Annotated in this window: 58 protein-coding genes, 4 pseudogenes and 2 riboswitches; of the genes and pseudogenes, 49 read left to right on the top strand and 13 right to left on the bottom strand. The window is 41.0% G+C overall.

The features are described 5' to 3' along the window. Nucleotides 1–147: 147 nt before the first annotated feature. From KVT11_RS09560 to KVT11_RS09525, 8 genes are all read left to right on the top strand, one after another. Entirely contained in the window at nucleotides 148–1,329 is a 1,182-nt protein-coding gene (locus tag KVT11_RS09560; protein WP_017358632.1) for a NupC/NupG family nucleoside CNT transporter, read from the top strand. Between the two features lie 24 nt (nucleotides 1,330–1,353). Further along, nucleotides 1,354–2,655, top strand: coding sequence for a pyrimidine-nucleoside phosphorylase (locus KVT11_RS09555; RefSeq protein ID WP_050827650.1), 1,302 nt, complete (start codon nucleotides 1,354–1,356; stop codon nucleotides 2,653–2,655). Nucleotides 2,656–3,006: 351 nt separating this feature from the next. Then, the gene (locus KVT11_RS09550) at nucleotides 3,007–3,450 is read left to right on the top strand and encodes a MarR family winged helix-turn-helix transcriptional regulator (RefSeq protein ID WP_045033720.1); all 444 of its coding nucleotides are present in this window, start codon (nucleotides 3,007–3,009) and stop codon (nucleotides 3,448–3,450) included. A gap of 13 nt (nucleotides 3,451–3,463) precedes the next feature. Next, on the top strand, nucleotides 3,464–4,102 hold the full coding sequence (locus KVT11_RS09545; protein ID WP_116306507.1) for a nitroreductase family protein: 639 nt from the start codon (nucleotides 3,464–3,466) through the stop codon (nucleotides 4,100–4,102). Nucleotides 4,103–4,126: 24 nt separating this feature from the next. Beyond that, nucleotides 4,127–4,420, top strand: coding sequence for a putative quinol monooxygenase (locus KVT11_RS09540; RefSeq protein WP_116306505.1), 294 nt, complete (start codon nucleotides 4,127–4,129; stop codon nucleotides 4,418–4,420). 189 nt (nucleotides 4,421–4,609) lie between these two features. Further along, the gene (locus KVT11_RS09535; protein ID WP_217609001.1) at nucleotides 4,610–6,991 is read left to right on the top strand and encodes an immune inhibitor A domain-containing protein; all 2,382 of its coding nucleotides are present in this window, start codon (nucleotides 4,610–4,612) and stop codon (nucleotides 6,989–6,991) included. A gap of 207 nt (nucleotides 6,992–7,198) precedes the next feature. Continuing rightward, nucleotides 7,199–7,462 (top strand): ORF6C domain-containing protein, encoded by a 264-nt coding sequence (locus KVT11_RS09530; protein WP_008345710.1) that lies wholly within the window; start codon nucleotides 7,199–7,201, stop codon nucleotides 7,460–7,462. Continuing rightward, the gene (locus KVT11_RS09525) at nucleotides 7,459–7,830 is read left to right on the top strand and encodes a DUF1304 domain-containing protein (protein WP_007498006.1); all 372 of its coding nucleotides are present in this window, start codon (nucleotides 7,459–7,461) and stop codon (nucleotides 7,828–7,830) included. Before KVT11_RS09530 ends, KVT11_RS09525 begins: the two co-directional genes overlap by 4 nt. Before the next feature lie 143 nt (nucleotides 7,831–7,973). Here KVT11_RS09525 and KVT11_RS09520 read toward each other — a convergent pair. After that, a pseudogene (locus tag KVT11_RS09520) lies at nucleotides 7,974–8,168 on the bottom strand (hypothetical protein); the annotation flags it as partial. Nucleotides 8,169–8,392: 224 nt separating this feature from the next. Here KVT11_RS09520 and KVT11_RS09515 point away from each other — a divergent pair. From KVT11_RS09515 to KVT11_RS09440, 16 genes and pseudogenes are all read left to right on the top strand, one after another. Next, nucleotides 8,393–9,049, top strand: coding sequence for a type 1 glutamine amidotransferase domain-containing protein (locus KVT11_RS09515; RefSeq protein ID WP_017358640.1), 657 nt, complete (start codon nucleotides 8,393–8,395; stop codon nucleotides 9,047–9,049). 139 nt (nucleotides 9,050–9,188) lie between these two features. After that, entirely contained in the window at nucleotides 9,189–10,316 is a 1,128-nt protein-coding gene (locus tag KVT11_RS09510) for a hypothetical protein (protein ID WP_048002486.1), read from the top strand. A 56-nt stretch (nucleotides 10,317–10,372) separates the two neighbouring features. Further along, nucleotides 10,373–10,476, top strand: a riboswitch (TPP riboswitch). Between the two features lie 87 nt (nucleotides 10,477–10,563). After that, nucleotides 10,564–11,250 (top strand): thiaminase II, encoded by a 687-nt coding sequence (gene tenA, locus KVT11_RS09505; RefSeq protein ID WP_065461381.1) that lies wholly within the window; start codon nucleotides 10,564–10,566, stop codon nucleotides 11,248–11,250. Next, nucleotides 11,247–11,846, top strand: a complete 600-nt coding sequence (locus tag KVT11_RS09500) for an ECF transporter S component (protein ID WP_019743666.1) — start codon at nucleotides 11,247–11,249, stop codon at nucleotides 11,844–11,846. The genes tenA and KVT11_RS09500 overlap by 4 nt, the downstream gene beginning before the upstream one ends. Then, nucleotides 11,821–13,413: an ABC transporter ATP-binding protein gene (locus KVT11_RS09495; protein WP_065461374.1), complete on the top strand. Its 1,593-nt coding sequence runs from the start codon at nucleotides 11,821–11,823 to the stop codon at nucleotides 13,411–13,413. Before KVT11_RS09500 ends, KVT11_RS09495 begins: the two co-directional genes overlap by 26 nt. Further along, nucleotides 13,403–14,137 (top strand): energy-coupling factor transporter transmembrane component T family protein, encoded by a 735-nt coding sequence (locus tag KVT11_RS09490; protein WP_045033732.1) that lies wholly within the window; start codon nucleotides 13,403–13,405, stop codon nucleotides 14,135–14,137. The genes KVT11_RS09495 and KVT11_RS09490 overlap by 11 nt, the downstream gene beginning before the upstream one ends. Before the next feature lie 149 nt (nucleotides 14,138–14,286). Then, entirely contained in the window at nucleotides 14,287–15,126 is an 840-nt protein-coding gene (locus KVT11_RS09485; RefSeq protein ID WP_116306502.1) for a methyl-accepting chemotaxis protein, read from the top strand. 172 nt (nucleotides 15,127–15,298) lie between these two features. Beyond that, nucleotides 15,299–16,114 (top strand): YwqG family protein, encoded by an 816-nt coding sequence (locus tag KVT11_RS09480; protein ID WP_008345690.1) that lies wholly within the window; start codon nucleotides 15,299–15,301, stop codon nucleotides 16,112–16,114. 224 nt (nucleotides 16,115–16,338) lie between these two features. Continuing rightward, a complete protein-coding gene (gene licT, locus KVT11_RS09475; protein ID WP_017358647.1) occupies nucleotides 16,339–17,172 on the top strand; it encodes a BglG family transcription antiterminator LicT in 834 nt (277 codons plus the stop codon). A 325-nt stretch (nucleotides 17,173–17,497) separates the two neighbouring features. Beyond that, a complete protein-coding gene (locus KVT11_RS09470) occupies nucleotides 17,498–19,405 on the top strand; it encodes a beta-glucoside-specific PTS transporter subunit IIABC (protein WP_116306500.1) in 1,908 nt (635 codons plus the stop codon). Beyond that, complete coding sequence (bglH, locus tag KVT11_RS09465) at nucleotides 19,377–20,795, top strand: aryl-phospho-beta-d-glucosidase (protein WP_116306498.1); 1,419 nt, start codon at nucleotides 19,377–19,379, stop codon at nucleotides 20,793–20,795. Before KVT11_RS09470 ends, bglH begins: the two co-directional genes overlap by 29 nt. A 131-nt stretch (nucleotides 20,796–20,926) precedes the next feature. Continuing rightward, nucleotides 20,927–21,816 (top strand): annotated as a pseudogene (locus KVT11_RS09460) (transposase). Nucleotides 21,817–22,081: 265 nt separating this feature from the next. Beyond that, nucleotides 22,082–22,516 (top strand): hypothetical protein, encoded by a 435-nt coding sequence (locus KVT11_RS09455; protein WP_039165028.1) that lies wholly within the window; start codon nucleotides 22,082–22,084, stop codon nucleotides 22,514–22,516. A 60-nt stretch (nucleotides 22,517–22,576) separates the two neighbouring features. Next, nucleotides 22,577–24,043, top strand: coding sequence for a hypothetical protein (locus tag KVT11_RS09450; protein WP_046526797.1), 1,467 nt, complete (start codon nucleotides 22,577–22,579; stop codon nucleotides 24,041–24,043). After that, nucleotides 24,030–24,707, top strand: a complete 678-nt coding sequence (locus KVT11_RS09445) for an ATP-binding cassette domain-containing protein (RefSeq protein WP_116306496.1) — start codon at nucleotides 24,030–24,032, stop codon at nucleotides 24,705–24,707. The genes KVT11_RS09450 and KVT11_RS09445 overlap by 14 nt, the downstream gene beginning before the upstream one ends. A 167-nt stretch (nucleotides 24,708–24,874) precedes the next feature. Further along, complete coding sequence (locus KVT11_RS09440) at nucleotides 24,875–25,819, top strand: hypothetical protein (protein WP_008345681.1); 945 nt, start codon at nucleotides 24,875–24,877, stop codon at nucleotides 25,817–25,819. A gap of 66 nt (nucleotides 25,820–25,885) precedes the next feature. On the opposite strand, the gene KVT11_RS09435 is transcribed toward KVT11_RS09440, so the two are convergent. The 5 genes from KVT11_RS09435 to KVT11_RS21350 all read right to left on the bottom strand — a co-directional run bounded on the left by KVT11_RS09435 (nucleotide 25,886) and on the right by KVT11_RS21350 (nucleotide 32,038). After that, complete coding sequence (locus tag KVT11_RS09435) at nucleotides 25,886–27,007, bottom strand: 5-methyltetrahydropteroyltriglutamate--homocysteine S-methyltransferase (protein ID WP_116306494.1); 1,122 nt, start codon at nucleotides 27,005–27,007, stop codon at nucleotides 25,886–25,888. Nucleotides 27,008–27,094: 87 nt separating this feature from the next. Beyond that, a riboswitch (SAM riboswitch) is annotated at nucleotides 27,095–27,207 on the bottom strand. 81 nt (nucleotides 27,208–27,288) lie between these two features. Continuing rightward, nucleotides 27,289–28,608: a gluconate:H+ symporter gene (locus tag KVT11_RS09430; RefSeq protein WP_008345676.1), complete on the bottom strand. Its 1,320-nt coding sequence runs from the start codon at nucleotides 28,606–28,608 to the stop codon at nucleotides 27,289–27,291. Nucleotides 28,609–28,658: 50 nt separating this feature from the next. Continuing rightward, nucleotides 28,659–30,080, bottom strand: coding sequence for a four-carbon acid sugar kinase family protein (locus KVT11_RS09425; protein WP_025208228.1), 1,422 nt, complete (start codon nucleotides 30,078–30,080; stop codon nucleotides 28,659–28,661). Nucleotides 30,081–30,086: 6 nt separating this feature from the next. Continuing rightward, entirely contained in the window at nucleotides 30,087–30,980 is an 894-nt protein-coding gene (gene garR, locus KVT11_RS09420) for a 2-hydroxy-3-oxopropionate reductase (protein WP_116306492.1), read from the bottom strand. Between the two features lie 200 nt (nucleotides 30,981–31,180). Next, nucleotides 31,181–32,038, bottom strand: coding sequence for a MurR/RpiR family transcriptional regulator (locus KVT11_RS21350; RefSeq protein ID WP_017368342.1), 858 nt, complete (start codon nucleotides 32,036–32,038; stop codon nucleotides 31,181–31,183). A gap of 161 nt (nucleotides 32,039–32,199) precedes the next feature. Here KVT11_RS21350 and KVT11_RS09410 point away from each other — a divergent pair, with 161 nt between their 5' ends. Next, nucleotides 32,200–32,877 (top strand): DUF3298 and DUF4163 domain-containing protein, encoded by a 678-nt coding sequence (locus KVT11_RS09410; RefSeq protein WP_008345668.1) that lies wholly within the window; start codon nucleotides 32,200–32,202, stop codon nucleotides 32,875–32,877. A gap of 79 nt (nucleotides 32,878–32,956) precedes the next feature. Here the strand turns inward: KVT11_RS09410 and KVT11_RS09405 are convergent, their stop codons facing one another. Both KVT11_RS09405 and pepT read right to left on the bottom strand, forming a co-directional pair. Next, nucleotides 32,957–33,136, bottom strand: coding sequence for a hypothetical protein (locus KVT11_RS09405; RefSeq protein ID WP_008345664.1), 180 nt, complete (start codon nucleotides 33,134–33,136; stop codon nucleotides 32,957–32,959). Between the two features lie 288 nt (nucleotides 33,137–33,424). Beyond that, nucleotides 33,425–34,657, bottom strand: a complete 1,233-nt coding sequence (pepT, locus tag KVT11_RS09400; protein WP_008345662.1) for a peptidase T — start codon at nucleotides 34,655–34,657, stop codon at nucleotides 33,425–33,427. 226 nt (nucleotides 34,658–34,883) lie between these two features. Here pepT and KVT11_RS09395 point away from each other — a divergent pair, with 226 nt between their 5' ends. From KVT11_RS09395 to KVT11_RS09375, 5 genes are all read left to right on the top strand, one after another. Beyond that, nucleotides 34,884–35,207 (top strand): WXG100 family type VII secretion target, encoded by a 324-nt coding sequence (locus tag KVT11_RS09395; RefSeq protein ID WP_019743650.1) that lies wholly within the window; start codon nucleotides 34,884–34,886, stop codon nucleotides 35,205–35,207. Between the two features lie 4 nt (nucleotides 35,208–35,211). Then, a complete protein-coding gene (locus KVT11_RS09390) occupies nucleotides 35,212–36,408 on the top strand; it encodes a DUF6861 domain-containing protein (protein ID WP_017358662.1) in 1,197 nt (398 codons plus the stop codon). Nucleotides 36,409–36,420: 12 nt separating this feature from the next. After that, nucleotides 36,421–37,179 (top strand): hypothetical protein, encoded by a 759-nt coding sequence (locus KVT11_RS09385; protein WP_108611106.1) that lies wholly within the window; start codon nucleotides 36,421–36,423, stop codon nucleotides 37,177–37,179. A gap of 21 nt (nucleotides 37,180–37,200) precedes the next feature. After that, complete coding sequence (locus tag KVT11_RS09380) at nucleotides 37,201–37,728, top strand: YfjD family protein (RefSeq protein WP_017368338.1); 528 nt, start codon at nucleotides 37,201–37,203, stop codon at nucleotides 37,726–37,728. Between the two features lie 96 nt (nucleotides 37,729–37,824). Further along, nucleotides 37,825–38,280, top strand: a complete 456-nt coding sequence (locus KVT11_RS09375; protein ID WP_017368337.1) for a helix-turn-helix domain-containing protein — start codon at nucleotides 37,825–37,827, stop codon at nucleotides 38,278–38,280. A 51-nt stretch (nucleotides 38,281–38,331) separates the two neighbouring features. Here KVT11_RS09375 and KVT11_RS09370 read toward each other — a convergent pair whose 3' ends face one another. Next, complete coding sequence (locus KVT11_RS09370) at nucleotides 38,332–38,679, bottom strand: helix-turn-helix domain-containing protein (protein ID WP_017368336.1); 348 nt, start codon at nucleotides 38,677–38,679, stop codon at nucleotides 38,332–38,334. A gap of 206 nt (nucleotides 38,680–38,885) precedes the next feature. On the opposite strand from KVT11_RS09370, the gene KVT11_RS09365 reads away from it, so the two are divergent. The 6 genes from KVT11_RS09365 (at nucleotide 38,886) to KVT11_RS09340 (ending at nucleotide 44,610) form a co-directional block, all read left to right on the top strand. After that, nucleotides 38,886–39,875, top strand: coding sequence for an asparaginase (locus KVT11_RS09365; RefSeq protein WP_017358664.1), 990 nt, complete (start codon nucleotides 38,886–38,888; stop codon nucleotides 39,873–39,875). Nucleotides 39,876–39,903: 28 nt separating this feature from the next. Then, nucleotides 39,904–41,325, top strand: a complete 1,422-nt coding sequence (gene aspA / locus KVT11_RS09360) for an aspartate ammonia-lyase (RefSeq protein WP_025208223.1) — start codon at nucleotides 39,904–39,906, stop codon at nucleotides 41,323–41,325. 143 nt (nucleotides 41,326–41,468) lie between these two features. Further along, nucleotides 41,469–42,875 (top strand): Na+/H+ antiporter NhaC, encoded by a 1,407-nt coding sequence (nhaC, locus tag KVT11_RS09355; RefSeq protein ID WP_017358666.1) that lies wholly within the window; start codon nucleotides 41,469–41,471, stop codon nucleotides 42,873–42,875. A 295-nt stretch (nucleotides 42,876–43,170) separates the two neighbouring features. Next, on the top strand, nucleotides 43,171–43,596 hold the full coding sequence (locus KVT11_RS09350) for a YwqH-like family protein (protein WP_017358667.1): 426 nt from the start codon (nucleotides 43,171–43,173) through the stop codon (nucleotides 43,594–43,596). Between the two features lie 37 nt (nucleotides 43,597–43,633). Beyond that, entirely contained in the window at nucleotides 43,634–43,900 is a 267-nt protein-coding gene (locus tag KVT11_RS09345) for a YwqI/YxiC family protein (protein WP_008345634.1), read from the top strand. Nucleotides 43,901–44,184: 284 nt separating this feature from the next. Further along, entirely contained in the window at nucleotides 44,185–44,610 is a 426-nt protein-coding gene (locus KVT11_RS09340) for a YwqH-like family protein (RefSeq protein ID WP_024719536.1), read from the top strand. Between the two features lie 47 nt (nucleotides 44,611–44,657). On the opposite strand, the gene KVT11_RS09335 is transcribed toward KVT11_RS09340, so the two are convergent. Further along, complete coding sequence (locus KVT11_RS09335) at nucleotides 44,658–44,855, bottom strand: hypothetical protein (RefSeq protein ID WP_025208222.1); 198 nt, start codon at nucleotides 44,853–44,855, stop codon at nucleotides 44,658–44,660. 137 nt (nucleotides 44,856–44,992) lie between these two features. On the opposite strand from KVT11_RS09335, the gene KVT11_RS09330 reads away from it, so the two are divergent. The 9 genes and pseudogenes from KVT11_RS09330 (at nucleotide 44,993) to KVT11_RS09295 (ending at nucleotide 52,314) form a co-directional block, all read left to right on the top strand. Further along, on the top strand, nucleotides 44,993–46,951 hold the full coding sequence (locus KVT11_RS09330) for a BglG family transcription antiterminator (RefSeq protein ID WP_116306489.1): 1,959 nt from the start codon (nucleotides 44,993–44,995) through the stop codon (nucleotides 46,949–46,951). 89 nt (nucleotides 46,952–47,040) lie between these two features. After that, nucleotides 47,041–48,351 carry a PTS sugar transporter subunit IIC gene (locus KVT11_RS09325; protein WP_099496949.1) on the top strand — a complete coding sequence of 437 codons (1,311 nt, stop codon included), beginning with the start codon at nucleotides 47,041–47,043 and terminating at the stop codon, nucleotides 48,349–48,351. A gap of 15 nt (nucleotides 48,352–48,366) precedes the next feature. Further along, nucleotides 48,367–48,528, top strand: a pseudogene (locus tag KVT11_RS21035) (mannonate dehydratase); the annotation flags it as partial. Nucleotides 48,529–48,557: 29 nt separating this feature from the next. Continuing rightward, nucleotides 48,558–48,743 (top strand): annotated as a pseudogene (locus KVT11_RS21030) (mannonate dehydratase); the annotation flags it as partial. Next, nucleotides 48,740–50,173, top strand: coding sequence for a glycoside hydrolase family 1 protein (locus KVT11_RS09315; protein WP_116306487.1), 1,434 nt, complete (start codon nucleotides 48,740–48,742; stop codon nucleotides 50,171–50,173). The pseudogene KVT11_RS21030 and the gene KVT11_RS09315, both read left to right, overlap by 4 nt. 12 nt (nucleotides 50,174–50,185) lie before the next feature. Continuing rightward, nucleotides 50,186–50,509 carry a PTS sugar transporter subunit IIB gene (locus KVT11_RS09310; protein WP_008345616.1) on the top strand — a complete coding sequence of 108 codons (324 nt, stop codon included), beginning with the start codon at nucleotides 50,186–50,188 and terminating at the stop codon, nucleotides 50,507–50,509. A 19-nt stretch (nucleotides 50,510–50,528) separates the two neighbouring features. Further along, on the top strand, nucleotides 50,529–50,858 hold the full coding sequence (locus tag KVT11_RS09305) for a PTS sugar transporter subunit IIA (protein WP_008345614.1): 330 nt from the start codon (nucleotides 50,529–50,531) through the stop codon (nucleotides 50,856–50,858). Between the two features lie 65 nt (nucleotides 50,859–50,923). Then, nucleotides 50,924–51,778, top strand: coding sequence for a polysaccharide deacetylase family protein (locus tag KVT11_RS09300; protein WP_116306485.1), 855 nt, complete (start codon nucleotides 50,924–50,926; stop codon nucleotides 51,776–51,778). 170 nt (nucleotides 51,779–51,948) lie between these two features. Next, on the top strand, nucleotides 51,949–52,314 hold the full coding sequence (locus KVT11_RS09295) for a VOC family protein (protein WP_017368328.1): 366 nt from the start codon (nucleotides 51,949–51,951) through the stop codon (nucleotides 52,312–52,314). Between the two features lie 69 nt (nucleotides 52,315–52,383). Here KVT11_RS09295 and ribD read toward each other — a convergent pair whose 3' ends face one another. From ribD to KVT11_RS09280, 3 genes are read right to left on the bottom strand one after another with little or no spacing between them, the layout of a single operon-like run. Continuing rightward, the gene (gene ribD / locus KVT11_RS09290; RefSeq protein ID WP_099496948.1) at nucleotides 52,384–53,475 is read right to left on the bottom strand and encodes a bifunctional diaminohydroxyphosphoribosylaminopyrimidine deaminase/5-amino-6-(5-phosphoribosylamino)uracil reductase RibD; all 1,092 of its coding nucleotides are present in this window, start codon (nucleotides 53,473–53,475) and stop codon (nucleotides 52,384–52,386) included. Then, the gene (locus KVT11_RS09285; RefSeq protein WP_008345606.1) at nucleotides 53,462–54,223 is read right to left on the bottom strand and encodes a GTP cyclohydrolase II; all 762 of its coding nucleotides are present in this window, start codon (nucleotides 54,221–54,223) and stop codon (nucleotides 53,462–53,464) included. Before KVT11_RS09285 ends, ribD begins: the two co-directional genes overlap by 14 nt. Next, nucleotides 54,201–55,094 carry a VOC family protein gene (locus KVT11_RS09280; RefSeq protein WP_116306481.1) on the bottom strand — a complete coding sequence of 298 codons (894 nt, stop codon included), beginning with the start codon at nucleotides 55,092–55,094 and terminating at the stop codon, nucleotides 54,201–54,203. Before KVT11_RS09280 ends, KVT11_RS09285 begins: the two co-directional genes overlap by 23 nt. A 179-nt stretch (nucleotides 55,095–55,273) precedes the next feature. Between KVT11_RS09280 and KVT11_RS09275 the strand changes: the two genes are divergently transcribed. The 4 genes from KVT11_RS09275 to KVT11_RS21025 form a co-directional block, all read left to right on the top strand. Next, nucleotides 55,274–55,606: a winged helix-turn-helix transcriptional regulator gene (locus tag KVT11_RS09275; RefSeq protein ID WP_007497926.1), complete on the top strand. Its 333-nt coding sequence runs from the start codon at nucleotides 55,274–55,276 to the stop codon at nucleotides 55,604–55,606. A 373-nt stretch (nucleotides 55,607–55,979) separates the two neighbouring features. Further along, complete coding sequence (locus KVT11_RS09270; RefSeq protein ID WP_007497924.1) at nucleotides 55,980–56,438, top strand: NEAT domain-containing protein; 459 nt, start codon at nucleotides 55,980–55,982, stop codon at nucleotides 56,436–56,438. Between the two features lie 20 nt (nucleotides 56,439–56,458). After that, complete coding sequence (gene isdC / locus KVT11_RS09265; RefSeq protein WP_057078871.1) at nucleotides 56,459–57,115, top strand: heme uptake protein IsdC; 657 nt, start codon at nucleotides 56,459–56,461, stop codon at nucleotides 57,113–57,115. A gap of 19 nt (nucleotides 57,116–57,134) precedes the next feature. Next, nucleotides 57,135–57,671: NEAT domain-containing protein (locus tag KVT11_RS21025; protein ID WP_198944899.1), on the top strand; the 537-nt coding region annotated here is incomplete at its 3' end.

Genomic DNA, 57,671 nt, shown 5'->3' with positions numbered 1-57,671 from the left:
GATAACATTCATGACTCATTAGATGATGAAAAAGTCATATGCGGAAGGATCTCATTTCTGGGATTTTCTTCCGCAATTTGTTTGCGAAATAGGGTTTGTTCCATACAAGCACATTAATGTAAACGAATTCATTCAAGGAGGAAAAACATGAAATACGTCATTGGTATTATCGGTTTGCTGGTGATTCTCGCCATTGCATGGCTGGCAAGTAACGGGAAAAAGCGAGTGAAATTCCGTCCAGTCATTGTCATGATTGTACTGCAATTTATTTTAGGTTATATTCTGCTCAATACAGGTGTTGGGAACTTCCTAGTCGGGGGCTTTGCAAAAGGATTCCAAATGCTTTTAGGCTATGCTGGTGAAGGGATCAACTTCGTATTTGGCGGTTTAATGAATGATAATGCATCAACTTTCTTTATCAATGTCTTGCTGCCGATCGTCTTCATTTCTGCCTTGATTGGTATCCTGCAACATTGGCGTATCCTTCCGCTGATCGTACGCGGAATTGGGTATTTGCTTAGTAAAGTCAATGGAATGGGGAAACTAGAATCTTACAACGCCGTAGCGTCAGCGATTTTAGGTCAATCCGAAGTGTTCATTTCCATTAAGAAACAGCTTGGATTATTACCTCAACAGCGTCTTTATACATTGTGTGCATCTGCGATGTCGACTGTATCAATGTCCATTGTCGGTGCGTATATGCAAATGATTAAACCGGAGTACGTTGTTACAGCACTTGTGCTGAACCTATTTGGTGGATTTATTATTGCGTCTATCATCAATCCATATGAAGTGTCTAAAGACGAAGACATGCTTGAAGTCGTAGAAGAAGAAAGACAATCTTTCTTCGAAATGCTCGGCGAATACATTATGGATGGTTTCAAAGTAGCCATTGTTGTGGCTGCGATGTTGATTGGATTCGTTGCATTAATTGCGATGATTAATGGTATTTTCACAGCTGCCATCGGTGTTTCTTTCCAAGATGTACTTGGATATGTGTTTGCACCATTTGCTTTCCTTGTTGGTGTACCTTGGAGTGAAGCGGTACAAGCAGGAAGTATTATGGCGACCAAAATGGTATCTAACGAATTTGTAGCGATGCTTGCTCTATCTGGCGACGGTCTTCATTTCACTGCTCGTACAGAAGCGATCATTTCTGTATTCCTTGTGTCATTTGCGAACTTCTCGTCTATCGGTATCATTGCTGGAGCAGTGAAAGGCTTAAATGAAAAACAAGGAAACGTTGTCGCACGCTTTGGATTAAAGCTGTTATTCGGTGCAACACTCGTCAGCTTCTTAACAGCAGGCGTTGTCGGTTTGATTTACTAAACTAAAAAAGGAATGGTGAAAACAATGAGAATGGTAGATATCATTGCGAAAAAACGTGACGGAAAAGAATTATCTTCAGAGGAAATTTCTTTCTTTGTCAAAGGTTATACGGACGGAACAATTCCTGACTACCAAGCAAGTGCCTTGGCGATGGCGATTTTCTTCCAAGATATGACGGATCAAGAACGTGCAGATTTAACACTCGCTATGGCAAACTCAGGGGACACAATTGACCTGTCTGCTATCGACGGCATTAAAGTAGACAAGCATTCAACAGGCGGTGTAGGCGATACAACAACGCTTGTACTCGCTCCTCTTGTTGCAGCACTTGATGTACCTGTTGCAAAAATGTCTGGGCGTGGTCTTGGACATACGGGTGGAACTGTCGACAAGCTAGAGGCAGTCAAAGGCTTCCACGTTGAAATTACAAAAGACGAGTTCATCGAGCTGGTGAACCGTCATAAAGTAGCGGTCATTGGACAATCAGGCAACCTGACACCTGCTGATAAAAAACTGTATGCCCTTCGTGATGTAACAGGGACTGTTAACTCAATCCCGCTCATTGCAAGCTCGATTATGAGTAAGAAAATCGCTGCTGGCGCAGATGCAATCGTATTAGATGTGAAAACAGGTGCAGGTGCTTTCATGAAAACACCTGAAGACTCTGAGAAGCTTGCAAAAGCAATGGTTCGTATCGGAAATAATGTTGGCAGACAAACGATGGCTGTCATCTCAGACATGTCTCAGCCGCTAGGATTAGCGATTGGAAATTCTCTTGAAGTGAAAGAGGCGATTGACACGCTTAAAGGCGAAGGCCCTGAAGACTTAAACGAGCTTGTGCTCACATTAGGAAGTCAAATGGTCGTTCTTGCGAAAAAAGCAGAGACACTTGATGAAGCAAGAGAAAAGCTAATTGAAGTCATGAAAAACGGCAAAGCGCTTGAGAAATTCAAGGAATTTTTAGAAAACCAAGGTGGAGACGGCTCGATTGTAGATCAACCGGAAAAACTGCCGCAAGCACCTTATCAAATCGAAGTGCCGGCAAAAGAATCAGGTGTGATCGCTGAAATCGTCGCAGACGAAATCGGTGTTGCAGCGATGATTCTTGGAGCAGGACGTGCAACAAAAGAAGACGAAATCGACCTATCTGTTGGCATTATGCTAAACAAAAAAGTAGGCGATCGTATAGAAAAAGGTGAATCTCTCGTGACGCTGCATGCAAACCGTGAAGATGTTGCGAATGTCATGGAGAAAATTTATGACAACATCCGCATTGATGACCATGCCGATGCTCCGACTTTGATTCATACAGTGATTACTGAATAAAGAGAAAAAGACAAAAGTGATGAATCGCTTTTGTCTTTTTTATGTAAATTTTAGGTAGCGCTTCTTCTAGATATGATAAGTTAGATGAGTGGGAGGGGATAAACCATGAGAATGCTCAAACTCATTCTCTTTATTTTTGTTGTCTTGATGATCATTGGATTTATCAGCTACTATGTGGGACCAACATCGACACCAAGTTCTTAAGACGAGCAAAAGCTCGTCTTTTTTGATTGAAATAAAAAATTTCACTTTATGAAACAAACCTCTTGCAATCATGAAACAATGGGTGTATATTAGTTGACGAGTCAATGATTGATATATCAACTAATTGATCTGAATAGAAAAGAGGGGATGGCATTGACTGCATTTTGCTCTGAAGAAGCAGAGGTATTATATCGTTTGCAGTGCGTGAACCGTATGATGGGTGTGAAGTTCGAAGCATGCACGGGCATCAGCCAATCAAGACTGGAGTTGCTATCACTGTTATTCCAAGCCGACGAAATCAGCCAATCCGATTTGCAGAAAAAAGTAAATATTGATAGTGCGGCTGTGACGCGTCACTTAAAACAGTTAGAAACAAAAGGAATGGTCACGCGCAGAAGAAAGCCGGAAGATAATCGAGTCACGCTTGTTCGTCTGACAGATGAAGGCAGAACAAGAATCGAAGCTTCTAAAAAAGAAAAAGAACGATTTATCTCAGAAATGCTTGAAAACGTAAGTGATGAAGAACGAAAGCTTCTCACTGATGTGCTCATCCGTATACAACAAAACATCGAAAAGATTCAAACAACCTAAAGGAGTGTTACACATGGCTACAACATTAAAAACAAACGATTTTATGGATATTATGAAAGGGCGCCGCTCCATTCGTAACTATGATCCAGCAGTGAAAATTAGCAAAGAAGAAATGGCAGAGATTTTAGAAGAGGCAACAACAGCACCATCATCAGTGAATGCACAGCCTTGGCGCTTCATGGTCATTGACAGCCCAGAAGGAAAAGAAAAGCTTGCACCACTCGCAAAATTCAACCAAACACAAGTAGCTACATCATCAGCTGTCATTGCTGTGTTTGCAGATATGAAAAACAATGAATACTTAGAAGAAATTTATTCAAAAGCAGTAGAAAATGGCTACATGCCGCAGGAAGTAAAAGAAAGACAAATTGCTGCATTAACTGCACATTTTGAAGCTCTTCCAGAGCAAGTGAATCGTGAAACGATCTTAATTGACGGTGGACTTGTGTCAATGCAGCTGATGCTTGCTGCTCGTGCGCATGGCTATGATACAAACCCAATTGGCGGATATGACAAAGAAGTCATCGCTGAAACATTCGGCTGGGATAAAGAGCGCTATGTACCAGTTATGCTTCTATCCATTGGGAAAGCGGCTGACGAAGGTTATGCTTCTTACCGTTTACCGATCGACCGCATCACAGAGTGGAAATAATTTTTAAAAAAGGGAGACGATCATATGATTATTATTCATGCAGGGATGACCATTCATCCAGAGAAAGAACACGTATTTCTAGAAGAAATCAACGGTTTAATGAAAGCTTCACAGGAAGAAGAAGGCAATGTGTCCTACAAGCTTTTCAAGGATACAGAGAAAGAAAACACCTTTTTAATGGTCGAAGTGTGGAAAGATGAAGCAGCGGTTCAAAGCCATAATGCAAGTGCACATTTCCAAGCTTTCGTCGCAAAGGCAAAAGAATTTTTAGCCGCTCCACTTGATGTTGTTGCATATCAAGGAGAGCAGCTTTCATAGAAAAAGAACAAACACCCTAGGCATTTATAGCCTAGGGTTCTTTTATTTTCGACAATTCGTTCCACCTATTTCAATCTCGTATTGTGCATTTTCCACAAAGTTTCTGAAAATAAAATGTTTTTCGACTTAAGTATATTGGAATATGCTAGAATTAGATATTATTTATTACCAAATTAGGGAGGAACCAATATGAAAAAAGGGAAATGGACGAGCATCGCACTAACAGCTGTCCTCAGTTTAGGCACATTGACAGCTTTCAGCACCCCTCTATCTGCCCACACCTCAGAAAAGTCAACATCCTCAGATGGCGGTCATTATTCAGGTATTCCATTCGACGCAAGTGTTGTCAATGAAGACCGCCTCATCAAAGCCTTGAAAAAACAAGGAAAGATCAAAAAGAATGCCAATGAGGCAGAAACCCAAAAAGCATTAAAGAACTATCTAAAGAAAAAAGAAGAAGCAGCGATCAAACAAAGCGCAAGTACCTTAACAGAAGAACCTGAATTCCTAAAAGAATACAAACAAAATGTACATAATAAATTAGCCAAAAAGAAAAAGTTAAAGAAGCATAAAGGAAAAGAAGGCAATCAAGTAAAGCCGGTGAAAAAGGAAAAATATAAAGGCGACGTCCGTAATGATAAAGTTTTGGTCTTATTAGTAGATTTTAAAGATTATAAGCATAATAGTATTAAAAAAGAAGAGACTGATATGTACTATGACAAGTACGATCAGCAGCATTACCAAGATATGCTTTTCGGAAAAAATGGCTACATCGGTCCAGATGGTAAAAGAAAAGTATCTATGAAACAATATTATGAAAAGCAGTCTGGTGGAAGCTACACGATTAGTGGAACAGTAGCTGGATGGTATACAGCCAAGCATGAAGCAGCATATTATGGCGGGAACGTACCAGACGAATCAGGCAGTGACGGCAGACCGCGCGAATTGGTGAAAGAAGCCCTCGAAGCAGCGGCAAAGGATCCAAACATTGACCTTGGTGAATATGATCAATGGGACCGCTATGATATGGATGGGGACGGTGTTTATAATGAGCCGGACGGTATCATTGACCACCTCATGGTTGTACACGCTGGCGTAGGTGAAGAAGCTGGCGGCGGACAGCTTGGCTCTGACGCGATTTGGTCGCATCGCTGGTCACTTGGTGATGTATTTGAGATTCCAAACACTGAATCAGAAGTGGGTCAAGGCGGAAAGTTAGGCGCTCTAGATTATACGATTGAGCCTGAAGATGGCGCAGCAGGCGTATTCACACATGAATTTGGACATGATCTTGGTCTGCCTGATGAATACGATACACAATACACAGGCAGAGGAGAGCCCGTTTCTTATTGGTCTATCATGTCAAGCGGAAGCTGGGCAGGTAAAGTACCTGGTACGGAACCAACAGGTTTTAGTCCATATGCAAAAGAAATGCTTCAAAACTTGCATGGCGGCAATTGGCTTTCTGGAAAAACCATTGATGGTAAGACATTAACAAAAAGCAAAACAGTTTTAATCGATGAAGCAGCAACAAAAGGAACCAACCATGATGCGGTTCGAGTCGATTTGCCAGATAAAGAGATTGTGGTCACTCAGCCTGCACAAGGGCAATATTCATACTTCAGCGGAACAGGTGACAATTTGAATGCTACCATGACGACATCAGGGATTGATTTGTCGAAGGGAAGCAAAGCCGAGCTTACGTTTAAAGCATGGTACGATATCGAAGAAGATTATGACTATGCGTATGTAGAAGTTCGTGAAACTGGGACAGACAAATGGACAACCATTGCTGGTAATATTACGAATGATCGAAATGAGGCAGGAGCGAATGAAGGCAATGGCATCGATGGAAAATCAGATGGATGGGTAGATGCATCCTTTGACCTTACTGCTTATGCAGGGAAGAAGATCGATCTGCAATTCCGCTATACAACCGATGCAGGATATTCACTGCCAGGTTTATTTGTAGATGATCTAAAGATTACAGCAGATGGAGAAAAAGTGTGGTCAGATGATGCCGAGGGAACGTCCACGTTCACTTTTAATGGATTCTCTCAATCTAATGGAAAACAATATGCCGCTCAGTATTATTTACTAGAATGGCGCTCTTATGCTGCTGTCGATAAAGGCTTAAAGCATATCAAACGAGGAGCAAGTCTGATGAGCTATAATAACGGTTTGGTCGTGTGGTACGTCGATCAATCGTACAGTGATAACTGGGTTGGAAAACATCCAGGGAACGGCTTCCTTGGAGTCGTAGATGCAGATCAACAAGTGTTGAAATGGAGTGACGGCTCTATTGCAGCGACAGGTTTCCAAGTACATGATGCAGCATTCTCTTTGAATCCAAGCACGAAGCTGAATATTGATTATACAGCGACAACAGGCTTAACCTTAGAGGATCGCTATATCCGCCCAACGCGTACATTTAGTGATAAAAAGAACTATGTGAATCCAAATAACCCGGATGCAGGACGTGATGTGCCAACATACGGCCTATCCTTTAAAGTCGTCGGACAAAGTAAGGACCGTTCTGTTGGAAAGGTATTAATTTCTAAAAGTAACTAAACAAAAAGCCGGATTCTATCCATGAATCCGGCTTTTTGATACGTTAAGACATGGATTTTTAGCGTAGGACGCGTCTTTGATCGAATGTTTGTTCTTTTTTATTTTGATATCCGAATGAAACCATTATATAATAGAGATTGGAAGGTTTTTCTTTCATTCAATGTTCTTTTTAGTTGTTAAAAAACCAAGAAAGGATGAGCGTTACCAATGAGTTGTGTCACTGCCAAGCAATTAAAGGTGATTCGAGGGACGATGCAGACTTTTTGCAGCCATTTAGAGTATGATGGCCACGGTAAGCTTCATATTAATACCATCATGGCTTTTATTAAAAAGGAATTTGGTGTAAGAAAAATGAAAGACATTCCACAAAGTCGTTTTCATGAGGCGTTAGAGCTAATCCAAGACTTTGATTTATACACGGACAAAATACAAATACGAGACCGTCTATCAGAAAGGAATTCACTAAATTGAATATTTTAGCAATGATTTTAGTAGGAATTGTCGCTTTAGAGCACATTGTCATCATGTTACTAGAAATGTTTTTTATGGAATCAAAAATGGCGAAAAGATCTTTCAATCTGCCTGAACACTTACAAAAGGATCCAAATGTGAAAGTGATGTTTGCTAATCAAGGGCTATACAATGGCTTTCTAGCTGCTGGACTCATTTGGGGGCTCATTCTTGGTTCGAATACCGTAGGATATATGATTCAGCTATTTTTCGTTCTTTGTGTGTTCATCGCAGCAGTATTTGGCGGTGTGACGTCTAATAAATCGATTATCATCAAACAAGGGTTACCAGCTTTTCTTGCATTAATTGCACTTATCCTGGCTATATAATCCTATCATCGTGATAGAAAACCTTTGCAGTTTAGGAAGGACGAGCATCGGAGCGAATTTGACATTGGTGAGCACTGAAGCGCAGGACTGACACCGAATGCGAGGGTTTGTCTACACAGTAAAGCCGCCCCAGAGGGCGGCTTTTATCTTTTACGCATTCCCATCAAACGAATAATGGACGTAAGACAAAGGGCAACAGCGACAGCCAATATGATTTTTCCATACATGACGCCCGTAAGATTCATTAAAAAGACAGCCAATATGATACAGAGCGTGATGATAATCATCACAATCGAATAGGTTTTCATCTCTTTTTCCACTCCTTTTAAATTCCCTCTAGCGCAAGAGGTCTGTCAATTGTTTCTCATATTATATCATTTCATCACAATTTTACATGAAATTCCCTGTCAATAGAATGTGACAGAATGATTAGATTTGAAGTGAGGCTATAATTTTTAAAAAATCGGGTATAACATAAAGAGTTGTATCTAAGTCTGATTGCTTGATATTTAATTGTGCAAAATGTAAAATAGCCACATGATAAATAGAAAGGATGATCAAGTTGAGCAAGAACGTTTTATTAGTATCAACAAGCAGCTCAGAAATGAACGGACACCCAACAGGCTTATGGCTAGAAGAATTGGCCGAGCCATTTCATATTTTTAAAGAAAATGGACTAAACGTGCAAATCGTTTCAATAAAAGGTGGAACAGTACCGATCGATAAAAATTCAATTCCTGAAGGAGTTCCAGCACAATATCAAGATGTGTATGAATTACTTCAAGACACAAAGGCACTGACAGATGTAAACCCAGCTGAGTATGATGGCATTTTCTTTGCTGGAGGACATGGGCCAATGATCGACTTTGCCTCCAATCAACTGGTTGCCGATGCGATCTTAGCGATTTCAGACAAAAATGGAGCCGTTGGGGCAGTTTGCCATGGCGTTTCTGCCTTTGTTGATGTGAAGGATCGTGATGGAAAATCATTTATCGACGGCAAGAAAATAACAGGATTCACAAATGAGGAAGAGGATGCTGTTCAGCTGACATCTAAAGTTCCATTTTTATTGGAAACAAAACTGCGCGAGCAAGGGGCAGCATTTGAAAAAGGCGATGCATTTGCGCCATTCGCTGTTGTAGACGGACAAATCATTACTGGACAAAATCCAGGATCAAGTGCAGAAACAGCACGCTTATTTGTCAAAACCATTGCATAAATCATTAAAAAACCAGTCGTGACTCATACGGCTGGTTTTTTGTTATAAAAATTTCCTAAAAAGTCCAAAACAAGTATTAGAAAAATGGTAAAATAATCACAGGGTAAAAAACCCAAATTAGGGAAAAGGGGATGTTCCTGTGAGAGCATTTTATGTCAAAATCACCGCCGCCTTACTGTCTATTTTATTGGTCACAACAGGTTTATTTTCACCAGCAATCAAAGCAGAAGATGCACCAAAATCAAGTGAAAAAGTATCGCCACTGACTGAAAAAGCCATTCAGCAAGTGCAAGAGTCGTTTGAAAAGCAGGATAAAGGGACTGCGGTTCAACAGAAGGAAGTAAAAAAATCATTTAAAGTAGATAAGAAAAAGGGAATAAGTATTAAACGAAAAGCGGCTGCAGATGGAAAGATGCGTACGTCTGCCGTTCGCTCTATTGATGGACTAGCCATTAATCAATCGGCAGTTTTAAACGAGGAAGATCCAGTTGATTTATGGTTCTTAAGTACATCGTCTCCTCAGGCGCTCATCAGCCGGATTACCTCTCCAAATACTGATTATTTCGTTCAGTTATTTGTTATTGATTATGAAGAAGGACAAGCTTATCCAACGGATCTGATTCAACCGGCAGGCAGTCTGCTTGCGTTAAGCAATTTACCAGCGGGGGATTATGCGTTTGGTATTACTAGCGGTGGAAACTTTGGAGACTCATATACATTACAGGTGAACGCAAAAAACCCACCAAATTTCACAGGTGCTGAATCCCTATCATCAACATTGCAATACTTTGTTGCTGCGTATGCCAATGGGGATGTTTTCGCAAATGGTACAAAAGTGTATAACAAACAATCTAAGACCGCCGATTATAAATGGGAGCGTGTATTTTATTTCTCATATGATGGAAAATATCAACAGAGAACGCATTCTGTTGACAGTGTAAAAGTGAAAAGTATTTCGGCACCAGTATCGTACTCTGCTCCATATGCGAGTTCCTCTGAGGCCATTCTTGTATACTTAGATGTGGAGACATTATTTATGTATCATGAATCATCGTTTGCTAGTGGGCAGTACTACCATAGCAGCTTTGTTGATACTCTCGGAAAGACAACGCCAAGGCGTTTAGACATTGATGATCTGACCAATTATGGCGATCATATTTTGGCTGTTGATTTAAAGACAGGAAAGCCAATTGATTTCTTCAGTGTCCTTAATTTCTACTATGCAGCAGGGATCGAGAAGCTGCCAACGATCAATACATTGAATTAAGATCGGCGGTTGACATCAAATCGCCACATGTGTAGAGTAAAGATAATTAAATGACAAAAGTCCACTAGGGGAGTCATGTATGACTGAGACAAGAGGAAATCTTGGACCCTTTGAACCTGATCTAGTTTGTACTAGCGGAGGGAAGTGGAGCTGGACCTTGTCTTATTCATGATTGAATCGATAAGAAGGCCGCTCCATTTGGGGTGGCTTTTTCATTTATTCAACTGAAAAAGAGGAGGCTTTTTTTATGACATTTTCAACCCAATTAAGGCAAGAAGCAGAACCATTATTTGAAGCGATTTATCAGCATCCGTTTGTGAGAGGACTCGCAGCAGGAGAACTCGAAAAGGAACAGATCATTCATTATGTCAAACAGGATGCAGAATATTTAAATGCCTTTATTAAAATTTATGCGGCAGCCATCAGCAGATGTACAGACAGAGAGGACATTACCTTTTTCCATCAACAAATGGCTTTTGTCCTTGATAGTGAGACACATCCTCATCAAAACCTTTGCCGGGTGGCAGGTGTCGCTTATGATGAACTGCAAGGTGCGTCTTTGGCGCCAAGTGCTCATCACTATATTCATCACATGCTGCAAGTCGCCGAGGAAGGGACGCTAGGAGAAATCATTGCGGTTTTGCTCCCTTGCCCTTGGACCTATTGGGAAATAGGCAAACGAATGCTTAAAGATGTTGAGCCCGACCCTGCCCATCCATTCTATGAGTGGATCACGTTTTATGGCGGGTTAACGGACTCTGTTACAGTGGAGCTTTGCAAACGGCTTGATCAGTGGGCGGAAGGAGCAAGTGAGAAGGAAAAGGAGAAAATGAAACAGCACTTCATCTTAAGCTGTCAGCTTGAGTATAAATTCTGGGAAATGGCCTTTACTGTCGAAGAGTGGCCTGTCCAAATGGAGGTGCATTCTTTATGACATGGAAGATGAAAGAAGTCGTTCTTGCTGTCATTTTATCAGTGGCATGCGGAGTTATCTATTTAGGGTGGTCGACGCTTTATTTACCGATTACAGCCCTTGTCGGTCCAGCAGGAGGCAACATCATGTTCGGAATTTGGGTCATTGCCAGTCCAATCGTTGCTTACATTATCCAAAAGCCAGGAGCTGCCCTCATCGCAGAAACAGCTGCCGCCGCCGTGGAATTACTGACAGGCAGCCACTTCGGTCTTTCTGCGCTTTTGATTGGTGTATGCCAAGGACTTGGAGCAGAAATCGCCTTCGCTCTATTTGGCTATAAGCGATATCGTATGTGGACACTCATGTTGTCTGGTGCCTTTGCAGCAGTAGGGGCAATGGCATATAGCCTCATTGCCAATGGATTCGGCTATTACACGCCTCAAGTGTTACTCATGACACTTGTCACTCAAGTCATCAGCGGTATGTTACTCGGCGGTTGCTTGGCAAAGGTTGTGGTGGATGCTTTATCTAAAACGGGTGTGCTGAATCAATATGCCATCATGAAAGAAAAACGAAGTAAGGGTGACCAGCATGGATTCATTTCTCGCGTGCAGTAATCTCACTGTCCGTTTTTATGAACAGGCGAATCCCGTTCTTCATCAAGTATCTCTTTCTATTCAAAAGGGGGAAAAGGTGCTGATATTAGGACCAAGTGGAAGCGGGAAATCTACGCTGATTTCTGTGCTTGCTGGTATTATTCCAGAGCATATGGAAGCTGAAGTACAGGGAGAAGTGATGCGGCAAAGGCATACTGGTGTCATGTTTCAAGACCCAGATTCGCAGTTTTGTATGCACCGAGTCAATGAAGAAATTGCGTTTAGCTTAGAGAATCGATCTGTCCCTCGAGAACAAATGGATGACATGATTCAACATCTCATGAAAAAGGTACAGCTGGATGTTGACCCAAATACAGATATTCATACCTTATCTGGCGGAATGAAGCAGCGGTTGGCGCTTGCTTGTTTACTAGCATTAGAGCCAGATGTCCTGTTCTTTGATGAACCGACTGCACAGCTTGATCCAGCAGGAAGAATGGAGATATTTCAATTACTTCAGCAGCTTTCGGCTGAACAGAATCAGACGATGATTTTTGTGGAGCATGTGTTAGACGGTGTCATCGAGTGGATGGATCGGGTGATCTTGTTAGATCTTCAAGGCTGTATTATAGCAGATGGAACGCCAAAAGACGTGATGAACACATTTGAGGGAGAAATGAAAGAAGCCGGCATTTGGCGTCCGAAAATATTTCCCGAGAAATGGTCCACTATCGTACAAGATCCGTTTCATCCACTGAGTCAAACACTCTTGCAAACCTTTGAGGCGAGAAAAGAACGTCATGAGACATCAACAAATCGAGAGACAATCATTCGCACAGATCATCTACAATTAAGCTACGGGAAAAAAAGCATTATAGATGACCTGCACCTTGATATAAAAGCAGGAGATTGGGTTGCGATCATCGGTGAAAATGGAAGCGGAAAAAGTACGTTTCTTAAACATGTCATCCGTTTAGAACCAATAAAGAAAGGTCACATTTTTTTAAAAGGAAAACACCTGAAAAAGTGGTCTGACCGAACATTATATGAAAAAGCAGGCTTTGTATTTCAAAATCCAGAACTTCAATTTATACAGGACACAGTGTTTGATGAAATCGCATTTGGTGGGAGACAGCGAAATTGGCCAGAGTCTGTGGTGCAAGAAAAAACGAATCAGCTATTGGCAGAGTTCGGTCTAGAGAAGCATAGAGACGCGCATCCTTTCACCTTAAGCTTAGGACAAAAAAGAAGATTAAGTGTTGCCACGATGCTTCTTTTTGATCAGGATGTACTCATTTTAGATGAGCCGACCTTCGGGCAGGATGAGAAAACGGCGAGGGAGTTAATCCGGCGTTTAAAAGAACGTCAACGACAAGGCACCACTATTATCATGGTCACACATGATATGGAACTCGTTGATGAGTGCGCTGATCAAGTGCTTGTTTTTCATCAAGGGGAGCATGTTTATGATGGTACGCCTTTTGATTTATTTTCTCATCAGGAACTTGTCACTTCCTGTGAGCTGAGAGTGCCGTTACATTATCGCTATATGGCTGAAAGAAAGGAAGTGATGACGATTGCAAAGTAATCACTCCTTTCTATCCACTGTAAATCCAGTCATGAAATTACTCGCCCATCTCCTTGCGATGTGCTGTCTGATGGCGATTTCTGATCCTAAAACGACGTTCATCATCTGGCTGTTTGCACTTGGAATTGGACTTGTCCTAGGCGGCTGGAATTTGAAATACCTCATCACCAGACTTGTACCTTATCTGCTCTTTTTCATTCTCGTGTTTTGGATGATGGCGGCCTTTGGCAAGGGAGATCATACAGTTTGGAAATGGGCATGGTTTCATATCACAGAGGAGAGTTTAAGAAATGGGCTGACCATTTCTTTTAGAATGCTTGGGTTTGTGACATTTGGTCTCCTTTTTACATCAACAACTGATTTGACGGCCTTTATGATGAGCTTAATCCATCAATGCCGAATGTCACCCAAATGGGCATATGGGATGCTGGCAGGCTTCCGGTTTATCCCGTTGTTTCAAAGTGAATTGAAGCAAATGAAGGCTGCACATAAAATTAGAGGTTACAAGCAAAAAAACAGCTGGAAAGCCTTTATACGTTATGCACTCCCCCTTTTCACGCAAGGCGTACGGAAATCTGAACGACTAGCCATTGCGATGGAAGCAAGAGGCTTCACAGGGACGAGGGAGAGAACATATTATCATGTCATCAGCACTTCATGGATCGACTGCATGTATCTTTTTTTCATCGTCATCAGTGTGTTGATATGCATGTTCTTTTTTTAAAAACAGCCACATTCTCTTGATAGAATGTGGCTGTTTTATATGTCTTAGGTCATTTGGTTGATATTAGTACACATTGCAGGCTGTAATAGATCATATAAAGAACCGATAAAGAGAGTGTACTGAGAAAAAGAGAGGATGAACGTGAGCGAATGTCACAGAGAATTGATAACATAATAGACGCTTTACCAATCGTTGGACTAGCTATGAGAGAGCAGCTAACCTTTTCTGTATTAGGGAAAGAGAAGGTTCTTTATTATCAGCAGCACGGGAACATTGACTTAGGGTTTAAAGCAGGGGACGTTGTAGCTCCCGGGTTCCAAAACTTTTCGATGTTGAAAAATGGGAGAGAGCCATCATTTATCCAGATTCCTAAAGAGGTGTACGGTATTCCTATGGACATCGTCGCCGTCCCGATTAAAGATGACAATGGTCAAGTGGTCGCTGCCTTCTGTGTAGCATATGATCAAACGAATCAACAACGATTAGAACACATTATGACGGAAAGTAACGATGCTTCCGAAAAACTAGTCGCGATGGTACAGCAAGTGGCTGCACATTCAGAGGAACTACAAGCGACAAGTGAACAAATTCTACAAAATACAAAAACCACTGTCGAAAATTCCTCTAAAATCAACCAAGTGTCTAATCTCATCAAAGGTATCTCTGATCAAACGAACTTACTTGGACTCAATGCATCCATTGAGGCTGCAAGAGTAGGTGAAGCAGGAGCAGGCTTTGGGGTGGTTGCTACGGAAGTGAGAAAGCTGTCTACTCACGCGAAGCAAGCAACGACTGATATTGAAACAGCGCTAAAAGATGTGCAAGGCTCTATCAAAGGAATGGAAGAAGAAATAGCACAAATCGTGGCTTCTTCTGAACATCAAGCAGAACTCGTTGGCACTTTCACAAAAATTATTGAGGGGCTGCACGAAACGAACGAAACGATGAAAACATTGGCAACAGACTTAGTGAATTATCAAGTGAAATAAATAAACGAATCAAAAAACCTCCAGCTGTATCGGAGGTTTTTAACGTGTTGAAGTGAGTTTTTTGTCATGATATTGACGGGTTTTTCACTGACAGGGAAGTTACACTTCTGTATGATAGAAAAAGAGAGACCTGTTTTGATCATTAGACCTATACATAAGGAGGAAGCCCATCTTGACACAATCAGCAAAGCTGCAAGAAGTACTTGCGCCTTACCGTCCATTGTTAGATCAAACTGAAAAACCACTGATTCAATTACAGATAAAACAAGGAAAAACAGGACCATATGACAGCAAAATATCAGGTGATCCTTATTTCCCAAAAAACGACGAATATCCCGTTGATGGAGAAGGCCATCCTATGAAGCTGCTGGCACAAATCAATTTCGGCCAGCTGCCAAAGCTGAAAGATTACCCAGAAACAGGACTTTTGCAAGTTTTTATTTCTGTACATGATGATCTTTATGGGATGAATATTGACCATAAAACAGAGCAAAAAGATTTTCGGATCAAATTTATTGAGGAACCTTTCTTAGCTGAAGAAGACTTATTGACTGATTTTTCATTCGTGAAAATTCCTGACGATTTTTATTTTCCAGTTACGAAGGAAGGCGCGATTACAGGTGAATTATCAAGCGAAACGATCAGTGTAGAAGATTTCCGCTTTGAAAAAGTCACAGGAAAGCGAAGCTGGGATCTATTCGAAGATGCTGTTGGTATTGATGGTGATGAAGCAGATCAATTGCTAGATGAATTTTATGAGACAGCAAGTGGTTTTGGCCATAAAGTTGGCGGATACCCAGGTTTTACACAAGAAGACCCGCGTACCTATGTAGACCAAGAACATAGTGTGCTATTATTGCAAATTGACTCAGATGATGAAGTGGACATGTTATGGGGAGATTGCGGCATTGCTAACTTTTTTATCAAACCAGAAGACCTCAAACGAAAACATTTCGAAAATGTCGTCTATAACTGGGATTGCTCCTAATTTTGTAAAAAACACTCTTTTTGAAGAGTGTTTTTTGTCTATTTTTAGCCTTTTTGCCCCTAAATCGTCATTTCTGAGAGGTAATATGTCATTCTTTCTAGTTGACCGTATCAAAAAAAAATGTAAAATCATCTTAAAGTCCTCTTTTTTGAAAATAATAATAAAATGACATATCAATCAACAATGAAATGCTCGAAAAAGCGGAATGTACTGGGGGGGATCAATTGATCATTTCGAAAGTAATCAACAATAATGTGGTCAGTGCGTATGATGACGAGCAGCATGAGCTGGTCATTATGGGTAGAGGGATTGCGTTTCAAAAGAAAAGCGGAGACCCGATTGACGAAGAACGTATTGAAAAAGTATTTTCCATTCAAAATAAAGATATATCAGAAAAATTCAAAACCCTGCTTTATGATATTCCGATCGAGTATATGCAAGTGTGTGAGGCAATTATCGATTACGCGAGAACGACCCTTAACAAAAATTTAAATGACAGCATCTATGTCACATTAACGGATCATATTACCTTTGCTATTGAACGTCATCAAAAAGGAATGGACATAAAAAATGCCTTGCTTTGGGAAATCAAACGGCTGTACAAAGAGGAATTCATGTGTGGTGTAGAAGCGATTCGGATCATACAGGACAAGCTCAACATCCATCTTCCCGAGGATGAAGCAGGCTTTATTGCGATGCATATTGTCAATGCAGAACTGAATGAGGAAATGCCGAATGTCATTCAAATTACAAAACTGATTCAAGATATTTTGAACATCGTAAAGTATCATTTCCAAATTGATTTGGACGAAGAATCATTAAATTATTTCCGTTTTGTCACGCATTTGAAGTTTTTTGGACAGCGTCTGTTTAACGAAACACAAATGGAAAATCAAAATGAGTTTCTGTATGAAGTGGTAAAGGAAAAAAATACAGCCGCTTTTCAATGTGCGGAGAAAATTAATGACTATGTTCAAAAAGAATACAACCGAAGTCTCATAGAAGATGAGATGTTATACTTAACTTTGCACATCGATCGAGTCATAAAAAGAAAATAAATCAAAAAGAAAGCGTTGACATATCAAAATTAACATGCTAATTTATAACTATAAACTCAATAACCCACAATCTTTTAGGATTGTTACTGGTCAAGCAGGCAAAACCTAAATCATTGTCCCTATCTTTGATAAGGCATGATTTAGGTTTTTTTGTATCTAAAGGCTTATAAAATTGAATAACGATCAATCGCTATGAAGGATTGTTACTGGTTAAGCAGGCAAAACCTAAATATCGATTAATGTCTGAATCGCTATTTTTCGGGCATTAATGGATGTTTAGGTTTTTTCTATATCAAGATGAAATCAACGATTGGAGGGTAACACAATGAACCACAAACAAACAGCAAAAGAAGTTCTAGAGCTTGTCGGCGGTGAAAAGAATGTTAAGCATGTCACGCACTGTATGACAAGGCTCCGCTTCAACTTATACGATGAAAGCAAAGCGGATAAAGAGAAGCTGCAATCAACAGACGGCGTCATGGGCGTGAATCAAAGCGGCGGTCAATACCATGTCATTATTGGCAACGACGTATCAAACGTCTATCAAGCAATGATTGCTGATTCTGGGTTATCAACAGATGTAAAGTCAGGCGATTCAGATGAATCATCAAAACAAAATGTGATTTCAAAACTTTTCGATTTTATCTCTGGTGTCTTCACACCGATTCTTCCAGCCATCGCTGGAGCTGGTATGATCAAAGGAATCTTGGCATTAATGCTGACGTTCCAATGGATCTCAGATAAAAGCAGCACATATGCGATTTTAACAGCTATCGGAGACGGAGCCTTTTACTTCTTACCGATTCTGCTCGCTGTAAGCGTAGCCAAAAAAATTGGCACAAATCAGTATATCGCTGCTGCCATTGCAGCAGCCGCACTGCACCCGCAGCTCACTGCTTTACTAGGTGCAGGAAATACAGAATTTCTAGGCTTGCCAGTGGTTGCCGTTGTGTACTCTTCATCGGTGATTCCAATTCTACTCACTATCTGGCTCGGCTCATATGTGGAAAGATTCGCAGAAAAATACAGTCCGAAATCACTAAAAATCATTCTTGTTCCAACAGTTACACTTCTTGTCGTGGTACCAGTTATGCTCATCGCGGTTGGACCGCTTGGTGGGATTATCGGAAATGGTCTTTCAGGTGGAATTGATTTATTGTTCAAACATGCAGGTATTTTGGCCGGACTCTTAATCGGTGGCTTTATGTCACCATTGATCATTACGGGCATGCACTATGCACTACTTCCAATCATGATCAACAACATTACATTAAACGGTTTTGACTTCATTCTTCCAATGATGTTTGTAGCGAATATGGCACAAGCAGGCGCAGCATTCGGTGTCTTCTTAAGATCAAAAAACAAAACATTCAAATCATTGGCGATGTCTACAAGTATCACTGCATTAATGGGTATTACTGAACCTGCTATGTATGGTGTGAACATGCGATTGAAAAAACCGTTCCTTGCAGCCCTCATTGGTGCAGCAGCAGGCGGCGTGTTCATGTCCATCTTCAAAGTAAAGTCGTATGTGATATCTGGATCAGCAGGTCTCCCAGGTCTTCCAACGTTCATTGGACCAACATTTGTTTACTCCATCATTGGATTAGTGATCGGCTTTGTTGTAGCAACCATCATGACACTTGTTCTAGGGTTCAAAGATGTACCAGTGAAAGATGATACAAAAGCAGACAAACCAGAAGAAAAGAAAGACACAGTAGCGCTTCAAAATGAAGTGGTACAAAGCCCGCTTGAAGGTCAACTAAAGCCGCTCAATCAAGTAAATGATGCAACATTCTCTAATGAAATCATGGGTAAAGGAACAGCCATTGTCCCAACAGTTGGACGTGTAGTAGCACCGTTCAACGGCAAAGTTGAAACCATTTTCCAAACGAAACATGCTATTGGTTTAAAGAGTGATCAAGGCACAGAGCTTCTCATCCATGTGGGGATTGATACAGTAAAACTTGGCGGTAAACATTTCACAAGTCATGTGCAGTCAGGTGATCTCGTTCAAGCAGGAGATCTGCTAGTTGAATTTGATATCAAGGGCATTCAGCAAGAAGGCTATGATGTAACAACGCCAATTATCGTCACCAACACAAATGATTATGCACAAGTTAATGCGAAAACAGATGGGGCGATTACAGTAAAAGAGGCACTGCTTACAGTCAGTGTAGAAGAAAATGAGGAGGGCATTCAACATGACGAATTTAGAAAAAACATTTCCTAAAGGTTTCTTATGGGGCGGCGCGGTAGCCGCCAACCAAATTGAAGGCGCTTATAACAAAGATGGAAAAGGCTTGTCGACAGCCGATATATCACCACACGGTATTATGCACCCATTCGATGAATCAATGAAAGACCTTAACTTATATCATGATGCGATCGACTTCTATCATCGCTACAAAGAAGATATTGCCCTGTTTGCAGAAATGGGATTCAAGTGCTTCAGACTATCCATTTCTTGGCCACGTATTTTCCCAAATGGCGACGATGCGGAACCGAATGAAGCGGGCCTCGCTTTCTATGAAAAAGTATTTGATGAACTTCATAAGCATGGAATTGAGCCAGTTGTCACGATCTCTCACTATGAAATGCCGCTTGCACTTGTGAAAAACTATGGCGGATGGAGAAACCGTAAGCTTGTGGGTCTTTATGAAACATACGCTAAAACATTGTTCACTCGCTTTAAAGATAAAGTGAAATATTGGATGACTTTTAATGAAATCAACGTTGTGTTACATGCTCCTTTCACAGGGGGCGGCCTTGTATTTGAAGAAGGCGAAGACGAGAAAAGCATTCAATATCAAGCAGCGCATCACCAATTTGTTGCAAGTGCTCTAGCTGTTAAAGCAGGACACGAAATCATTCCAGATGCGAAAATCGGTTGTATGATTGCAGCGATGACAACTTATCCGTACAGCTCAAGACCAGAAGATATGTTTGCTGCGATTGATCAAGATCGTAAAACATTGTTCTTCTCAGATGTACAGGCAAGAGGCTATTACCCTGGATACATGAAACGTTATTTCCTGGAAAATAACATCAACATTGAATTCCAAGACGGTGACGAAGACATTCTAAGAAACCATACAGTCGACTATATTGGCTTCAGCTATTATATGAGTTTTGTGACAAGTACAGATCCAGAGGTTCTTGGACAAGTTACTGGTGGCAACCTATTTGAAGGCGTGAAAAACCCTTATTTAGAAGCAAGTGATTGGGGCTGGCAAATTGATCCAAAAGGACTTCGTACAACACTAAACCAACTATATGACCGCTACCAAAAACCATTGTTTATCGTAGAAAATGGATTGGGTGCTGTGGATCAAGTAGAAGAAGACGGCTCCATTCAAGACGATTACCGAATTGATTACCTAAGAAGTCATTTGCTTGAGGCTAGAGAAGCGATCGCAGACGGCGTTGATCTGATCGGCTATACAAGCTGGGGCCCAATTGACCTTGTCAGCGCATCAACAGCTGAAATGAAAAAACGCTACGGCTTCATTTATGTCGACCGTGATAACGAAGGAAAAGGTACATTAGATAGAAAGAAAAAGAAAAGCTTTGATTGGTATAAACAAGTGATTGCGACAAATGGTGATCATTTAGATGCATAAAAAAGAAAAACTACTCATGTCTTGAGTGGTCAGGCTGTCGAGAAAATCTCGACAGCTTTATTTTTCCCTTAAAGTTTCTATCTCACCATTTATAATAGAGAAAAACCTACTAAAGGAAGGTGTTTTTTCTCATGTTTCACACTAGAAATTCTTCTCAGCACGAAGCCGAATTTGTGCTACTAGATCAACTGGTTGAAGAGGATTACCTGCTTCGTAAAATATTATAGTGAGAATAAAGGTCGTCCTTCTCTTGATCCACTTATTTTGTTCAAAATGATGTTTATCGGATACCTGTACAGTATCCATTCTGAAAGACAGCTTGAGAAAGAAATTTACTATAATATGGCATATAGATGGTTTTTAGGTTTGAACATCAATGACCTCGTTCCTCATCACTCCACCATTAGTTGGAATCGTCGTCCTCGTTTTAAAGATACAACAATTTTTCAAGACATTTTCGATGAAATTGTGCATCAAGCCATCAATCATGACGTTGTAGGAGGCCGCGTTCTTTTTACTGATTCTACTCATCTCTCAGAACTATATAAATGAATTAGAAGAAGCGGTCCAAGAAAATCGAGAGGCACACGGAAAAAAGCCCTTAAAGGAGAAAGAGGAGGTGAAAACGAAAAAAGACATTCGCCAAAGTAAGACTGATCCTGAAAGTGGCTATCTTTATCGCGAAAACAAACCGAAAAGGCAAATCAGACCCTAAAAAATGCGTATCGTGTCCTTTCCTTGAGAGCTGTACAAGATCGAAAAATCATCAAAAAGTGATCTCAAGACACGTATGGGAGGAACACAAAGAAAAGATCAGACAAAACTGTCTGTCTACCTCTGGAAAAGAGCTATATAAAAAAAGAAAAGAAAAAATAGAGCGAAGCTTTGCAGATTCAAAACAACTGCACAGGCTTCGCTACTGCCGGTTGAGCGGAAAACAAACGTGAGTGAGCAAGTGTTTCTAACAGCTACCTGTCAGAACATGAAGGAGATTGCCATACACCTAGCGAAGCTAGGCTAGGTGTGTGGAAGGCCATTTTCATTCAATCTCAACTATTATCATTACGCTGAAAATAAAAAAGCTTGAGAAAAACATGAGTTTCTCTACAAGTTGACCATTCATGTCTTGAGTGTTTTTTGGGAAATTTAACAATTATATTGAAAAGTATGATGTTTTTGTGAAAATTGTCGTAATATGTCGACTAGTAATGGTTGATGTTAATTTGTAAATATAGGATAATTATCCCTGTTGTGGAATAACTGAATTGAGAAATTTGGGGGAAAATATGTCTAAAATTAAATTTTTATATGTAGCTATTATTTTTGTAGTTGCATCATCATTATTTTATGTTCAAGATGCTCAAGCTTATAGAGCAGTGAAAACAATTTCTAAGGTAACGGCTAAAGCGGATTTACCATATTGGTCTGATCTTAAAGGTTGCGGTAAATTTAAAGCTCAAAGTCAGACAACACGTACAGGATTTAAGAAGCTTCACCACGATGTCAGTTTCTATACTGTTGGCGGAAGTGTTTCTGCTCCAGGAACGGGGGCTACAGGAAGTGCTTCAAGTAAGTCTTATAGTAAGTCAACGAAAGGTAAAATCTACACTACTTCAGGTAACGTTTGTGCAGGTGGACTAGCTATTTATTTAGGTATGTATACGACAACTGAAGTAGATCAAAATAGTAGCAGAACTTATACAGCTACAGCCAAAATCTAAATTTAAAAGTCTATTCGATTCAGTTATTCCGCATTTATTTTAATATTAGGAGAATACATCATGTATAGAATACTAATATTTATGGTCTCAATAATCTTGATTGTAACGGGTTGTAGTCAAAACGAGAATATGTCTATGCAAAGAAAGATATATAACAAAGACTTTGTACGTACTATCCACTCCTATATGAAGAGTGAGTCAGGAGGTCAAGTCTTTGAGGTCAACAGCCAACAAGAACAACCATCTGAACTAATTCATAACACACTAGTACTTTACCAAAAAACTCACGGGCGCAATAGTAAACCAGTAGAATGTAGGGAAGGAAAAAATAAATTTTTCTGTAAGGTGGCACTTTCTCAAAGTGTGAATAAAAGTAAATTTACCGAGAAAGATATCACCGGTACGGACTCCTATTTAAATCTATTCTTATTATATGATACTTTTACTAAAATAAAGGATTCGAGCGGTGTTAAACTAGTGAAAGAAACCTTCTCCAAATTGGATAAGCCGTCTCCGCAAGATAAAATAGAGTATGATTATTATCTAATCTTGACATCATATTTTCATCATAAGAAACCTTCATTTTTAGAAAAAGAAATTCAATCTAATTTGGAACAATATACAAGTCTATCTCTATTTGATTATGACGAACCTATCATTCTTTATGCATCTCTTATATTGGCGAATATGTTAAAGATAGAACCCAATGTCAAACATTTAACGAAGATTTATTTTAATGAAGATAACCAAAAAACTATTTTATTTAGAGATGAAATTACATATTGGTTTCATTTTCAAATCGTTCAGTTATTACAGGATATGAATCATAAAAAAAACAGTGAGCTTACTTTTAACATTCCTTCAAATTATAAGCCTTTTCCTTCATTATTTTACTCATTAGACTCTTTAAGGAATCTTTATCTAATGTCAAACATTTTTTCTAGTGCTGATCTTGATCAAGCAGAAGAATTTAGGAAAATTCTAACTAATAGATATGAAGGGTTACTAGAGGACACAGATCAAATAAGCAGTTATCAAAAGCAGTTTTTTGCAAAACAAATCACGAACGAATTAGGCTTACCGTTTGACGAAACACTGATTCCTAATGGCACATGTCAAAACATAGAGAACAGTAGTGAAATGTACTATTGCTTTAAGCTTAAAGGAGAAAAAGCCGATAAGAGTACTCTGCAGTGGAGCGATTCAGATGATTTATTAACAGCACTTATGAAATATGATATTGTAGATATTAGTCAAGAAGATAAGAATAAATTGGTAGATATGTTTAATGAAGTTATTTCGTATCAAGGAGATAATTATCACATTATTCTCAATCTATATACGGACCTTTTATTAAACTATAATCTGGATGTGCCAAAAGTTCAAATTAAGAAAAAAATTAAAGCCTCGCAATGTGGCTTAGGTTATTGCACATCTAAAGGAAGTTACGATTTTGAATTGGGTGTTTATGGAAATAACACACTTAATTTATTAGAGGGGATTGAGATGGCAAGTGAACTTAGATAATAAGGAAGATGCGTCGATTTTAAAGGTCGACCACCTTGGTTTTCAATATGGGAATGCAATCATCTTAAAAAATTTGTCTTTACATATTCAAGGCTCTGGCCTTTATGCCCTTCATGGAGAAAGTGGTAGTGGGAAGACGACATTTATTAATATTATTGCATTGATTCAAAAACCGAGTACTGGGAAGATGACGTTGTTCAATCAGCCCATTGATTTTACAAATCAAGAACAGATTGATAATTACCGCAAAAAAATCGCCTATTTTTTTCAGGATTTGAACTTGATTGAGTCTTTAACTGTCAGAGAAAATCTACACGTTATCTCATTAATTAACGAACAAGAAATCTCAAATGAAAGATTAGTGGAACAGGCTGCGAAGCTCAAAATGAGCGAGAAAATTGATGTCACAGTGAGCAACTTATCAGGGGGAGAAAGGCAGCGCGCGGCTTTTTTGAAAATCATGCTGTTTGATTATTCATTGATTCTATTAGATGAACCAACAAATAACCTTGATAAAGATAATATTCAGATGATGCTTGGTATGTTATCTGAATTGAAGAAAACGAGGACCATTTTAGTCGTTACACATTCTGATACCGTAGTGCAACATGCTGATGTCGTCCTTCGATTTGAAGACTTGAATAAAAAGGACCAATCCATATGAAAACAACATTCGTCTTTGAGTATTTAAAAAAGAAACATCGACCGACCCTGAGAAAATTAGCTGTTTTGAATTTTGTTTTACTGATGTTAATCTTTTTCTCCATATTTACTATCTTGATTTCTGCCGATAATATTTATAAAAACGTATTGACTAATGATCGTCTATCAATGGTTTTAATTAATGGATATTCGAAAACTGGTGAGTATCAGTACGATACAGATAAAATTAAGCGTATGCCGAATGTCAAAGACATTGTCTATGAATATGACGTCTCGTTATCTATTGAAGCAAATGGAGAAACGGATATATTGTCGGCTTTATCATTCAATCCGACAACAAAAGAGGCTGTGAGTTATGAAGGAGATCTAAAAGAAAACACTATCCTGCTTCCAGAAAGATTTAAAGGTAAAAAAATAAAAGTTTTTGATGGTGAAGTGGAACCATTAAAAGCGAATATTGATTACTACAAAGGAGAAGGGAACTATTTCTTAAAAGATTACAGTTACTTATCACCTGATCTGTATAAAAAGCTAAGTAATCAAATTAAGATTGGTGAGAACTACGATGGTGTTAGAACACTCATTGTTAATTTAAATAAAACCGAGGATATTTATGAATTTGTGAACCAGTTTGATCGAATGTTTGATGAAGAAGATGTTTTTGTATACTATCAAGCGCAAGGGCTAGAGAAACTAGTTGCTAATTCAAAATTGTCATTTTTACTGCTTGTCGTATTTCAGATCATTTTATTTGTGGTGATTACTTTTATTTATCGAGGTCAGATGCATACACTGATTAGTATTTTGAATCGAGATTTGTTGTCCTTGTATTTAAATGGGATGTCATCAAAGGATATGATCAAGCAATTCTATCGTAGTATAGATAAGATGAACCTAAAAGTGTATATTGTTGCGTTACTATTCATTGCTGTCTTGGGTGCTTTCCTGCTAGGACAATTACCGGGAGAGATCATTCTATGGATTGGTGGAACAGCTGTTGGACTTCTACTTGTCTTGGTTCTATTAAATAAATGGTTTGTGCGATACATTATCACAAAACGTATGAAGAAAGAACTGTCACAAGAAAATATCGTATCAAGATTACGTAACTAAAAAAGAACTGCTAATTGGCAGTTCTTTTTTTAACAACTAGGCTTTGAGAGCTTAGAACTAGATGTGTTATTTCCACACTTGATCCGCAATCTCAATCACATGACGCAGCTTTTCCCATTGCTGCTCTTCTGTTAACAAATTGCCTTCCTCTGTTGAGGCGAATCCGCATTGTGGGCTCAAACAGATTTGGTTGATGTCCACATATTGAGCTGCTTCCTCGATTCTTCTTTTGATCTGATCAACGGGTTCAAGTTCCCCATACTTTGAAGTGACAAGACCTAGTACGATTTGAAGGTTTGGATTTTTCACATAACGAAGGGGTTCGAATCCGCCAGAACGGTCATCGTCGAATTCTAAGAAGAGACCATCCAAATCGAGACCCGCAAAAATCGTTTCTGCTGCTGCTTCATATCCGCCTTCAGCTGCCCACGTCGATTTAAAGTTACCACGGCAAATGTGCATAGTGATCACCAAATCCTCTGGTCGATCGGCAACCGCTTCATTGATTGTTTTCGCAAACGATTCACGCAGTTCATCTTCCTCGCGGCCAAAAGCTTTGATTTGTTCATGTCCTTTTTCAGAAAAGAACACAGCCCAAGCTGTATCATCTAGCTGTAAGTAACGGCAGCCTGCATCATAAAAAGCACGGATGGCTTTTTTATAAGCTTGTGCCACGTCATGGTGAAAATCATCTAAGCTGTCGTACACACCTTCTTCAAGCTTTCCACGGAAAAAGAGCATATTCGGACTTGGAATTGTCATTTTAGCCGTATGATCATCCGCGATGCTGTGAAGGAAGCGATAATCCTCTAGCATTGGATGATCAGTAAAATCAATCTTACCTGTTACTTTGATGCCTCTCGCTTTTGTCGTCGTATTGTGGAATTGAATGCCTTGGTCTGCTTCAAATCCTTCGACCCCATCAAGCCCTTCTAGAAAGTCAAAATGCCACCATGCACGTCTGAATTCTCCATCTGTGACAACCTCTAATCCAATTTCCTTTTGCTTCTCTACAATACGAGTGATTTCTTCGTTTTCAATTTGTCTGAGCTGTTCTGCTGTCAGTGTACCGTCTGCCTTTTGCTTACGAGCTTCTTTGATGCGTTCAGAACGAAGTAAACTCCCTACTTGATCTGCGCGAAATGGCGGCTTTGTTGTTTTCTTACCAATGGTTTGTACTTGTGTCATGCTGAATCCCTTCTTTCTGCAGGTTATAAATCAAATAAAAAAGCTCTTCCTTAGATAAGGAAGAGCATCATATACTGTGAGATCTCTGCCTTATCTTCAAACAAGCATCAGCTTGCTTAAGGAATTAGCACCATTCTGTTCCTAGGAACAGCGGTTGCCGGGTTTCACAGGGCCAGTCCCTCCACCACTCTTAATAAGGTTACCTTTGATTCAATTTTCTTAATAAACACAATTATTCAATCTTTTCGAGAAAAAGTCAATGGTTTTTCCTATTTATTTTCCTACATAAACAAATCAGCGACGAGAACACCGGCTAATCCAACAAGTGATAGAACAGTCACCATTAATGTCCAAGTTTTAAAAGTTTGAGCCATCGACAAATTAAAGTATTCTTTGTAAATCCAGAAACCTGCATCATTCACGTGAGAGAATGTTATACTGCCGGCGCCTGTTGCAATCACCATTAATTCTGGGCTGACTCCCGTCAAACCAATCAGCGGTGCAGAAATGCCAGCTGCTGTGAGACCCGCGACAGTCGCTGACCCTAAAGAGACACGTAGGACAGCTGCAATCAGCCAAGTGAGGAGCAGAGGAGACAGTGTGCTTCCTTGCATAATCCCTGCAATGTATTGATCAACACCGCTGTCAATGAGCACCTGTTTAAAGGCGCCGCCGCCTGCAATGATCAATAGAATCATCGCAATGGAGCCAATTGAATCCGTAATCGACTTCATGACGTCCTGCATGCTCTTTCCTCTGCCAAGACCAAATGTGTAGATGGCAAGTAGCACAGAGATTAATAGGGCAATCGCCGGCTCACCTAAAAACTCAGCCGCCGGTAGCAGCGGGGAGGACGGGAAGAAAATTTCTAAACATGCTCTGAATGTCATGAGCAATACAGGTAAAATAGCGGTGAAAATACTAATGCCGAAGCTTGGCATTTCCTCTTCTGTAAATTCCTTTGGATTAAACAAGTCCTTTGGAATGTGTGCATGCAGTTGATCTTTCTTAAATAGTTTCGTAAACAAAAGTCCGCCTACTAAAACAGCAGGAATGGCTAAAATAATTCCAACCAATAAGGTTTGTCCCATGTTGGCTTGAAATACATTGGCAATGGCTGTCGGCCCTGGGTGAGGAGGGAGAAAGCCATGTGTTGTAATGAGTGCAGCGACGAGCGGCATTCCCACATACAACACAGGGAGTCTTGCGGCTTGAGCAATGGTAAAGACTAATGGAATAAGAATAATGAATCCGGTTTCATAAAATAGAGCAATTCCGATAACAAATCCAGTCAGCATCGTCGCCCATTGAATTTTCCCGATACCAAAGCGGTCGATGAGTGTCATGGCAATACGCTGAGCACCGCCAGAATCAGCCATCAATTTACCAAGCATCGCTCCAAAGCCAAGAACCAACGCCAGATGGCCGAGTGTACTTCCAAGCCCTTTTTCGACTGAAGCAATCGCTTCAAGTGGTGACATGCCTTCTAAAACGGCAACGATTAAAGAGACAATAATCAACGAAATGAAAGCGTTTAACTTAAAGACAACCATGAGTAAAAGTAATAACAAAACGCCAAGTCCGATAAAAACTAACGACATGATCTTTCCTCCTTTGTGCTGCATAAGGGAGCGTGAACGCTCCCTCTGCTTTATCCTTCAAGTATGTCTACTGCTTCTTTTAACGTATCCTTTGAGCCAACATTTCCCGGGAAAATCACATAAGACATGAATGGGAATTTACTTTCTTCTCCTGTTTGCCAAACGGGAATACCTGGTCTGATTTGACCTGCGACAGTCGCACGTTTGACGCTGAGTCCTCTTGTTCCAATATCACTTGAGGTGATTCCACCTTTGGCAATGAGGTACTTAGGGCGAATGGAGAGGCGCTGAACAATGCTTGTCACAGCATCACTAATCTGAACAGACAGCTTCAATTCTTCCTCTTGACGATCGTCCCCAAGATCAAGCCGTTCTCTCCTTGTATAAACAGCAACCGATTGCCCGGTTGTTAAAAGCCTTTCAGTTTGTTGAATCACGCGGTCCATTTCCTCTTGAAATGCTTCAGGTTCTAACACGAGGTGTGTATCAAATTCAATAAATGCGATGTCTTCATTTTGCTGCAGCGCTCGCAATTGTTCGGTTGTTTTTTTGACATGGGAACCGACCATGATGAGGCCACCGTGCCTGCTTTCTTCCTGTATTAAGTCTTGTCTAGTTAATAGAGCTTGATCCTCAATGCCGCCAAGCACTTTTGTGAGAGCGGCCGCACTTCTGAATAGAAAGTGCTGACCTGCTTTGATGGCATCTATGAGGGCAACGACAAAGACTTTGACATCGTCATAGTCCACTGCATTTACAACTACTTTTTGAAAATCCTTCACGGTCATCAGCTGATCCTTGATTTGTTCAATACGTAAAGCCCGGATATCTTCTAAAGAAATATAAGTAGTGTTTTCTTTAGTGAACGATCCGTTTGATTTCTCTTCGATCCATTCTCCGAGGTGAGAAGATTGAAATCCGAATGTACGATCCAATGCAAATTCTGTGTCACCAGCAGGAATTAATTCGTGACCTTCCTGTACGTAGTGAATATTGCCAATCGTAAAGCGGCCGCCTTCTTTAAAAAAGGGAAGAAGAATTTCGCCGTCAAATTGGCGGGAGCTTTGCTGTTCAATGGTCGTTCTGAGAATTTCAGTCTCTAGCGGGAAGTGTCCACGCAGGGTGGAATCCCCCCGGCTGACAATGATGAAATCTTGATCAAGCTGTTCAGCCGTTTTCACAATCGTTGATGCGATCGTTTCATGAAGAACCGCCGTTTCTTTCTCTGTCATACTGCGAGAGTTGGTTAAGATAAAGAACATACGGCTGTCTTCAAGAAAACCAGCTTCAATGCTTTTCTCTGACCAATCGGTGAAAACAGAGACGCCGTGTACGGTTTGAATGCCTGTTGGGTCATCGTCTAATACAATCACTTTATGGTGGAAATGGTTTAGTGCTTGTTCGTATGCTGATTGAATGCGGTCTGAATCCGCTTTCGGAATGGCATTTAGTAATTCAATGCTTTGTTTCATAGAACCTCATCCTTTCTTCACTTCAACATGAGCCATTTTTTCGTAATATTGAACGATTCCGCCATGATCAAGTCCAGATTTTCCGTCAGCTTTAAGGGCGTGGAAGATTTCTAGCAGCTGACTAGAAAGCGGGAGAGGAACGCCGATATCATGGGCGGTTTCCATGACATTGGTTAAATCCTTTAAGTTGATGTCAATACGTCCACCAGGCTCAAAGTTTCGTTCTAAAATGAGGGGAACCTTCGCATCGAGGACAGCACTTCCTGCCAGTCCACCTCGGATGGCTTCATACATTTTATCAATCGCAATGCCAGACTTAGCGGCAAGGATGAGTGCCTCGGACATGGCAGCGATATTTAAGTTGACTATGATTTGATTCGCAAGCTTAGCGGTTGTCCCGCTTCCATTTGATCCAACTAATACGACATCTGTGCCCATCGCATAGAGGACATCCTTTACTTGTTCAAAGATCTCTTCTTCTCCGCCCGCCATAATCGCAAGTGTCCCGTCTATCGCCTTTGGCTCTCCGCCACTGACAGGAGCATCGATAAATTCGATCTGATGCTGTTTTGCCAGTGCCGCTAATGCTCTAGAAGTAACAGGTGAAATAGAGCTCATATCTATAATGATCGTGCCAGGTTTTGCTGCAGCCAATATGCCTTGTTCACCTGCTACGACTGCTTCTACATGCTCACCTTTTGGAAGCATCGTGATGATGATATCGCTTTCATATGCTGCCTCAGCAGCTGATGCAGCGGCATTTGCGCCCACTTCTTTTAATGCTAGAACAGCTTCTGTATGAATATCGAAAACAGTCACAGTATGACCGGCTTTTAATAGATTGAGTGCCATAGGTTTCCCCATAATGCCTAATCCAATGAATCCAATTTTTTTTGCCATTTTGTCCGCCTCCTATTTAGAAACCCCTTACAAAAAGCGCTTTCTTTTCTTTTTGTTAGTATATATACTATCTTTTTAATTTAATAGTAGGAAATAAACTATTGTTCATTTAATGTACATGACGAAATAGGAATGTGTCAACGGAAAATATGAGAAAAGTCACAAAAAAAAGACCGGAAACAGCTCCGGTCTATTGTCGATTATGTTTTATTTTTAGCTACAGCTAATCGAGAACGTTTGACGTTGTCGATCGCATTTGATCCTAATTCTAAAACAGCTGCGACATACAAAACATCAATAATCACAAGCTGATTAATACGAGAAATCATTGAGTCAGAACGATAGGTTGTTTCTCTCGATGAACTGAGCAGATGAAAGTCAGATTTCTTGGCGAGCTCTGATTTCGGATAGCTCGTAATCGAGGCGACCGTTGCACCTTTTTCCTTTGCAAATTGTACGGCATCAAGGATTTCTCTACTTTCCCCTGAATGTGAGATCGCGACGATAAAATCATGTTCTGTTGCATGTGTTGCAATCATATTCATCATATGAGGATCGCTGCATAGACTCACTTCAAAGCCAAGCTGGAGAAACTTATGATAGGCATCTCCGGCAATAAAACTGGAGGCACCTGCTCCAAAGAAGACGGTTTTATGAGCCTGTTTCATTTGCTCAATAAATTGTGTCACAGCTTGGTCTTCTAAAATATGTTTCATATCCTGAATAGAGTTGGTTGTTAACTCTATGACCTTATGTTTAATATCTGCGACACTATCAGATGCTTCGATCTCACCGTATATGGATTGAGGCGTATTGGTCGCAATATCCTGCGCGACATGGACACGAAACACTTGATAGGACTCATAGCCAATTTTTCGCAGAAAACGAAAGATCGTCGTTTCACTTGTGTTGCATTCAGCAGCGAGTGCACTAATCGAATGAAGCACAACTTTCTGAGGGTTTTGTAAAATGTAATTGGCAATCTTTTTCTGGGTAGGGGACAAACTATGAAATGTTGTCCGGATATGACTAAAAATATTCTCTTCTATGATAAACACCACACTTCATCTAACATTCTATCTTAAGCATACAGGAACTTATGAAAACGGTAAACAAACCTCACATGAAAAATAAAGAATAATATGGAAGAAAACACTTCTTTTGGTTCTTTTGTCATGGTATACTCAATTGGTAATAGACAAAAATGGGGGTTTTTACTATGACAATGAAAAAAGGCCTAACGATCAGCCTGCTCATTTTTTCGCTGATTGTTTCGTTGTTTGCGCCAGTTGGATCTGCGGATGCCAAACAAGTGAAAAAAGCAAAAGTAAGTACACACTATTATAAAAAGAAAAAAACGTTTAAATATGCACAGGTGAAAAACCTTAGTAAAGCGCATATGAAAACCATCAATCGTGATTTAAAAGAAGATATTGCATTCTCTTATTCTACGTACTTGTTCTTAAAGGACGAAGCGAAAAAGGAAGGCTACGGGAAGGTCACGTATGAGAGAACGTATGAAACGAAATTTAACAATGGTAAGAAACTGAGTATCTTAAACTATGATTACATGTATAACGGTGGAGCGCATGGGGATACGATGGTTACGAGCATGAACTATGTGTTAACAAAGAAAAAAACAAAGCAACTGTACTTTACAGATGTGGTGAAAACAAAGAAAAAGCGTACAAAAGTAAGAGATTATATCTATAACTACACAAAGAAGCATAAAAGTAAATTCTATGCGAATCTGAAAAAAAGCGATATTCAAATCGGCTACGACACGCAGTACTACTTCACGAAAAAGGGAATCGCTGTTGTCTTCCAGCCATATGAAATTTCACCGTACTATGTAGGAATTCCTATGATTCAAGTACCTGCGAAGGTGTATAAATAAACAAGAGAAACGGCCATGAATTTGGTCGTTTTTTTATACATAAAAAGAGCCCCTAGTGATGAGGCTCTTCTTTTTACATTTATACTTGTTTGGGTGCATCGTTTAGTGGGTGACGGCGTTTGCCGTTGTAGTGGCGGCGCATACGAAAGATTTCAAACTCCGAAAGCTCTGCGCTTTTTCGTTTTTGGGTGCGGTTATCTTTTTTGAAAGAGAATAGTAAGTAGCAGCAAAGTGAAGCGATAATCAATAAAATCATCATATGACATTCCTCCAATTCATCCTATTCTTTAAGTGTAGACAGGGTGAGTGATGTTTATAACTGAAAATAGTTAGCAAATAGCGTTTAGTTCTAAAGGTTTATTCTGGCTGCTTTTTTAGGTCTAAAATACTGGTTGTTTTTAACTATTATATTTCCAGTTATTTCACTCGTCAAGAAGAATTTTTCTGGGGTTGTCTCTATTAGTACGATTAAGTGTCATAAAAGTTTCAGAAAATTGTAAACTTTTATTAAAAAACCGTTCCCGAACAGGAACGGTTGTAAACATGTTTATGCTTTTTCTTCAAATAAACGTGCAATTTCCACGATCACTTCTGACGCTTTCAGCATGTTCTCTACAGAGATGAATTCATATTTACCATGGAAGTTTTCCCCGCCAGTAAAGATGTTTGGCGTTGGAAGTCCTTTATATGAAAGCTGTGAGCCATCTGTACCGCCGCGGATTGGTTCAATGACAGGTGTCACTGAGCGGTTTTCCATGGCTTCATGAGCGATGTCTACGATATGTTTAACTGGCTCAATTTTTTCTCTCATATTGTAATATTGATCCTGAATGCTAAGGGTGATGCTGTTTTCGCCGTAGACTGCTTTTAAGTCGTTTGCGATTTTTTCAAATAGTGCTTTGCGCTTGTTGAATTTCTCTTTATCAAAATCACGAATAATATATTGCAACTCTGCTTCTTCTACTTCTCCTACAAATCTTGTGAGGTGGAAAAAGCCTTCGTATCCTTCTGTGTATTCTGGAGATTCATCTGAAGGAAGTTTGTTGTGAAAGAGCATGCCGATCTTTGCAGCACTGACCATTTTGTCTTTTGCTGTCCCTGGATGGACGTTGTTTCCTTTAATTGATACTTTTGCACCTGCGGCGTTGAAGCTTTCATATTGAAGCTCTCCTAGCGGGCCACCGTCAATCGTATAAGCATAGGAAGCGCCAAAGGCATCAACATCGAATTTGTGAGGTCCTCTGCCGATCTCTTCATCTGGTGTGAAGGCGACACGAATTTTTCCATGCTTGATTTCTGGATGCTCAATCAGGTAATGCATGGCGGTCATAATTTCTGCGATACCAGCTTTGTTATCTGCACCGAGCAGGGTCGTGCCATCAGTCGTGATGAGCGTATGTCCTTGGTATTTTTGTAAATTTGGAAACTGTGCTGGAGATAATACGATATGTAGATCTTCGTTTAACGTGATGTCCCCGCCTTGATAGTTCTCGTGAATCTGCGGTTTCACGTTCTTGCCAGTGAAGTCAGTGGCTGTGTCGATATGAGCCAGGAAGCCAATGGTTGGCACTTCTTTGTCTGTGTTAGATGGGATCGTGCCCATGACATAACCGTTTTCATCCATTGTCACTTCTTGAATGCCGATGGATTTCATCTCTTCAACTAGCTGCCTTGCTAGGTTTAGCTGTCCTTCAGTGGATGGGCAGCTCTCTATGTCTGCATCAGACTGTGTATCCACTTTTACATAACTTGTGAATCGCTGGATCATTTCCTCTTTCATCAATACGTCACTCCTTTTGTAGAATATGTTCATTTTATCATGTCTTGAATGCGCTTCATAACAAGAAAGGCTTTCTCTGACAATTAGAGAGGAAAAAGACCTACTTTTATTTTGTGATGTGCTGAATGGTTCTTTAGGGTGATTTTTTTGGGTGTCTTTTTATTTATAATGAGGACATATAAAATCATCCATTTGTACGTTAATTTGGGAGAAAGGGGTGCGAAAGTTGGATTCTAGTCAAACACTTGCACTCGCTCAAAAGTTCCAGGAAGCCGCTGATGGCATTCGGCAGTCGAAGCAGCTGCTTGAGAATCGGCTGAAGGCAGTTGGATCAGGCTGGCAAGGGGAAGCAAGAGATAAATTTGATCAAAGCTTTGAGGAAACAGCGGTACGCTATGATCAATTTGAAAAGGACTTGCTTGAAACAAGTCAGGAACTGCGGGATGCTGCTGTCAAAATCGAGGAACGTAAAGCTGAAATCGCCAGAATGGAAGAGCTTGAGCGAAAAAGGCGAGAAGAACGGAGAGAAAGAAACCGAGAAGGGAGATGATGTGATGGCACGTGACATTGTAGTAGATCCAGATCAGCTGACAGGGCTGGCGAATGATTTTGTAGGAGAGCTTTCGGCCATCGAAACAAAGCACCACGATTTACATAGTGAACTGGATGGCCTCATCCTAGGCTGTGATCCCCGTTATCGAAGCTGTTTTTCTGGTGTAGGAGATGCATGGGGTTCTGGACAAGCCTTAATGAGCAAATTGAGCAGTGACGACATTGCCATTCGTCATGCAACGGATAAAATGGTCGAAGCTGATGATATTTTAAGGAAAATGTACAGTCTGTATGATCAATATGGTACACTCACGAGCCTAGCTGGTATTGTGATGATGCAGGCAAAATACTATGGGCTTGGAATGACGACTTTTATTAAAGAAAATGGCCGATATGCTGCGCAGCATTCAAAGCTCCTTCTTGATGTGACCGGACGGGTAGAAGGTACGAGATTTGACCGGTTGGCAAGGATTTGGCTGAGCAAAAAAGAATTATTAAAACGATCGAATTGGTCGATGGCTGACCTGGTCCATAAGAAATTTACGAAATTTTATCCTAGTGATACAGTTGCGTTCACGAACAGTGTACGTGATTTCACAAAAGGGAGTATCAATTGGAAGGACACAGCTGGCATCAAGTCTGTTCTGAAAAATGGTGCAAGGTTTGCGAAAGGAAATGCCATCATTGCAACGGTCGTCACGGGTGCAACAGAAACGGTAGGCTGCGGTCTGAAAATTGCGGAGAACTATGCGGAATTTGGGGATCAGCCTGAAGTTCTCAAGCGTGAAAATGCAAAGGCTGTTGGAAATGCAGTGAATAATACGGTCTTTATTGCAGGCGGATCTGTTGCAGGTGCCGTTGTGGGTGGCGCTCTTGGAAGCTTTGCAGGACCGATTGGAACAGTCGTTGGCGGTGCGATAGGATCAGCAGTAGGTGGCTTTATTGGTGAAAAAGTCGCCAAGCTTACTTCTGGTTTTGCAGAACAGGTCGCAGTGAAATTAAAAGACCCAATTCATGCGGTTGTCGATAAAGGAAAAAAAGCATTTGAACTTGCAGGTCAAGGTGTTAAAGCAGTCAATGACACCATTGATCAAGCAAATCAGGTGATACATAAAGGAATAGAAAAAACAAAAGAAACCGCAGATTCGCTGTTGAAAGGTGCAGGTGATTTCTTGAAGGGCGCATTTTCTTTTGGATAAGGAGAGATCAAGTTGGATCAGCTAAGTCTAAGTATTGAGGAACTCATCTTTAGTTTTTACAGTGAAGGCTATTTTGAGCAAGGGATGTCTTTAAAGGAAGCCTATTATCCAGATGTAGAGGATGAACGTCTTGGATTTTTATTTGAAATTGCATGCCGCTCTTTGCTGGCAAAAGACGTGCTGGAATTTCGAAATAGACAATACCGTTATAAAGAAGCATACCGGCATTTTATTCAGGCCATGAATGATGCATCACATACCGTGAAAGCTTCAAGGTTTGGTGCATTAGATGAAGAGGTCAGTACGTCCTTTCATACGACTCAGGTAGGTGTGTATGCGCATCATACGCTTTATGATCAACAAGTGCATCAGATTCACAAACTAAAAGACGATCAGCAGACTGTGGAGCAAGTGACAACCTTTTTGAACATACACATGAGTGAACACCTCACACCAGTCATCAATTTGCAGGCAGAAGAATTTGAACTGCTGTTAGAACAAGCCAGTCAAGGGAATGATGATTGGCCTTCTTTTCTAAATAAAGCAGAGAACCAAGAGCTTGTGAGGGCATTTGTTTCTGATGTAAGGGTCAGAAAAGGAAAAATGGATTCTTTGATGAAGGTCACTTATGATAAAAATAATACGCCGGATGTAGAGTCCATGATATTTGTTATTCCGGGGCAGAAGCATTCTTGGCTAGTGTCGGGCATGAAGGAAAATGAATTTCGGATAGAGACGGCTCATAGAGACGGATTACGTTCTATATTCTAATGGAGAAAAGGAGAATGACGCTTGAATCCAAGTGAAGTAATAGAAGTGAGGAGCAGACCCTTTCTAAGAGTATGGGCATTCTTAGCAACGGGCGGATTTGGCATCATCGGTATTTGGTTATTTTCAGAAGCTCTTACATTTGAATCGAATTATACGTTGTTTTTATTTTTAGGCGGATTATTAGGCATTGTCTATGGGTGGATCTCTTTTTTGATGATTCTTCCGGCTTTTACGAAGAGGGGAAATGTGATTTTTCGCATTCAGCGAGGAGAGAATGGCGCTGTTTTATATCGGCAACAAACAATCCCTTTTCAAGACATTCAATCTATTGATATGCGCAGGCATCGTTACAGTATCAGGGGATTTCTGTTCATGGATGTGCTTATTCGGAAATTTGATGGGAAATTGATCAAGATTCCGGCGTACAGTATTTTAGATGAAGAAGTATTTGAGCAAACGGTGAAACAAAACATTTATCCATATTTACATGAGACTGCCCAAGAGAATTGGAAACAGCAGCATGGTCATGGTGAAAAGCAGAATCAATAGATGTTTTCGCCATCATTCCATGAGGTGAGACGCCACTTTTTTTAAGAAATCGTGTATGATGTCAGTAAAGACTGAACAATCAAGAGGTGATGAGAGATGGACAAAGAAATGGTAATTGACCTCGTCACAGAACAAATGGCACGAATTCGAAAAGAAAAAGACTATACACAGGACCGCATGGCTGAGGTGCTTGGGCTATCCAAACGGCATTTGCAGCAGGTAGAAAAGAATCGTCTTCGCCTCAACTGGACGCAATCTGCGGCCGTATGTGCATTATTCAGGGATAGTGACATTTTAAAAGGGACACTTGGGGATGATCCGCTTGAGATTTTGGAAGTCGTCGCCCACGATGAATTGCATTTATCTGTTGAACGTACGATTGGCGGAAAGGTTTGGTGGCGGACGTCTGTGAAAAAAGGTACGTTTCGTCTCCAGCAAAATGTACTAAGCCAGCATTACCGCATCTTAGATGATGAGAATTATCGCTATTATAGTTCCTTTAATAAAGAAGAAGCGAAGCGGCGGTTAGAGGAATTAAGTGAGCTGTCGTAAGCAGAAAAAGAGAGGTACCTCTATGACAGGGACCTCTCTTTTTTGTGTTGTTTATACTTTCAGAGTGTTTTTCGCCCGAATAAAGGCAACAAGCTGTTTGATTTCTTCATCTGTTAGTGGAACGCCGTCTACATGGATGGTTCCTTCTTTTGCTTCCGTCAGCTCAATTTTGATATCAGAGATTTTGCGTTGTATCTCTGGCTCGTCCGTTCTACCAAGTAAAAAATCAATGGACGTATCATACAAATCAGCCAGCAGTTTCACTGCTTCAAGCGAAGGTCGTCGGTACCCAGATTCGTAACCGGCATAGGTGCTTTTGGCGATACCTAGGCGATCTGCCGTATGCTGGAGAGACCATTTTTTCTTTTTTCTAAGGGTGGTTAAACGATCGAGTATCATACATGAACGCTCCTTTATATACAACAACAGTATATCATATTTTGACAAAGAGTGTACGCGTTATGCGTAATAATTTCTTGATTAATTCGCGTTATGTGACTATAATGGCAATGAAGGTACGCGTAAAGCGTATATTATAGAATAGCACAAGCTGGCTTATAATATGTGTGACAAACGAAGTAATTTTACTGAAAGAGGTGGACCTGTTGAAGAAATTATTGCTTTTAACCACTGGTGGGACGATTGCATCTGTAGAAAGTGAAAATGGTTTAGCTCCAGGTGTTAAAGCTGAGGACCTTTTAAGCTATTTAAACGAAATTAATGCAGACTACACAATGGACACAAAGTCCCTAATGAGTATAGATAGTACCAATATGCAGCCTGAATACTGGGTTGATATCGCAACAGCCATTTATGAAAATTATGATCAATATGACGGATTTGTCGTCACGCATGGTACGGACACAATGGCCTATACATCAGCAGCACTATCGTATATGCTGCAAAATCCTGATAAGCCAATTGTCATTACAGGGTCACAAATTCCAATTACGTTTAAGAAAACAGATGCGAAGAAAAACATTACAGATGCGATTCGTTTTGCATGTGACGGTGTTGGCGGCGTATACGTCGTGTTTGATGGCAGAGTCATTCAAGGAACTCGCGCAATCAAACTAAGAACGAAAAGCTACGATGCATTTGAAAGTATTAACTACCCATATATTGCATCGATTGAAAATCATCAAATTGAATACAATAGCAAAGTAAAAAGATCATCAATGAAACCGCTTAAATTAGATGCATCCTTGAACACAGACGTTTGTTTACTAAAACTGCATCCAGGACTGAAGCCTGAGTTTTTAGATTCAATCAAAGGGTTGTACAAAGGAGTCGTCATTGAAAGCTACGGCAGCGGCGGAATTCCTTTCGAAGGAAGAAACCTTTTAGAAAAAATCAACGAATTGCTGGAAGAAGGCATTTCTGTTGTGATCACCACTCAGTGTCTCGAAGAAGGAGAAGACATGAGTGTGTATGAAGTAGGACGTAAAATCAATCAAGAACTGGTTGCTCGTTCAAGAAACATGAACACAGAAGCCATCGTGCCAAAGCTCATGTGGGCATTAGGTAAAACAACAGATCCACGAGAAGTGAAAAAGATTATGGAAACGCCAATCGCAGAAGATTTAGTGATTTAACTATTCTATAGAAAGCAGGTCATACGAGATGGTTCAAGCAACTTATCGTTACGAGAAGGATTTTCTAGGTGAAAAAGAAATTCCCGCAGACGTGTATTATGGTGTTCAAACGCTTCGTGCAAAAGAGAATTTCCCGATTACAGGATATCGCATGCATGAGGAACTCATTCGAGCATTTGCCATTGTCAAAAAAGCAGCAGCTCAAGCCAACATGGAAGTCGGACGTTTATATGAAGGAATTGGAAATGCGATCGTTCAAGCTTCAGATGAAGTCATTGAAGGCAAATTCCATGAATATTTCATCGTAGACCCGATTCAAGGCGGCGCAGGAACGTCTATGAATATGAATGCCAATGAGGTCATTGGAAACAGAGCCCTCGAGATCATGGGACATCAAAAGGGCGAATACATTCATTTAAGTCCAAACACACATGTGAACATGTCACAATCGACAAATGATTCGTTCCCAACGGCGATCCATATTGCAGTGCTCAAGCAGTTAGACATTTTACTTGAGACGATGCAGGCCATGCATGACGTATTTCGAAAGAAAGCAAAAGAATTCGATCATGTGATCAAAATGGGGCGTACTCATTTACAAGATGCTGTTCCGATCCGTTTAGGACAAGAGTTTGAAGCATACAGCCGTGTGCTCAGTCGTGATATTAAACGAATCAACCAATCAAAACAGCATTTATATGAAGTGAATATGGGTGCGACCGCTGTTGGAACAGGCCTCAATGCAGATCCTCGCTACATCGAAATCGTAGTGAAAAAGCTTGCTGATATTTCTGGACTGCCATTAGTAGGCGCAGAGCACCTCGTCGATGCGACGCAAAATACAGATGCATACACAGAAGTATCTGCTGCCTTAAAAGTATGCATGATGAACATGTCTAAAATTGCGAATGACCTTCGCTTAATGGCATCTGGCCCACGTGCAGGTCTTGCTGAGATTGCATTGCCAGCCCGTCAGCCGGGATCATCCATTATGCCTGGAAAAGTCAATCCAGTCATGGCAGAGCTCATTAACCAAATCGCATTCCAGGTCATTGGGAACGACCACACCATCTGTCTTGCTTCTGAAGCAGGCCAGCTTGAGTTAAATGTGATGGAGCCTGTTCTGGTCTTTAACTTGCTTCAATCTATTAGTATAATGAATAACGGATTCCGCTCATTCACAGATCACTGTTTAGCGGACATCGAAGCAAATGAAAAACGTTTGAAAGAATATGTCGAAAAAAGTGCAGGTGTCATTACAGCGGTAAATCCTCACTTAGGCTATGAAGCTGCGGCTAGAATCGCAAGAGAAGCAATTTTAACAGGACAATCGATCAGAGATCTTTGCCTGCAAAATGATGTGTTAACAGAAGAAGAACTTGATATTATTTTGAATCCTTACGAGATGACAAAGCCTGGTATTGCGGGTGCAGAGCTCCTGGAGCGATAATAATATCAAAAATTTTATTTTATTAATATGTGGAATTGCCTGTGAAAGAGAGAAAAACAGGCAATTCACTTTCTTTCGAATTGACACACTTTTTTCACAATATTTTGAAAACGCTTAACGCACGCACAAAGGGAGGAAACAAAATGAAAACACCACGTCTACCGTCTATTTTAGAAGTCGTGTCTGTACTTGGCTTATTTTTAGCAATTGTTTTATCATTCACTCTTTACTTCAAATTAGATATTCAGCTAGCATTGTTCATCTCATGGTTTATGGTTATTGCTTTAGGAATTCGTTTAGGGCATTCGTACAAAGACCTTCAAAATGCGATCACAAAAGGGATATCAAATGGATTAGAGGCTGTTTTAATCTTAATTGCAGTAGGTGCACTTGTTGGTACATGGATTGCTGGCGGTGTTGTACCCACGTTAATTTATTACGGACTGGAATTTATTCATCCTAATATCTTCTTATTAGCTACACTGATTATCTGTTCTATTATGTCTGTTGCTACTGGTACGTCTTGGGGTACAGTTGGAACGGCAGGTATTGCGATGATTGCGATTGGTGAAGGATTGGGTATCCCATTACCAATCGTAGCTGGGGCTGTTTTATCTGGCGCTTATTTTGGTGATAAATTATCTCCTCTATCTGATAGTACTGTGCTCGCTTCCTCTCTTTCAAAAGTGGACGTGCTGGCGCATGTAAGAGCCATGATGGTTTTATCCATACCGGCCTTTGTTATTACGGCTATTATGTTTACAATTACTGGATTTATGTATGGTGGAAGAAATATTGATCAAGATAAAGTAGAGTTTTTGAAACAAGCATTGCAGGATACATTCACGATTAATATTTGGATGATCATTCCGGCAGTCATTGTTGTCCTATTACTTGTATTGAAAAAACCGTCAATGCCTGTTATCGCAATTGGTGCACTGCTTGGGGCAGTCTGGGCGATGGCATTCCAAGGGATGAACCCAGCTGATGCGCTTGGTACAGCTTATAACGGCTTCTCTATTAATTCAGATGTAGATTTCTTAAATACACTGTTGAACCGTGGCGGTATTGTCAATATGTTAGGATCTCTAGTGGTCATTATTCTTGGACTTGGTTTTGGTGGAGTTCTTGAATACTTAGGCGTGTTAAAAGTGATCGTCGCAACATTCGAGAAAAAATTGCACAATGCAGGAAATGTGACACTGTCTACACTTGTAGTAGCATTCTTTGCGAATATCTTTGGTTGTGCAATGTATGTCTCATTAATTCTTACACCAAAAATCATGGAAAAAAGCTATGACAAATTAAAATTAGACAGACGTGTGTTATCTAGAAACTCTGAGGTTGGTGGAACACTTACGTCTGGTATGGTTCCATGGTCAGATAACGGAATTTACATGGCAGGGATTCTAGGCGTCTCGACATTCTCTTATTTACCATTTATGTGGCTGAGCTTTGTTGCCATTGGTCTTGCCATCATCTACGGATATACAGGGAAATTCATTTGGTACGTGAAAAATCAACAAGACTCAGAAGAATCGGCATCATAAGCCACTGCAAAAGCCGCCCCTCCCCCGGGCGGCTTTTGTTTGTCCTAGGACCGTAAGACTATGTGTGTTTCCAGAAGGGTGGTTGTGTATTTTGACCCCCTATAAAAGAGGGCTTAAGGTGTGGTGTGAAGCAGATTGAAAGCATATTTATACCATAAAAAGGGCACAAATCCCTATTCAAACATGAGTCTTTGAACCTTATAATAACAATATTGGAAAAAGTGCGATTCACCATTACGCTCGTTTAGAGGGACTCTAAGCAGCGTTTTTATTTTTGACAGGAGGAGGAACCCATATGAGCTTATCGGATATGCTGTCTGCCCTTAACGGTGGCATTTCAAATAAAAAGGCAGAGATCGAAGAGAAAATTGCTCGACTCAAAAAGGCAAAAAGTAAGATTGAACGTGAACAAGATGCCGCAGAAACAGACCTAAAACAAATCAAGCAGCCAAAGCTTGGGGCCTCTTGGAAAGGGGAGCGGAGCCAAGATTTCAAATCAGAACGAAATGAAGCGCATGATGCGCTGCAAACGATCGTAAGCGATAAATATCCACGCTACGTGAGCCGAATCGAATTCAAAATCAGTACACTAGAAGCAGAGCAGGCTGCCTTATCCTTTGCCAGCTCTTTAGCTGGAGATGCCGCACGTTTGGCTGAAAAAGGAGAAGACGCAGTAGAAGACGCAAAACGCTTGATCTCAAAAGCATGGAGCAGCTTGTAAGCGAGCTTCATGCTGAACCAATCTGGAGGATATCATAATGGGACAAATTAAGTTAAACTACCAAACAGTGATGGATAAACTAGATGAAGTCTCCCAAGCAGTTGAAGCTTTAACAATGAAAAAAGCAGCAGATAAAGCTGGTGAAAACAGCCTTGAATTTGTAACCAAATGGACGGCACGTGAAGCAGAGGTGGGCGAAATGGTCTCAAGCTTTAAAGAAGCCTTAATCAAAAACGTTCAGGATACACGCTCAAATGTGAAGACGCTAAAAGAACAGGATGAAGCGATTGCGGCAAAATCATAAGCCCCAATCGTTTTATTGATAGCGTAGCTGAGTACGATGTAAAATATAGTCGTAAAGACTCATATATAATTCGGGATTTATGACCTTAGATTATTCCGTTTTTCTTCCAAACACCATGTTAAAAGGACACCTTTTCCCTATTTAAGCCTAAGGCTTTTCACCTTATACTATACTTAATGAAAGCGAACGATAGAAATGTCAGGACTGGAAAAAGCAGATGATCTGCCCGGTTTCAAAAACGCTGACGCCGTGCTTTCTTATGAGGTCTAATAGAGGTGGATGACATGAGTTTATCCGAGATGCTGCACCATCTGCATATGGGGATTGAAAACAAACGTGCAGAATTTGACGAAATGATCTCTCGGTTAAAGACAGCCAAAAGTAATATTCGAACAGAACAAGATCTTGCGCAGTCTGACATAAAGGAAATCAAGAAGCCTGCTCTAGATTCGTCATGGAAAGGTGAGAGAGGAACGGACTTTCACCGTCATCGGAAAGAAGCCTATCACGTGCTGCACGACATTGTGAACAATGAGTATGAAACCTATATGACGGAGATAGACCAAAAAATTATGCACTTTGAGTTAAAAAAAATGGAACTCGCTGTCGCTAGTAATTTTGCAGGAAGAGCCCAAGATGTGATGGAAAAAGGCGAGGATTTTGCAAAGGATGTCAAACATTTAATTGAACGGGGCTGGAAAGCTCTTTAATAAAATAAACGAAACAGCCGGCTGAACAAGCGGCTGTTTTTTTTGGTTTAGTCACATCCGCTGCTACCACCTGAATCACCACCGCAGGAGGCATCAGAAGCGTGATGTGTATACGAATCAGTATAGTTACTGGTTGTTGAACTGTGATGTGCAGAATGCCTAGAAGATGAACGCTTATCTTTTGGTGTAAACATGTGGGCGGTAATGGCGCCTAAAGAAGCTATGATGATGATGATAACAAACATGATGTATCCCTCCTCTTGTTTCATATTCATACGTTTGAGCCATAACAAAGTTCCCGGTCGGAAAGAAAAACTGGGCAAAGAGTTCTATTTTCGTTTATGATGATAGGCAAAAGTAATTGACCAAGGGAGGGGAGTCTATGTTATCTCTACGTCAGGAGGAGCTGTTGAGGCGGTTAATGCAGGCAGAGCAGGAGCTGACAGGTGAAGAAATTGCACGCCTGATAGGCGTCACATCACGAACAGTTCGAACAGATATGAAAGCGCTTAAATCAGTATTAGAAGTACACGGGGCAACACTTCATATGAAACGTGGAGCAGGGTATACATTGACTGTCGAAGATTATGGAGCATTTCGTACTTTTTTGAAAAACTCAATGAGAGAAAGAAATGAAAAAAAGAATCAAGTTATTCCAAATCAGCCGGAGGATCGTATCTCTTATTTATTGAGAAGGCTTTTATTGTCCGAAGACTATATGAAATTAGATGAATTGTCCGAGGAATTATTTGTGAGTGAATCTACTGTGAAAAATGACCTGAAAGCAGTCAAGCATCTATTTTCTTTACATGGACTTTCTGTTGCACACCGACCTAAATATGGACTGAGGCTGACTGGAGATGAAATGAAATTAAGGTATTGTCTAGCTGAGCATGTGTTTCAGCAGGAGCATCCGAACCCTGCCCTTTTACCTGAAGAAACGTATCAATTGATTCAAGATATGGTGCGTTCACGTACAAAGGCAAGCGGCCTTCATGTGTCAGAGATCGGTTTAAGCAACTTAGTGACACATATCGCCATTGCGTGCAAACGAATTGAAGAGAAAAAATTGGTGATGATGCCGGAAGGAGAACTCAAAGACATTCAAACACAGCCCGCTTTTCAAGTGGCGAGGCAAATGGCAGAAGATATGCGTCACGTGCTCGGTATAGATTTTCCATTATCTGAAATGGCCTATATTGCGATTCATTTAATGGGTGCAAAAATGATGGCGTATGGAGAAACGGGCCACACGCTATTTCACATGCTTGATGAAGAGCATTTCCGTTTAACTCACCAATTACTTGGTTATGTCGAAGAGCACATGTCACTTGATATTCAGACGGACAAGGAATTGATTGTGGGACTAAGTCTTCACCTGAGATCAGCGATTCATCGGTTCCGATATGATATGAACATCCGTAACCCCTATTTATCAGACATAAAAAGGCATTATCCGATTGCTTTTGAAGCAGGTGTCTATATGGGAAGATGGCTGAAGGAAAAAGAGAATGTAGAGATTCATGAAGATGAAATCGGATATTTGGCGCTGCATATTGGTGCTGCCATAGAGCGGACAAAAACTCAGACTGTGAGAAAAAAATGCTTGATTGTGTGCGCAACGGGTGTCGCGAGCAGTCAGCTTCTTCTTCATAAGCTGAAGGCCGCCTTTAGCGAAAGGCTAGAGATTGCTGGAACTGCAAGTGTCAGTGACCTTTTGTCGTATGACTTGAGAAGTATCGATTTGATCATTAGTACCATCCCGCTTCAGAACACACTACCTGTGCCAGTGATTGATGTACATACGATCCTCAGTGAAGACGATATGTCGAGGCTGAAACGATTTGTGCAGGGGTCACAAGAATTGGGTGTCTTGCGATATATCAGTCCGAAGATGACTTTTTTTCAGCAAGATCTACAAACAAGGGAAGAGGTGCTTCAATTTTTCGTGACTGTATTGCAGGAACAAAACCGAATCCCGGATGATTTTGAACAGCTATTGTTGGAAAGAGAGGAAGTGTCGCCTACGTCGTTCGGTCATTTGGTCGCGATCCCTCACCCAATCAAACCGGCAACAGATGATACGTTTTGTGCGATCTGTACGTTGAGGAAACCAGTGCTGTGGGGCGACGATCGGGTACAGGTCGTCTGTTTGTTAAGTATACAGAAGACGTATCAGAAAGAATTGCAGTCACTTTATCAATTTCTTGTGCGTTTGACAGAGCAGAAGGAAGTGGTGGAGCAAATCATCAAAGCTGCTTCATTTGAAGAACTGACGGCGGCGCTGCACGTGTTGGAACAGCCAGATGAAAAAAAAGGATACCCATTTCCGCATCTGTGAGGAAAAAGATTGGATGTTAATGAAAGCGCTTTTAAAATAACATCAAAAAGGAGGATGATCACGAGTTTTTGTAAAGGGGGAGACGGATCATGAGCTTTAAAGAGAGAGCGGCCGACGTCATGGGACATGTCGCTTATCGTATTACAAATCAGAAATATATTATGTCGATTAAGCAAGCATTTGTCACATTAATGCCAATTATCATTACGGGGGCATTTGCTGTACTGGTCGCAAATATGATCATGAGCCCGGAAACGGGGCTTGCCCATTTTGAGATATTCAGGTTTTTAGCAGAGCTTCAGCCAATTATGAAGGCAATCAATTATGCCACGCTGAACTTTTTAACGATCGGGGCTGTGTTCCTTATCGGGATTGAGCTCGGGAAAATCAATGGACACAAATCATTGTTCCCAGGATTAATGGCATTGATTTCATTTATATCCGTTATTCCGACGACACTTCTTCTTGAAGTCGATGGATCAATGCGTGAGGTTGTCGATGTGCTGGCGAGGCAATTCTCCGATCCAAAAAGCTTATTTTTGGGTATGATCATTGCCATCGTCTCTGTAGAGATTTTTTGTAAGCTTACCGAGGTGAAGTGGCTGCAAATTAAGATGCCAGATTCTGTTCCATCAAATGTGGCGACGTCTTTTTCTTCACTTTTCCCATCAATTATTACGATTACAATCATTAGTTCATTCGGGTTTGCGTTTCATCGTGTGACAGGCATTTATTTGCATGAAGCGGTGTATAACGTCGTGCAGCGTCCGCTTGAAAGTGTTGTGCAGGGACTGCCTGGTATTTTAACGTTAATGTTTGTGGCTCAATTTTTCTGGGTGATCGGTATTCATGGCAACCAAATGATTAAACCGATTCGCGAGCCGCTGTTATTAGGATCAATTGCAGTGAATATGACAGCATTTCAAGAGGGCAAAGAGATTCCAAATATTATCACGATGCCATTTTGGGATGTGTATATGAGCATTGGTGGTTCGGGTGTGACGATTGGTCTGTTGATCGCCATTTTTATAGCAGGAAGAAGAGAAGAGATGCGGAGCATTGCCAAGCTTTCATCAGGACCTGGACTGTTTAACATCAATGAACCAGTTATTTTCGGATTACCTGTCATGTTGAACCCTGTGATGGCAATTCCGTTTATCGTTACACCACTCGTGACAGGTACGATTGGTTATATCGCAACCGCTACAGGTTTTGCGGGGAAAGCGGTGGTGATGGTGCCGTGGACGACACCTCCGATTGTGAATGCTTGGCTGTCTACCGCTGGCAGTATGGGGGCTGTCATCACACAGCTTATCTGTATTGTTGTCGCTGTTTTCATCTATTTACCTTTTGTCCTCTTATCCAACCGGAAGCCAGAATCAGCACCTGATTCAGAATAGAAGGAGGGCTCATGAATGAACATGCAATTTAGATGGTATGGCAAAGAAGATCCTGTCTCCCTTTCATATATTCGGCAAATTCCCGGCATGAAAGGGATTGTCAGTGCAGTCTATGATGTGCCGGCTGGTGATCTGTGGCCGGAGGAAAGTATTGCTCATTTAAAAGCGGAAATCGAACGTCACGATCTTGCTTTTGAATGGGAGCGATTGTGAACGTATTGTTTAAGGAAGGATTTGCTGGCTATGTCCGGCCAGATCATGGACGAATGATCTTTGGTGAGACGGGCAGACCAGGCTATGGATTATACGACCGGGCACTTGGAGCTATGTATTTACAAGGGATGTGGGAAGGACTTCAAATTCACACGAAGAAAGGTCAGGTGGCAACATGAACAAAATCGACATACCCAATGACTTTATTCTAGGTGCTGCGGCTTCTGCTTGGCAGACGGAGGGTTGGAAAGGGAAGAAACCGCATCAGGATTCGTATATAGACCTTTGGTATAAGGAGGGGTATCACGTATGGCACGAAGGATACGGACCAGCAGGAGCAACGAATTTTTACGAGCGCTATCCTGAAGATGTCGCCCTTATGAAGGAAATTGGGTTATCTCATTACCGGACATCGATCAATTGGTCGAGGTTTCTCATCGATTACGAGAATGGAATTGTAGATGAGACCTATGCTCGTTATATTGATGATTTCATCAATGAATTACTTGAAGCAGGTGTAGAGCCGATGTTTTGCTTAGAGCATTATGAGCTTCCTGCCGTTTTGCTTGAAAAGTACGGCGGCTGGTCATCTAAACATGTTGTCGATCTGTTTGTTCTCTATGCAGAAAAGGTGTTTGAACGCTATGGAGACCGGGTCAAACATTGGTTTACCTTTAATGAACCGATTGTTGTTCAGACTCGTGTGTATCTAGATGCTATTCGTTATCCTTTCGAGCAAAATACGAAGAAATGGATGCAGTGGAACTATCATAAAGCCTTGGCGACAGCAAAAGTGGTGAAGCTTTTTCAGGAAATGGGCTTGAAGGAATCAGTTAGTGCAAAAATCGGGGTCATTCTCAATCCAGAAGTGACGTATGCGAGATCGACTGCCTCGCATGATCAAGAAGCTGCCCGCATGTATGACTTGTTTTTTAATCGCGTGTTCTTAGATCCCTCCATTAAAGGCGAGTATCCAGAAGAACTGCTTGATGTATTGAAAAAGCATGACATTCTTTTCGATGCAACGGTAGAAGAGCTTCAGATCATTAAAGATCATACAGTCGATGTGGTCGGTCTTAATTTATACTATCCGCATCGCGTTAAGGCACCTAGCAAGGCTTGGAACGAAAATACACCGTTTCATCCATCTTATTATTACGATCTATTTGAGCTCCCAGGGAGAAAAATGAATCCATTCAGAGGCTGGGAAATCTATCCGAATATCGTCTATGATATGGGCATGAGAATAAAAGAAGAATACGGCAATATCGAGTGGTTTGTGGCTGAAAACGGTATGGGGGTCGAGCAGGAAGAGCGGTTTAAAAACGAAGATGGCATCATTGATGATCAGTACCGAATTTCATTTATCAGCCAGCATTTGAAAAAAGCCCTCCAAGCGAAAAAAGAAGGTTCAAACTGTAAGGGATATATGCTCTGGGCTTTTACGGATAATGTCTCGCCGATGAATGCATTCAAGAATCGCTACGGATTAGTAGAGATCCAACTGGAGAATGAACGGAATCGTCAGATGAAAGCGTCAGGGTACTGGTTCAAAACATTAATCCAAACGAGGAAATTAAGGGATGAACCAGATGTCATTTATCAATAGGAGTGATGGGATATGAAGCGAATCATTCTCGCTTGTGCAGCAGGAATGTCGACGTCGATTGTGGTATCTAAAATGAAGGCAGCCGCAGAAGGAAAAGGGCTGGATTATGAAATTTATGCGATACCTGAAGGGGCCATTGCGGACGAATTAGAAGAGCATGGGGACGATGTAAAGGTCATTTTGCTAGGGCCGCAAGTTAGCTTTATGAGAAAGGCAGCAGAAAAAACAGCGGCACCTTATCATATACCTGTCGATGTGGTAAATGTAAGATTATATGGAACAGCGAATGGAGAAAAAATTCTAGAACATGCACTGAAACTAGCAAATGAATCTTGAGCAATCGGAGGAGAAGCAGATGACGGTATTAGAGGAAATGCAGGGAGCAGCCTTTCAAATCATTGCCCATGCAGGTGAGGCACGAAGCCATTATGTAGAAGCCATTCGTCTAGCAAGAGCGGATGACTTTGAAGCAGCGCAGCAGTTGATTGAAAAAGGGGAGGAAGCGTTTCGAAGCATCCATGACCTGCACTTGTCGCTGATACAAAAAGAGGCGGCAGGGGAACAGCTTCCCTTTTCTTTACTGCTCATACATGCAGAAGACCAAATGCTCACAACAGAGACCATCCATCTGCTTGCCATTGAAATGATCGAAATGTGTAAAAAAATGAATACCCTGTCAAAATAGATATCAGTTATTAACCAATTTCTGTTATAATCATTCGGTAGATAAAGAGAAAGCAGGATTGGTGAATGAAAAAAACATGTATGTGGCTTGCAGTTGGTCTAGTCATGCTGCTCATTTCGGGCTGTATGGGTACGAAACAGCAAACAGAAGGAAACCAGCAAGCCATCAAAGAGGTAAAGGGTCAAGTACAAACGAAAGAAACAACAGAAACGCACCAAATTGAAGCGGCAGAGATAGACAAACAAAACTGGATTCAGCAAAAGGAACCCGTTGCACTTCCAATCTTGATGTATCACAGTATTTCCAGCGGTAATTCGTTACGTGTGCCAAAAAGCGAATTTGCGGCTCATATGAAATGGCTGAAAGACAACGGCTATGTCACGCTGTCGCCGAAAGAGGCATATCAAGTTCTCGCGACCGATTCGACACCAAGTGAAAAGTATGTTCTTATCACATTTGACGATGGATATACGGATAACTACACAAAGGCATTTCCGATTTTAAAGGAATATGGAATGAAAGCCACGATTTTTATGATCGAGCAGTCCATCGGCCGCCCGCATCATTTAACCGATGCCCAAATGGATGATATGGTGGCGCATGGTATTTCAATAGAGAGTCACACCATTCATCATTTAGAGCTCAATCGTTTATCACAGAAGCAGCAGGAAGAAGAATTAAAAGGATCGAAGGTATTCTTTGACCAGCGGTTTTCTCAACAAACGGTCATGGTCAGCTATCCGGTCGGTCGCTATAACGAAGACACGCTGAAGCTGGCGAAGGAAGCAGGATATGAAATGGCTGTAACCACTGAACCAGGACATGCGAAAAAGGAACAAGGCATGATGTCCTTACACCGCCTGCGCATTTCACCGGGACTTTCACCCGAAAGCTTTGGCAGGCTGATAGAGGGAAATTGATCAATATTAGATCACAGATGTTTCACATGAAACATTTTACGACACGTTTCGTGGAGATGATTTGTGGATCGACAACATCATAGGGCTTGAGTACACATCTAGATATATTCTTCAGACGTGATCGTCACACATAATGTTTTTTTAATGATGTGAAAAGGGAGAGAGCAAAGATGTCAAATTTTCTTGGAATTGATCATGTCCAGTTAGCTGCCCCAAAGGGGAGTGAAGAGAAGGCACGTTTGTTTTTTGGGGAGATTCTAGGAATGAAGGAAATACCTAAGCCTGTTCACCTAGCAAAACGTGGTGGTGTTTGGTTTCAGTGTGGCAATCAACAGCTTCACATTGGCATTGAAGATCAGTTTCAAGCAGCGAAAAAAGCTCATCCAGCTTTTCAAGTAAAAAAATTATCAAATGTAAAAGAGACATTAATGAAACATCATATTCTTATAAAGGAAGATCAGCCGTTAGATGGAGCCATCAGGTTTTATGTAGATGATCCATTTGGAAATCGAATTGAATTTTTAGAGAGACTGTAGAAAATAAATCTTGTGAGAACCAATAAGGATGTCGAGAAAATCTCGACATCCTTATTTTATGAAAGTATGTTATTGATAAACAGGATAACCCGTTATCTTTATATCTTTTCCGAGTGGTTCAAGAGAGAGTTGATCTAGTTCAATTGCATCACTCATGAGGCGTATGCCTTCGCCTCCGAAAAAAGAAGGAGAGAGTCGTCCGCCAATGAGCTTGGGCGCCATGTAGATGACGAGTTTATCGACAAGCTGCTGTTCTAAAAATGAGGCATTGACTTGCCCGCCGCCTTCAATCATCAGGGAGGAAATATTTCTTTCTCCAAGCACTTGAAGTACTTCTTGTAAGGGCACCCGGATATCGCTATCCGTCATGATGACGCTGACGCCAGCTGCTTCTAAAGCGGCTCGTTTTTCCTCATCGGCTTGTTTTGTTGTAAAGATCCATGTTGGCGCCATTTGATCTGTGACCACCTTTGCCGTCAGCGGGATAGACAGCTTAGAGTCTAAGACAATTCGAATTGGATGATGACCGTTTGGAATCCGTGCTGTTAATGAAGGATCGTCGTGAATGACGGTTTGCGCACCGACCAAGATCGCATCGTTGATACTGCGAATGTGATGTGCATCATAACGGGACGTCTCTGATGTAATCCACTTGCTGTCAGACGTAGCAGATGCAATTTTTCCGTCTAACGTAATGCCCGCTTTGAGCGTCACGAAAGGTGTTTTTTTCGTAATAAAGTGGTTGAACACTTCATTCATGAGAATGGATTCTTGCTCCATGACGCCTGTGATGACTTGAATGCCTGCATCTTGTAAAATGGCAATCCCGCGCCCGGCAACAAGCGGGTTCGGATCCAGTGCAGCAACGACGACTTTTTCTACGCCAGCTTTCACAAGTGCTTCAGCGCATGGGCCTGTGCGGCCATGGTGGGAACAAGGCTCTAGTGTCACATAGATCGTGGCACCTTTTGCCTTGTCTCCAGCCATTTTAAGTGCATGAATTTCTGCATGTGGTTCGCCGGCCTTCATATGCGCCCCGACCCCAACAATTTCATTTTCTCGCACAATCACAGCCCCGACGAGCGGATTGGGAGATGTCTGACCTTTCATTGCTTCGGCATTTTCAAGGGCTAGTTTCATATATCGCTCATGATGTGGCAATCGTACGCACCTCTTGATCCGCCTTCATATGACCTGAGCGGTTAATTTTTGTCTGCAAGTATTTCTCATTGAACTCAGAGACATCACCCCAAAGTGGAATCCGTCCAGAAAGAGAAAGGCCTGCATGACTGATAGCATCCGTCTTTTTCGGATTATTGGTAATAAGTCTGACTGGCTTTGTACGCAATGTTTGAAGAACAGCAATCGCTTCTTCATATTGACGTGTATCATCTTCAAAGCCTAGTGCTTCGTTTGCTTCTACTGTATCGTAGCCGTTTTCTTGCAAGATGTAGGCCATGGCTTTACTGAAAAGACCGATCCCGCGTCCTTCATGGTTGGCTAAATAAAACAGTGCGCCTGCTCCATTGTCCTCAATCATTCGCATAGACTGTTTCAATTGGAACCCGCAATCGCAGCGTTTGCTTCCGAAAATATCGCCGGTGTGGCAGATGGAATGCATGCGGATCAGCGCTTCATCAGCATGTTCGAAGTCTCCGTAAACAAGGACGCTTGATTGCTGGTGATCTGCAAGCTCACGGGAGGAAAGGCTTTCGATTAAAGCTTCATCTGATAATGGTTCTTTCCCGTCATCTTTTAACCATGAATACCAGTTAAACATGACCGTTCTACCGTCTAAATTCACTGGCAGTTTAATAGGTCCAGTGATATATATAAATCCGTCTTCTTGCTGTACTCGTTTGATTTTATCTTTTAAAATGGCTGTTTTAACCTCTGTGTGTTTGTCCATATTCTGCACCTTCTTTTTTGTCTGTTTCTTCAATCTGTAAACGAACGAGAACGCCAAATGGATCAATAAATTCGTTACTTTTTCCTGTCGTGTTCATGTGAACGCCTGCTTTTGTCAGACGTTCGACGACGGATGTTCTATCGCTTTCTTTTGGGAAAACCAGTGTATAGCTTCTAATTCCTGAAAAACGTGGATCAATGGCTCCTTTTCTCCCGCGTCCCCATGCATTAAAGGCAAGGTGATGATGATAGACGCCACCAGCAACGAATAAGCTGGCTGGGGGAGCCATTCGGATATGGAAACCGAGCGTGTTCACATAAAAGGAATCGGCTTCTTCTGGGTTGAGATGGAAATGCAAGTGTCCCATGACTGTACCAGCCGGGAGTCCATCCCAGGTGGAATCAGCGGCTTCTTGCAGGAGACCATCTCCATCAAGCGGAGCATTTCCGCCACCTTTCAGCTCTCCATGCTCACCTACCCATATGTCCTGAGGACGATCAGCATAAATCTCAACGCCGATGCCATCTGGATCACTTAAATAAATGGCTTCACTGAAAAAGTGATCGCTCGCTCCAATTAAAGGATAGCCTTTTTTGATCACATGCGCCAGCCATGTGCCCAGGTTTTTTCTGGTAGGTAATAAAACCGCAAAATGATAAAGTCCTGGCTCATGTTCCGGCTTCTCTTTCAGCTGCACATCTTCTTTCAGCACAAGGATTGGTTCCTTTGCGTTGCTGCCAAGCGTGACAGTAGAATCCGTCTGTTCTAATAAAGTAAAACCTAAAATGTCTGTATAAAAAGGCAAAGAACGCTCAAAGCTGGACACATGTAATTCTGTTACACCTAATCTTACCTGCTCTATTGTATTCAAAGCTCGGTCATCTCCTTCATGTTATATGCATCTGCATGTTCAATGGTTTATTGAAAATTGATAAAAATGATTACCTTGTTACTTTTAGTAACTAAACTATATAATAGTTAGTGACTTATTTCAAGTAATTAATTATGTTATAATGAAAAAAAGTAGAGAAAAGCAGGAGGGAGTAAAGTATGGCTCAAGTAGATGGCTGCCCAATTACAGATGCCATGGAGATTTTAGGGAAGAAGTGGGTGATTCTCATCATCAATCAGCTTTTGACAGGGCCAAAACGTTTTTGTCAGCTAGAAAATGAAATGAACATCAGCGGACGGTTATTATCAGAAAGGCTGAAAGATTTAGAAGCTGAAGGTCTTGTTGAGAAAAAAGTATATCCCGACATTCCCGTGCGGATTGAATATGAACTAACAGAACAAGGAAAGAAAATTGAACCAGTCATACGGGAAATGTATGCTTGGTCTTTAGAGCGAAAAAATAGTGAAAAGGGTGAACATGTCCCTTCTTAATCGATTTCGATCAGTGTCCCTGATCGATTTTTTTTTGTGATTTTCCAGAAATCTAAGTCAATAGTATGAAAAATGATGTTGACAATAAATTCATTCATCATATAATATCAAGGAGAAGAGGGTTCTTTTCCCTGTAATGGAATGGGGAGGTTATGCCATGGTATCATGAATGGGACAGATTACCTAAACCGTGTATCACTACATCATGTAGCAGCAGACATCTTTGACTTGTCGAAAGCAAAGATTTATTTTTTAAACTCAATTGATAATGATTATCATAATCATTTATGAGTGTGATTCATACGCTGATAAAGGTTATTTTTTTTATTATCTATTGAGAATAATTATCAATATCAATTAGGAGGATATATATATGAAATCACTTCGTTCAGCATCACACGTCTTATTATTCTTTAGCTTTGTTCTATTGTTTGCTCTAGCCCCTGTTAGCTCTGCCTCAGCAGCAGGCTTAGCAGATGGTCAATATTCAGCACAATATGTGGTATGGAAAGCAGACAGTGATTCAACGTCAACAGCAAATACGTATTTTGAAAAACCAGCTAAGCTTGTTGTGAAGGACGGAAAAATCAAAGCGCAAGTCACGTTAACGAACAGCTCTTGGATTACAAGCTTTAAAACATTGGATCAAGGTGTCTACAAAGATGCAAAGGTGATCAGTACAAACACAGCTGCTAATAAGAGAACGGTAGAGTTCAATGTCAACAGCCTGACAGATGTTGTACCAGCTAAAGTGAGTGTGACTGTACCGGTCATTGGATATACAGGCAATTACGATATTCGCGTCAAGTTTGATGCAGCAACTGTTCAATAAAAAGGGAGGAAATTCATTTGATGAAAAAATGGATCAGGATGCCAGCCTTTGTGGCTGCATTATTGCTGGCACTTATACTGCCTTTTTCAAATGCACAGGCTGCCTCATTAAATGATGGTACATACTCCGTCAATTACACTGTGATGAAGGCCGAAGGAACTGCCGTTTCGATGGCAAATGATTACTGGCTGAAGCCGGCAAAAGTGATCGTGAAAAATGGCAAGCTGACTGTGCAAATGACCATTAAAAACAGCAGCTGGGTAACGGAATTTAAAGTGCCGGGAAATGGCGGCTATGTCGATACGACGGTTCTATCAACGAATAAGAAAGCCAATACAAGGCTTGTTCAATTCCAAGCACAGAGTTTGTCCAAACCAATCAAGTCAAAAATCCATGTCACAGTCAAATCGGCTGATTATGATCACGACTATACCATCCAGCTGAAATTCGATGAAAGCAGCATCAAGTCACTTTCTTCTGACAGTTCAAAAGAAACAGCAGGTGCAGCAAAACATCAAGAAACATCAAAAGAAACAACCAAAACAACTGATTCATCCACCAAAACAAAACAAGAAGAAAATCCTCAAACTGGTGATACAAGCCAGATGGGATGGCTCCTTGTGCTTGTCTTATGTTCAGGCGGGTTTTTAGCGAGAAAGTGGATCATCAAGCATTAACGGAAGGAAGTGTCATCTTTTGAAACGTCTTTTTCATCTACAGACAGCTATTCTGCTCGTTTTATTCAGTTTGTTGACTGCGTTTCAGCTGCCTCAAGGAACGGCTCAGGCGGCATCATTGGTTGATGGTGAATATACGGCCGGATTCACCATTTTAAAAAATGGCAGCACTGAAGCATCCATGATGGATACGTATACAGAAAAGCCAGCTAAGCTCATCATCGAAAATGGCAAGACGACTGCCTATTTGACGCTGAAGCAAAGCAAAGAAATCACAGATTTCAAGGTCGAACAAAATGGCTCTCTCGTCACCACTGAAACGGTCAGTGAAGATGAGACAGCGAATACGCGTGTGATCAAATTTGATGTAGCCGATGTATCAGCCAAATTAAATGGATGGGTCAAAATTTACTGGGACTTAGGCGGCTTTATTTATGATGAGGCGTATGACGTACAGATCGCTTTCGACGAGAGCAGTCTCACACTTGTCACGCCTGCGAAGCCAGACGATAGTGAAACAACACCAGATGATCAAAACGGTACGACGCCAGGCGAC

The sequence above is a fragment of the Bacillus sp. GbtcB10 genome (assembly GCF_019091365.1).
In the GTDB taxonomy this organism is placed as follows: domain Bacteria; phylum Bacillota; class Bacilli; order Bacillales; family Bacillaceae; genus Bacillus; species Bacillus altitudinis.
The sequence above is the reverse complement of the archived record's forward strand: the minus strand, read 5'-3'. Positions and strand labels throughout refer to the sequence as shown.

Excerpts from the sequence above, each read along its gene's own strand:
- KVT11_RS09560 (WP_017358632.1), top strand. The coding sequence starts at position 148 with ATGAAATACGTCATTGGTATTATCGGTTTGCTGGTGATTCTCGCCATT.
- KVT11_RS09555 (WP_050827650.1), top strand. The coding sequence starts at position 1,354 with ATGAGAATGGTAGATATCATTGCGAAAAAACGTGACGGAAAAGAATTA.
- KVT11_RS09550 (WP_045033720.1), top strand. The coding sequence starts at position 3,007 with ATGGCATTGACTGCATTTTGCTCTGAAGAAGCAGAGGTATTATATCGT.
- KVT11_RS09545 (WP_116306507.1), top strand. The coding sequence starts at position 3,464 with ATGGCTACAACATTAAAAACAAACGATTTTATGGATATTATGAAAGGG.
- KVT11_RS09540 (WP_116306505.1), top strand. The coding sequence starts at position 4,127 with ATGATTATTATTCATGCAGGGATGACCATTCATCCAGAGAAAGAACAC.
- KVT11_RS09535 (WP_217609001.1), top strand. The coding sequence starts at position 4,610 with ATGAAAAAAGGGAAATGGACGAGCATCGCACTAACAGCTGTCCTCAGT.
- KVT11_RS09530 (WP_008345710.1), top strand. The coding sequence starts at position 7,199 with ATGAGTTGTGTCACTGCCAAGCAATTAAAGGTGATTCGAGGGACGATG.
- tenA (WP_065461381.1), top strand. The coding sequence starts at position 10,564 with ATGACATTTTCAACCCAATTAAGGCAAGAAGCAGAACCATTATTTGAA.
- KVT11_RS09500 (WP_019743666.1), top strand. The coding sequence starts at position 11,247 with ATGACATGGAAGATGAAAGAAGTCGTTCTTGCTGTCATTTTATCAGTG.
- KVT11_RS09495 (WP_065461374.1), top strand. The coding sequence starts at position 11,821 with ATGGATTCATTTCTCGCGTGCAGTAATCTCACTGTCCGTTTTTATGAA.
- KVT11_RS09485 (WP_116306502.1), top strand. The coding sequence starts at position 14,287 with ATGTCACAGAGAATTGATAACATAATAGACGCTTTACCAATCGTTGGA.
- KVT11_RS09470 (WP_116306500.1), top strand. The coding sequence starts at position 17,498 with ATGAACCACAAACAAACAGCAAAAGAAGTTCTAGAGCTTGTCGGCGGT.
- bglH (WP_116306498.1), top strand. The coding sequence starts at position 19,377 with ATGACGAATTTAGAAAAAACATTTCCTAAAGGTTTCTTATGGGGCGGC.
- KVT11_RS09455 (WP_039165028.1), top strand. The coding sequence starts at position 22,082 with ATGTCTAAAATTAAATTTTTATATGTAGCTATTATTTTTGTAGTTGCA.
- KVT11_RS09450 (WP_046526797.1), top strand. The coding sequence starts at position 22,577 with ATGTATAGAATACTAATATTTATGGTCTCAATAATCTTGATTGTAACG.
- KVT11_RS09440 (WP_008345681.1), top strand. The coding sequence starts at position 24,875 with ATGGTTTTAATTAATGGATATTCGAAAACTGGTGAGTATCAGTACGAT.
- KVT11_RS09435 (WP_116306494.1), bottom strand. The coding sequence starts at position 27,007 with ATGACACAAGTACAAACCATTGGTAAGAAAACAACAAAGCCGCCATTT.
- KVT11_RS09430 (WP_008345676.1), bottom strand. The coding sequence starts at position 28,608 with ATGTCGTTAGTTTTTATCGGACTTGGCGTTTTGTTATTACTTTTACTC.
- KVT11_RS09425 (WP_025208228.1), bottom strand. The coding sequence starts at position 30,080 with ATGAAACAAAGCATTGAATTACTAAATGCCATTCCGAAAGCGGATTCA.
- garR (WP_116306492.1), bottom strand. The coding sequence starts at position 30,980 with ATGGCAAAAAAAATTGGATTCATTGGATTAGGCATTATGGGGAAACCT.
- KVT11_RS09410 (WP_008345668.1), top strand. The coding sequence starts at position 32,200 with ATGACAATGAAAAAAGGCCTAACGATCAGCCTGCTCATTTTTTCGCTG.
- KVT11_RS09405 (WP_008345664.1), bottom strand. The coding sequence starts at position 33,136 with ATGATGATTTTATTGATTATCGCTTCACTTTGCTGCTACTTACTATTC.
- pepT (WP_008345662.1), bottom strand. The coding sequence starts at position 34,657 with ATGAAAGAGGAAATGATCCAGCGATTCACAAGTTATGTAAAAGTGGAT.
- KVT11_RS09390 (WP_017358662.1), top strand. The coding sequence starts at position 35,212 with ATGGCACGTGACATTGTAGTAGATCCAGATCAGCTGACAGGGCTGGCG.
- KVT11_RS09375 (WP_017368337.1), top strand. The coding sequence starts at position 37,825 with ATGGACAAAGAAATGGTAATTGACCTCGTCACAGAACAAATGGCACGA.
- KVT11_RS09370 (WP_017368336.1), bottom strand. The coding sequence starts at position 38,679 with ATGATACTCGATCGTTTAACCACCCTTAGAAAAAAGAAAAAATGGTCT.
- aspA (WP_025208223.1), top strand. The coding sequence starts at position 39,904 with ATGGTTCAAGCAACTTATCGTTACGAGAAGGATTTTCTAGGTGAAAAA.
- nhaC (WP_017358666.1), top strand. The coding sequence starts at position 41,469 with ATGAAAACACCACGTCTACCGTCTATTTTAGAAGTCGTGTCTGTACTT.
- KVT11_RS09350 (WP_017358667.1), top strand. The coding sequence starts at position 43,171 with ATGAGCTTATCGGATATGCTGTCTGCCCTTAACGGTGGCATTTCAAAT.
- KVT11_RS09345 (WP_008345634.1), top strand. The coding sequence starts at position 43,634 with ATGGGACAAATTAAGTTAAACTACCAAACAGTGATGGATAAACTAGAT.
- KVT11_RS09340 (WP_024719536.1), top strand. The coding sequence starts at position 44,185 with ATGAGTTTATCCGAGATGCTGCACCATCTGCATATGGGGATTGAAAAC.
- KVT11_RS09335 (WP_025208222.1), bottom strand. The coding sequence starts at position 44,855 with ATGTTTGTTATCATCATCATCATAGCTTCTTTAGGCGCCATTACCGCC.
- KVT11_RS09330 (WP_116306489.1), top strand. The coding sequence starts at position 44,993 with ATGTTATCTCTACGTCAGGAGGAGCTGTTGAGGCGGTTAATGCAGGCA.
- KVT11_RS09325 (WP_099496949.1), top strand. The coding sequence starts at position 47,041 with ATGAGCTTTAAAGAGAGAGCGGCCGACGTCATGGGACATGTCGCTTAT.
- KVT11_RS09315 (WP_116306487.1), top strand. The coding sequence starts at position 48,740 with ATGAACAAAATCGACATACCCAATGACTTTATTCTAGGTGCTGCGGCT.
- KVT11_RS09310 (WP_008345616.1), top strand. The coding sequence starts at position 50,186 with ATGAAGCGAATCATTCTCGCTTGTGCAGCAGGAATGTCGACGTCGATT.
- KVT11_RS09305 (WP_008345614.1), top strand. The coding sequence starts at position 50,529 with ATGACGGTATTAGAGGAAATGCAGGGAGCAGCCTTTCAAATCATTGCC.
- KVT11_RS09300 (WP_116306485.1), top strand. The coding sequence starts at position 50,924 with ATGAAAAAAACATGTATGTGGCTTGCAGTTGGTCTAGTCATGCTGCTC.
- KVT11_RS09295 (WP_017368328.1), top strand. The coding sequence starts at position 51,949 with ATGTCAAATTTTCTTGGAATTGATCATGTCCAGTTAGCTGCCCCAAAG.
- KVT11_RS09285 (WP_008345606.1), bottom strand. The coding sequence starts at position 54,223 with ATGGACAAACACACAGAGGTTAAAACAGCCATTTTAAAAGATAAAATC.
- KVT11_RS09275 (WP_007497926.1), top strand. The coding sequence starts at position 55,274 with ATGGCTCAAGTAGATGGCTGCCCAATTACAGATGCCATGGAGATTTTA.
- KVT11_RS09270 (WP_007497924.1), top strand. The coding sequence starts at position 55,980 with ATGAAATCACTTCGTTCAGCATCACACGTCTTATTATTCTTTAGCTTT.
- isdC (WP_057078871.1), top strand. The coding sequence starts at position 56,459 with ATGAAAAAATGGATCAGGATGCCAGCCTTTGTGGCTGCATTATTGCTG.